Raw genomic sequence first — 55,492 nt, forward strand, 5'->3', positions numbered from 1 at the left:
AAGCCGCGCGCTCGCTCGGCGCCTCGCGGCTGCGCGTGGTGCGCGACGTCTGGCTGCCGGAACTCGCGCCGACCACGGTGGCCTGCGGCGCGATCCTGTTCGCCACCTCGATGGGCGCCTTCGGCACCGCGTTCACGCTCGCGAGCAAGTTCGAGGTGATCCCGATCACGATCTACAACGAGTTCACCAACTACGCCAACTTCGCGCTCGCGGCCTCGCTGTCGATCGCGCTGGGCCTGGTGACCTGGGCCGTTCTCTTCGTGGCCCGGCATTTCGGCGCGGACCCCACGCGCTAGGCAGGCGATGCGCACCACCACCACACCCGCTCCGTTCCTGCTGACCGTCACCGTGCTCGTGAGCCTCTTCATGATCGCGCCGATGCTGCTGTCGATCATGGCCGGCCTGGTCAACAACTACAGCGCCGGCATCAAGAGCGGGCTGACCCTGCGCTGGCTCGGCGAAGTCTGGGAGGTCTACGGCAACACCGTCGGCTGGTCGATCGCGCTCGCCCTGGGCTGCGTGATCGGCACGCTGCTGCTGGGCGTGCCCTGCGCTTACGCGCTGGCGCGCAGCCGCACGCGCGCCGCCCGCGCCTTCGAGGAACTGATCACGCTGCCGGTGGCGGTGCCCGGCCTCGCCACGGCACTGGCGCTGATCCTGGCCTACGGCCAGCTCACCGCCTTCCGCCAGAGCTTCGCCTTCATCCTCGTGGGCCACATCGTGTTCACGCTGCCCTTCATGGTGCGCACCGTGTCCTCGGCCTTCCAGCGCGACGAACTGCTTGCGCTGGAAGAAGCCGCGCGCTCGCTGGGCGCGAACTTCAGGCAGCGCTTTCTCGGCGTGCTGGTGCCCGCGGTGTTCCCGGCCATCGTGGCCGGCAGCCTGATGGTGTTCACCCTGTCGGTCGGCGAGTTCAACCTCACCTGGATGCTGCACACGCCGCTGACTCGCACCCTGCCCGTCGGCCTGGCCGACAGCTATGCATCGATGCGACTGGAAATCGGCTCGGCCTACACGCTGGTCTTCTTCATCGTCATCCTGCCGGTCCTGTGGGGCCTCCAATACTTGGCCCATCAAGTGCAAAGACGCTATGGAACTTGAGCGCATCCCCGTCGATATTTCCAACTGCGCGAAGACCTATGCCGACGGCACGCGCGGCCTGCTGCCGACCACGCTGCATGTCGAGCCCGGCGAGGTGCTGGCGCTGCTCGGCCCCTCGGGCTGCGGCAAGACCACGCTGCTGCGCCTGATCGCCGGCCTCGAGTCGCCCGACGAAGGCAGCCGCATCGTTTTCGGCGAGCAGGACGTGACCGACCGGCCGGTGGAGCAGCGCGGCGTCGGCATGGTGTTCCAGAGCTACGCGCTCTTCCCCCAGATGACGGTGGAAGCCAACATCGGCTATGGCCTGCGCATCCGCGGCGTGGCGCCGGCCGAAGAGCGGCGCCTCGTCGGCGAGCTGGTCGATCTCACGCGGCTCGGTGGCCTGGAGAAGAAGCGGCCCGCCGAGCTCTCCGGCGGCCAGCGCCAGCGCGTGGCGCTGGCCCGCGCGGTGGCTGTGCGCCCGCGCGTGCTGCTGCTCGACGAGCCGCTGGCGGCGCTCGATGCCAAGCTCAAGGAGTCGTTGCGCGACGAACTGGCCGAGCTGCTGCGCAGGCTGCACATCACCGCCATCCATGTCACGCACGACCAGCAGGAAGCCATGGCGATCGCCGACCGGCTGGCCGTGATGAGCGCCGGCCGCATCGTGCAGATCGGCCGCGGCGAGGAGCTCTACCGCGCGCCGCAGCATCCCTTCGTGGCCGAGTTCCTGGGCCGCGTGAACCGGCTGGAGCGCGCGCCCGACGCGGTCGCCGAGGGTGTGCTGCGTCTGGGCGGCGCGGCCTTTGCTTGCCCGAGCGCATGGACGACGCACACGACGCTGCTCATCCGGCCCGAAGACCTGGAGGTCGGCGTGCCCCAAAGCGGCTGGGGTGCAGCCCGGGTCGAGCAACGCACCTTTCTCGGCGACCGCGTACAACTCAAGTTGCGCGCGGAGGGACAGCCGCTGCTCGTCGCCGATGTCGGCCGCGACATCGCTTTCCGCCCGGGCGACAGCGTCGGCATCCGAATCGATCCCGCCCGCCTCATGACCTCCCAGGAGCTCGCATGACCACCTTTCTCGTTCAACTGAGCGACCTGCACATCCGCGAACCGGGCCGCCTCGCCTACGGCCGGCTCGACACTGCCCCCTATCTGCAGCGCGCGGTGCAATCCATCCTGCGCTTGAAGCAGCAGCCCGACGCGGTGGTGATCACCGGCGACCTGAGCGACTTCGGCCGCGCGGCCGAATACGCCCATCTCGAAGAATTGCTGGCGCCGCTTTCGATGCCGGTCTACCTGATGCCCGGCAACCACGACGACCGCGAACAGTTGCGCCGCATCTTTCCCGGCCACGCCTACTTGGGCACCGAGGGCTTTGTCCAGTTCGCGGTGAAGATCGGCGACCTGCGCCTGCTCGCGCTCGACACCTGCGTGCCGGGCCAGAGCCATGGCACCCTTTGCGAACAGCGGCTGGCCTGGCTCGAAACGCAGCTCGATCTCTACCGCGGCGAGCCCGTGGTGGTCGCGATGCACCATCCACCCTTCGAGACGCTGATCGGCCACATGGACGAGATCGGCCTGCTGGAGGGCGCCGAAGCGCTCGAAGCCCTGATCGCGAGGCATCCCAAGGTCGAACGCGTCATCTGCGGCCACCTGCACCGCGCCATCGACGTGCGCTTCGGCGGCAGCATCGCCTCCACGGCGCCGTCCCCGGCGCACCAGGTCGCGCTCGACCTGGCGCCGGATGCGTCTTCGGCCTGGATGCTGGAGCCGCCCGGCTTTCGAGTCCATGCCTGGGCCGGCGAGCGTCTGGTGACCCATCTCGTGCCGAGCGGCACCTTCGAAGGCCCGTATCCCTTTCACGACAACGGCGCGCTGATCGACTGAGGCGGGCCGGATGTGCGGCGTATAGTCCTCCGCTTCCATGAAGCATCTGTTGAATCTGCTGGCAGCGGTCGCGCTGCTGGTATGGGGTACCCATCTCGTTCGCACCGGCGTGCTGCGCGTCTTCGGCGCCAATCTGCGCAAGATCCTGGTGCACAGCATGCGCAACCGCTTCACGGCGGCGCTCTCGGGCATCGGCGTGACGGCGCTGGTGCAGTCGAGCACCGCCACCTCGCTGATGACTTCCTCCTTCGTCGGGCAGGGCCTGGTCACGCTGCCGGCCGCGCTCGCGGTGATGCGTGGCGCCGATGTCGGCACGGCGCTGATGTCGGTGCTGTTCTCGGCCGATCTTTCGTGGCTGTCGCCGCTTTTCATCTTCGTCGGCGTGGTGCTCTTCATCACGCGCGCATCGACCGCAGCGGGCCGCATCGGGCGGGTGCTGATCGGCCTCGGCCTCATGCTGCTGGCCCTGCAGCTGGTGGTGGAGGCCACCGGGCCGCTGTTCTCTTCGCCGCCGGTGCTGGCGCTGCTGGCCTCGCTCAGCAGCGACGTGCTGCTCGAGATCACGATCGGCGCTGCGCTCGCGATCGCCGCCTATTCCAGCCTGGCGGTGGTGCTGCTGGTCGCGGCCATGGCCAGCTCGAACGTGGTGCCGCTCGATGTCGCGCTCGGCCTGGTGCTCGGCGCCAACCTCGGCAGCGGCTTGCTCGCGGTGCTGACCACCGCGAAGTCGGCGATCCCGGTGCGGCAGGTCACGGTCGGCAACCTGGTCTTCAAGCTGCTGGGCGTGGCGATCGCGACGCCCTTCGTGGGCCTGTACCTGCGCGAGGTCAGGCCCTACATCAGCGATGCGACGCAGCTGGTGGTGCTCTTCCACCTGGCTTTCAATGTGGTCTTCAGCATCGGCTTCATCGGGCTCACGGACGGGGTCGCGAAGCTGGTGACGCGGCTGCTTCCCGCGTTGGCGGAACCCGCGGCCATGCAGCGGCCGCACCACCTCGACCCCTCGGCGCTGTCCACGCCCTCGCTCGCGATCTCCAATGCCGCACGCGAGGCGCTGCACCAGGCCGACATCGTCGAGACCATGCTGATCGGCATGCTCAAGGTGATCCGCGACAACGACCTGCGCCTGGCCGCCGAGTTGCGCAAGCTCGACGACACCGTCGACCAGCTGTACTCGGCCATCAAGTACTACATGACCAAGATCTCGCGCGAGGCGCTGGGCGAAGAGGAGAGCCGGCGCTGGACCGACATCATCAGCTTCACCATCAACATGGAGCAGATCGGCGACATCATCGAGCGCGTGATCATCGACATCGAGGACAAGAAGATCAAGAAGCAGCGCAACTTCTCGGACGCCGGCATGCGCGAGATCGTGGAACTGCACGAACGGCTGGTCGCGAACCTGCGCCTCAGCATGAGCGTGTTCCTGAACGGCAGCGTACGCGACGCCCAGAAGCTGCTCGAAGAGAAGGCGCGCTTCCGCGATCTGGAGCGCGCCTACGCCACCACGCACCTCGGCCGCCTCTCGGAGCAGACCGCGTCGAGCATCGAGACCAGCTCGCTGCACATCGACCTGATCAGCGACCTGAAGCGCATCAACTCCCACATCTGCTCGATCGCCTACCCGATCCTCGATTCGGCTGGCGCGCTGGCGCCGAGCCGGCTGCGCGAATCGCGCCTCAGCGCCTTGGAATAAGGCTCAGAGCGTCAGGATCGTGCAGCCCGTGGTCTTGCGCGCCTCGAGATCACGATGCGCCTGCTGCACGTCGGCCAACGCATAGCGCTGATCGATCGGAATCTTCACCGCACCACTGACCACCGCCGCGAACAGGTCGTCGGCCATCGCCTGCGTGCTCTCGCGCGTCGCGATGTGCGTGAACAGCGTCGGCCGCGTCAGGTAGAGCGAGCCCTTGGACGCGAGCGTGCCGATGTTGACCGGCGGCACCGGCCCCGAGCCGTTGCCGAAGATGGCGAGCAGGCCGAAGGGGCGCAGGCAGTTGAGCGAGCCCTCGAAGGTGTCCTTGCCGACCGAGTCGTAGACCACCTTCACGCCCTTGCCGCCGGTGATCTGCTTGACGCGCTCGGCGAAGTTCTCGGTGCTGTAGTTGATCGCGTGCGCGGCGCCGTTCGCCAGCGCCAGCTGGCACTTGGCATCGGTGCCGGCGGTGCCGATGAGCTGCAGGCCGAGCGCCTTGGCCCACTGGCAGGCGATCAGGCCCACGCCGCCCGCAGCCGCATGGAACACGATGAAGTCGCCCGGCTGCAACCCCTCGACCGGCAGCGTCTTCTTGAGCAGGTACTGCGCCGTCAGGCCCTTGAGCATCATCGCGGCGCCGGTCTCGAAGGAGATCGCATCTGGCAGCTTGCACACGCACTTGGCCGGCATCACGCGCAGCTCGCTGTAGGCGCCGGGCGGCTGGCTCGCGTAGGCGGCGCGGTCACCGGGCTTCAGGTGCGTGACGCCCTCGCCCGCCGCCTCGACCACGCCCGCGGCTTCCATGCCGAGCTGCAGCGGCATCGCGAAGGGGTAGAGGCCGCTGCGCTGGTAGGTGTCGATGAAGTTGAGGCCCACGGCATGGTGGCGGATACGGATCTCTCCCGGGCCGGGCTCACCGACCTCGACGTCGACGATCTTCAGTTCCTCGGGACCGCCGGGACGGTCGATGCGGACGGCTTTGCTCATATGTTTCCTGATTCGGCTGTGGCGAAAGTGACATATGTTAGACAGCTTGGGGCCGGTTCACACCGGCGTCACGCGGCCTCGTGACCATCGGCGTCGATGTCGCCTAGATTCCACCTGCTGATCGCCGCGCAAGCGGTTTCGGCGCTGGCGGACAACGCCGTACTGATCGTGACGATCGCGCTCTTGGAAGCGCGCGGCCTGCCCGGCTGGTGGTCGCCGCTGCTCAAGTTCGCCTTCACCCTGTCATATGTCTTTCTCGCGCCGCTGATCGGGCCGCTGGCCGATGCGATGCCGAAGGCCCGGCTCATGAGCCTGATGAATGCGGCCAAGATGATCGGCGTCGCGATGTTGTTCGCCGGCTTGCACCCTTTCGCGGCCTTCGCGGTGATCGGCTTCGGCGCGGCGGCGTACGCGCCGGCCAAGTACGGCCTCGTCACCGAGATCGTCGGCCCGCGCCAGCTGGTCGCGGCCAACGGATGGATCGAGGTCTCCGTCATCTGCGCGGCGCTGCTGGGAACCATGTTCGGAGGGCTGCTGGTGGCCGACCTGGTTCGTTCGTCGGCGCCAGTCTGACGCTTCAGGCCTGGCTGGCTGCCAGCGTGCCGGGGTCTTCCGCGACGACGCTGACGCTCTCGATCGTTGCGATTTTCTTCATCTACGTGCTGTCCGGACTGCTGAACCTGGGCGTGCCGGACAGCGGCGCGCGCTACCCTGCCAGCCGCATCCACGCGGTCGCACTGGTGCGCGACTTCGAGCGCGGCAACCGCACGCTGTGGCGCGACCCCGGCGCGCCGCCGTTCGATCACTTCCGCGGGTGCGCCGTCCGAGACGAAGAAGCGGTCGGCATCGTAGGCATAGCCCGGCAGCAGCCCCGCGATGCGCTTGGCCATGCGCGAGTGGCCGGTGAGCGAAGGATGCTTGGCGCGGGAGAGTTCGAGGCGGCGCAGGCCGAGCGGCAGCATGGCGGCGCCCGCAGCCAGCGCCACGGCGGACAAAAGGAATGTTTCGTTCATGGATTCGAAGTCGGACAGGACCTCCCTGTCTACAACAGCTTCTTGACGGCCCGATGAAAATCCGAAGACTCCGCGATGCCCTGCTGCAGCAGGAAGACCTGAACTTCCTGCTCACCAACCGCGTGCCACGCATCCTGTTGACGCGCTTCATGGGCTGGTTCAGCAAGCTGCGCCATCCATGGGTGCGCGACGCCTCGATCGCGGTCTGGCGCCTGTTCGCCGACCTCGACCTGAGCGACGCGAAGAAAACCCGCTTCGACAGCCTGCACGACTGCTTCATCCGCGAGCTCAAGCCGGGGTCCCGTGCCGTCGATCCCGACCCCTCGGTGCTGGCGAGCCCTTGCGACGCCATCGTCGGCGCCTGCGGTGCGGTGAACGGCATCGAGGTGTTCCAGGCCAAGGGCTTTCCGTACTCGGTCGCGGAACTGTTCGGCGATGCGCGCGCGGTCGAACCGTTTCGCGACGGCTGCTATGCGACGCTCAGGCTGACCTCGAGCATGTACCACCGCTTCCACGCGCCGCACGACAGCCGGGTCGAGCGCGTCACCTATCTGTCGGGCGACACCTGGAACGTCAACCCGATCGCGCTCAAGCGCATCGAGCGCTTGTTCTGCCGCAACGAGCGCGCACTGATCGAGGCGCGCCTGCATGCCGGCGGCCATCGCATCGCGATGGTGCCGGTGGCGGCGATCCTGGTGGCCAGCCTGCGCCTGCGCTGCCTGGACGTGCTGCTGAACGTGCGCTACCGCGGGCCGAAGCGCACCGACTGCGAGGCCGACTATCGCAAGGGCGAGGAGATGGGCTGGTTCGAGCACGGCTCGACCATCATCGTCTTCGCCCCCAAGGGCTTCACGCTGGCCAAGGGCATCGAGACCGACACACCGATCCGGATGGGGCAGGCGTTGATGAAATCAGCCTAGCGCAGCACGAGCACACGCGAGGAAGGGCTCGATCAGCGGATTGTCGAGATCGCGCCGCCAGCAAACGGCAACCTCCAGGGCGTCCCGAACGTTGCGGAAGCGCCTGAACACAACACCAGGTGGTCGGCCGATTTGCGCGCAGGCCGGGAGTATTGCGCATCCCTCACCGGCTATCACCAGCGCGAGCGCCGAGTTCACTGTCTCTACCCGATGCGCGATGTGCATCGTGACATTGTTTCTGCGCAGCATGGACGCCACCACGGATTTGTCGACACCTTCCTCCAGTGTCGGCAAGCCGATCAATGGCAGGCCTGCCAGGCGCTCGATGGGGACGGTCGACATGCGCGCCAGGGCCGACCGCGCGCTGACTGCCAGCATCAGCGGTTGTGTGCCGATCCGCTCCGAGGCAATACCTTCGCGAGCGATGGATGGCATGCACAGCGCGACCGTCGCCTCGAGGTTGGTGATGGCTGATGTGCTTGTCGTTGCGCTCAACTCCATGTAGTGGACCTCGACATCGGGGAGCCGTCGTTTGAGTTCGGGAGCGAGCCTGGGAAGCACGAGATAGGACAGGGCAAACATGGTGCCGATCGTCAGGCGCCCTCGATGGCCGGAACCGACGGCGCGTGCCGCTTCGAAACCCTCGTGCGCCAGCAGCAGGGCCTCCCGGGCCCGCGACAGAAGTGCGCTTCCGGCATCGGTGATCTCCATGCCGCGCGACGCGCGCCTGAACAACGGCGTACCCAGCGCCTGCTCCAGATTTCGAATGTGGACCGAAAGCGGAGGCTGCGCCATGTTCAGACGCCGCGCCGCCTTTCCTACGCTCTTCTCTTCTGCGACAGCAACGAAATAGCGCAAGCTTCTCAGGTCCATGACCCATACTAGATTCATATGCATTTCTTGTAAAACAGTATTGGACCCGCGGGAACTGGTCATGAAAAGATTTGCGAATGCAGTCTTCAGGCAAGCCCCCCTTTCAAGAGTTGTGCGAGATGTCGGCCACCGAGGTGCGCGCCCGGGTGGCGCGGCGCGAGCTGTCGCCGGTCGAGATCACCGAGGCCGTCCTCGCGCGAGCCGATGCGCTCCAGCCACGGCTCAACTGCTTCATCACCATCTGTCACGACGAAGCGCTGCGCGCGGCGAAGGCGGCAGAGGCGGCCGTGATGCGTGGCGAGGCGCTCGGCGCACTGCACGGCGTGCCCTTGACGGTGAAGGACCTGGTCAACACGCGAGGCGTCCGTACCACCTTCGGCTCTGTGCTGTACCAGGATCATGTGCCCGACCACGATGCGGAAGCAGTGGCACGCTTGCGCCGGCAGGGCGCGATCCTGATCGGCAAGACGACCACTTCCGAATTCGGCGCCAAGTGCCTGACAGACGCCCCGCTGTTCGGGCGAACCTGCAACGCGTGGGATGTCACGCGCACCAGCGGCGGATCGAGCGGGGGTGCGGCGGTGGCCATGGCAGCGGGTATTGCGCCGTTGGCCGTAGCCACCGACGGCGGCGGATCGACGCGCATTCCGGCCGCTTGCAACGGTGTCGTGGGTCTGAAGCAGAGCCAGGGTGTTGTTCCGCACAGCCAGGTTCAAGACGCCTTCGCCAACTACACCTATGTGACTCCAACCACCCGCAACGTGGCCGACACGGCACTCATGCTGCAGGCCATGGCCGGCGAACATGGATCCGATCCCTGGTCGATCGGGATGCCCGTCACCCCCTACCACGATGTGCTGCGCCACGATGGAGACCTGAAAGGTCTTCGCCTCCTGTTCTGTGCAGCGCCGAAGGGGCGTCCGATTGCCCGCGACGTCAGCAGCGCATTCGAACGGGCGCTGGGCAGCCTGCGTGACTTGGGCGCCGAGCTGGAGGAAATGTCCGGCCAGGGCTTCGATATCGAGCCGCTGTGGCGGGTGATCAACCACACCAGCTGGCGGGGCCGCTTTGCACCGCTGGCCGCGGCGCACGGCGACAAGCTCAGCCCTTCGCTCTTGCAGCAACTCGCCTTGGCGAAGGATGTCGATGGGGTCGAATACCAGCACGCGATGTTCGCCCGCACCGAGCTTTTTCGGCACGTGCAGGAATTGCTGGCGCGCAGCGATTTCCTGGTCACGCCCACGCTTTCCTGTACGGCACTGCCGATCGATCAGGACCTCTTCGGCTCCATGAACATCGACGGGAATGTTGTTCCGGAGGTGCGGGCGAACTGGTTTCCCTGGACCATGCCCTTCAACCTGACCGGGCATCCGGCCATCAGTCTGCCGTGCGGTGTCGATTCCGCTGGACTGCCGATCGGCTTGCAGATCGTGGGCCGCTTTCGTCAGGACGCGGCCTTGCTGCGCGTGGCGGCTCTCTTCGAAGCATCGCAGGCGCACGGGACGTTCACGCCCGAGTTGGCTTTTTGCTGATGTGCAGGTGCTTGCCTGCGCCTTGCCGGTCGTCTTTCCCTCCCTCCCGAAAGCCTCCAATGACCAAGCTTTTGAACTCTGTCCTGTTCAGCGCGACGCTCGCCCTGATTTCCACTGCGACGGCCGCCGAGACCAGCACCGCGCCCGCAGCGCCTATGCGGCTGATCGTGGGCTTCCCGCCAGGCGGCGCGCTGGACACGCTGGCGCGTGCCGTGGCTGAACAGATGAGGGTGTCCCTGCAGGAACCGGTGCTGGTGGAGAACCGCCCCGGAGCCTCCACGCGCATTTCGATCGAGGCGGTGAAGAATTCGCGGCCGGACGGCAGAACCATCCTGCTCGGATCGACGCCGCCGTTTGTCATCTTTCCAATGACGTACAGCCGCTTGAACTACAACGTGGACAAGGACTTCATTCCGGTGGCCCACCTCGCGTATGCACCGACGGTGGTGTCGGCCGGCGCGCAACAACCCTACCGCACCGTCAAGGAATATGTTGCGTGGGTCAAGCAGAACCCCACGCAGACTGGATTCGGCCTGACATCCCTCGGCGGCGCGCTGCATTTCAGCATCTTGATGCTGGCCAAGGCCGTCGATGCGCCCCTTGCTGCGGTCAGCTACAAAGGCGGGGCGCCCTTGGCCGCCGACATCGTCGGCGGACACGTCCCGATCGGCACGGACGCGCTCGCCAGCCAATTGGAGCTGCACCGCGCCGGCAAGCTGCGCATTCTTGCCGTGTCGGGCAAGACCCGCCTGAAATGGCTGCCTGACGTTCCCACGCTGAACGAATCGGGTATCACCGCATTCGATCACGCGAATGCTTCCTATGGGGCCTACGCGCCAGCCGGCACACCCAAGGAAGTCGTCGCGCGGCTTGAGCAGGCCATGATCGCCGCCATGAAGGTGCCGCAAGTGCGAGAACAGCTGGATCGCCTCGGACTGGAGGCCAGCGGATTGCCGGGCGCGGAACTGCAGAACACGATGCGCACGGAGCGGGCGTTCTGGCGGCCGGTGGTCGCAGCATCCGGCTTCAAGAGCGAGGACTGAGGTGTTGCAAGCAACGGTCCGCCCGCCCTCGCTGTCATCGCCCCGCAAGCTTGCAGGGTGGCCGGTGCTCCTGAGCGCATGCCTGGGCGCGGCGCTTTGTTTCGTCAATGCCAGTGCGTTGAGCGTGGCTCTGCCACTTGTGGCCGGGAGCCTGGAGGCCACGCCAGCGCAGGCGAGTTGGATCTTGTTGTCTTACATGCTGGTCAGCACGATCTGCATCTTGAGTTTCGGGCGCCTGGCAGACATCTGGGGGCGGCGTCGGCTCTACCTTGCAGGATTGGCGATCTTTGTGCTTGCCAGCGCAGGCTGCGCGTGGTCGGCCACGGCGCCGGTCTTGCTCATGTTCAGGGTATTGCAGGCGGTTGGCGCAGCGGCGGTGTTTGCCAACACCAGCGCCCTCGTGAGTGACGCGTTTGGCGGCGGCAGGCTGGGCTTGGCATTGGGGATCCTGGCGATGGTCGCGGCGCTCGCACAGGTTCTGGGACCCCTCATCGGAGGCGCAGTGGCAGCCGTATGGGGTTGGCGCGCAATATTCCTGCTCAATGTCCCACTGGGCGTTGGAGCGCTCGTATGGTCATGGTGCGCACTGCCATTCATGTCGGCACCCAGCGTCGAACGGTTCGATGGCATCGGCGCGCTGCTGTCCTTCGCGGGACTGGGTGGCGTGGTGTATGCGCTGTCGATGGGCGGCCCTCATGGCTGGCTGAGTCCTGGGGTATGCATTGGCGCGGTGGTGGGGGCCGTTGCACTCGCGGCCTTTGTTGTGACGCAGATGACCCGGACACAGCCCCTGGTCGATCCTGGCCTCTTTGCAGATCCTTCGCGCGCGGTGGCTTATGTTTGCGTGCTCTTGCTGTCCGTGGCCCAAGCGGCACCCGTGGTGCTCGTTGCATTGTTCATGCAGGTAGCCGGCGGTTTGGATTCGCTGGGCGCGGGAATCCGCATTGCGCCGGTCGCTTTGGGAATGTTGTTGGCCGCACCCGTTGCCGGCGCGCTCACCCGTCGCATTGCCGCCGAACATCTGTGCACGGCGGGGATGTTGCTCGCCGCTTGCGGTCTTGCCGGGCTGATTTTTTTCCTGAGCCCCGATGTCGACGGAGCGAAGCTCGGTGCGAGTCTGCTTCTGTTCGGTGTCGGCATTGGAATCTTCGTCACGCCCAACAACACTGCCATCCTGCGCAGTGTGGGCACGGAGCGCCGCGGCATCGCCAACGGCGTGCGTTCCACTCTGCAAAACGCGGGGTTTGTGATCGGCACGGCCTTGACGCTGAGCATCGCGACTGCACCGTTGCCCCCACTGGCGCAGCGCGCCGCATATGGCGGCTCCCTGGGTCATTTGAGCGACGCCGATCTTGCCAGCTTTACGCAGGGATGCCATTGGGCGCTTGGAACCCTGAGCGCGTGTTGTGCGCTTGGCGTCCTGCTTTCTCTCGCGATACAGCGTAGAAGCAGAGCTGTGCGCTGACGCCGACGACCGTGCCCGCGGCTCAGTAGGTCCCCGGATAGGCCCCGCCGTCGGCCAGCACGTTTTGCCCCGTCAGGTAGCCCGCCTGCGCGCTGCAGAGGAAGGCGCAGATGGCGCCGAACTCCTCCGGCGTACCGAAGCGCCGCGCCGGGATGTTCTTCTTGCGGCTTTCCATGACGGTGTCCAGGTCCTGGCCGGACTTCTTCGCCGCGCCGGCCATGGTTCCCTTGAGCCGGTCGGTGTCGAAGGAGCCCGGCAGCAGGTTGTTGATGGTCACGCCCTTCGCCGCTACGGCCGTGCGCGCGACGCCGGCGACGAAGCCGGTGAGGCCGCTGCGTGCGCCGTTGGAGAGGCCAAGGATGTCGATCGGCGCCTTCACCGAGCTCGAGGTGATGTTGACGATGCGCCCGAAACCGCGCGCGGCCATGCCGTCGACCGTGGCCTTGATCAGCTCGATCGGCGTCAGCATGTTGGCGTCGACCGCCTTGATCCAGGCCTCGCGGTCCCAGTCGCGGAAATCGCCGGGCGGGGGGCCGCCGGCGTTGGTGACCACGATGTCGAAATCTTTGTGTAGCGCGAACACCGCGGCGCGGCCTTCGGCGCTCGTGATGTCGGCCGCGACATGTTTGACGAAAGGCTTGGGCCCGCCCGCCAGCGCCTGCAGCTTCTTCGCCGCGACCTCCAGCGCCTCGGCGCCGCGCGCGACGATCACCACGTTCACGCCCTCGCGCACCAGCGCTTCCGCGCAGCCGTAGCCGAGACCCTTGCTCGCACCGCACACCAGCGCGGTCTTGCCTGCAATTCCAAAATCCATGGTCGTTTCCTTCGGGCCTTCAGCGCCCGGTTCGAGTGAAGACAAAAATGCCGGCGATCACCAGGACGGTCCCGGCCGCGATCCACGCGGTGAAGGGTTCGCCGAGGATCAGCACGCCCATCAGGATGGTCGACATGGGCCCGACCATACCCGTTTGCGCTGCCATCGCGGGGCCGATGCGCTCGATGGCCATCATCACCGCCAGCACCGGCAATGCGGTGCACAGCGTGGCATTGAGCACCGACAACCAGATCACCTCGGGCGCCACCTGCAGGGCCGCACTGATCGGCCGCAGCAGGACGAACTGCGCGATGCACAGCACGCAGGCCACGCTGGTCGCGAGCCCCACCAGCCGCAGCGACCCGAGGCGCTTGACGAACTCGCCGCTGGCGACGAGGTAGACCGCATAGCTCACCGCGCTCAGGAACACCAGCAGCGTGCCCCAGGCTGCGGCCGCGCTCTGGCCCAGTTGCACCTCGTGGCCGAACACCAGCAGCACGCCGGCGTAGCTGACGGCCATGCCCGCCACCTGCCAGCGCGTGATGCGCCGGCGGTAGGCGATCCAGCCGAACAGCAGCACCAGCGTGGGGTTGAGGTACAGGATCAGGCGCTCCAGGCTGGCCGTGATGTAGGCCAGGCCCGCGAAGTCCAGGAAGCTCGAGAGGTAGTAGCCCGAAAAGCCGAGACCGAACACGCCCAGCCAGTCGCGCCGCGTCAGCGCCGCCTTGCCGCGCCCGGCCCACCAGGCCATGAGCGCGAACAGCGGCAGCGCGAACAGCATGCGCAGCATGATCAGCGTGACCGCATCGACGCCGTAGCGGTACGCGAGCTTGACGATGATCGCCTTGCCGCTGAACGCGATCGCGCCAGCGGTGGCGAGGGCCAGGCCGGGTCCGATGCTCCTGTGCGCGAGCTGCCCGGGCGTGGCCTGAACCGCAGACATCGATCTCAGAACCCCGCCGCCAGGCCGTCGCGGCGCGGATCGCTCGCGGCCACGTAGCCTTCGACCGCCGGATCGCCCGCGCGGCAGATGAACTGGCCGGCGCCGAAGTCCTGGTAGGAGTCGTTGATCACGTCGACCTTGTGGCCGAGCTCCGCGAGGCCGCGCACCGTTGCCGGATTCATGGCGGCCTCGACGTTGATCTCGAGCCCGCTGTTGAAGCGCCAGCGCGGCGCATCGCAGGCGGCCTGCGGGTTCTGGCCGTAGTCCAGCATGCGCACCAGTGTCTGCATGTGGCCCTGCGGCTGCATGTTGCCGCCCATCACGCCGAAGCTCATCACGGGCTGCCCGTCCTTCGTGAGGAAGGCCGGAATGATGGTGTGGAAAGGCCGCTTGCCAGGTGCCACCACGTTGGGGCTCTTGGCATCGAGGCTGAAACCGTGGCCGCGGTTCTGCAGGCTGATGCCGAATTCGGGCTCCACGCAGCCGGAGCCGAAGCCCATGTAGTTGCTCTGGATGAAGCTCACCATCATTCCGCGCTCGTCGGCGGCGGTGAGGTAGATGGTGCCGCCCTTGACCGGGTTGCCCGCCTTGAAGTCCTGCGCCTTGTTCACGTCGATGAGTTTGGCACGCGAGGCGAGGTAGGTGCCATCGAGCATTTGCAAGGGCGTCACCTCCATCGACGATGGGTCCGAGACGTAGCGGTAGGTGTCCGCAAAGGCCAGCTTCATGGCCTCGATCTGCAGGTGCTGCGAAGCGACCGAATCGACCGGAATCGATGCCATGTCGAAGTGCTCGAGGATGCCGAGCGCAATCAGCGCCGCGATGCCTTGCCCATTGGGCGGGATCTCGTGCAGCGTGTGCTTGCGGTAGTTCTGCGAGATCGGCTCGACCCACTCGGGCTTCCAGTTGGCGAGATCGCGCACCTTGAGGCTGCCGCCGTTGGCGTTCGAGAATTTGCCCAACGCCTCGGCGATCTCGCCGCTGTAGAAGGCATCGCCCCTGGTCGCGGCGATGGCCTTCAGGGCGCGCGCCGCGGCTGGAAAGCGGAACAGCTCGCCGACCTCGGGCGCACGGCCCCATGGCAAGAAGGCCTGCGCGAAACCCGGCTGCGATTGCAGGATCGGCGTGGCCGCGGCCCACTTCTGCTGCACCACCGGCGGCATCAGGTAGCCGCGCTCGGCGATCTCGATGGCCGGCGCCATCAGGTCTTCGAAGGGCAGCTTGCCGAAGCGTTCGGACAACGCGACCCAGCCGCCGACCGCGCCCGGCACCGTCACCGAGTCGATGCCGCGCTGCGGTGGCGTCGCGGCATCGGCACCGTACTTGCGGCGGAAGTACTCGGGCGTCCAGGCCTGCGGCGCCGAGCCGGAGGCATTGAGCCCATGCAGCTTCTCGCCGTCCCACAGGATGCAGAAGGCATCGCTGCCCAGGCCGTTGCTGACCGGTTCGACCAGGGTCATCACCGCAGCCGTCGCGATGGCCGCGTCGGCTGCATTGCCGCCCTGCTGGAGGATGCGAAGGCCCGCTTGCGCGGCCAATGGATGCGAAGTCGAGACGACGTTGCGTGCGAAGACGGGGATGCGGATCGAGGGATAGGGATTGGCGTAGTCGAATTTCATTGCTCAGTCGCCTGTGATTTTTCGTTCGGTGATGATCTTTTTCCACTTGGCGGCGTCCTGCGCCGCCATGCTCGCGAATTGCGTGGGCGTGCCGATCGTCGGTGCGATGCCTAGCTTCGACAACTTGTCGCGCACCTCCGGATCGGCGAGCGTCTCGTTGGCCGCCTTGTTGATGCGCGCCGTCATGTCCGCCGGCAGGCCCTTGGGACCGTAGAGCCCGAACCAGGTGTTCGATTCGAAGCCCGGCAGCACCTCGGCGATGGCCGGCAACTCGGGCGCGAGCGGGCTGGGCTTCAGCGTCGTCACGCCCAGCGCGCGCAGCCGGCCGTCGCGCACATGCGGCATGCCGGTGGGCAGCGAATCGAAGAGCACGTCGATCTTGCCGCTGATCAGGTCGGGAATCGCGAGCGCGGTGCCCTTGTACGGGATGTGCGTGACGAACACCCCGGCCTGCGACTTGAACAACTCGGTGGTGAGCTGCACGATGGTGCCGTTGCCGCTCGATGCGTAGTTGAGCTTGCCGGGATTCTTCTGTGCGTACGCTATCCATTCGCGCACCGTCTTCGCCGGCGAGCTGTTGGGCACCAGCATGACGCTCGGCGCATCGCCCACGTGGGCAATCGGCGTGAAGTCGCGCACCGTGTCGTAGGGCAGCCTGGCGTTGATCGCGGGTCCGATGGCATGCGTGCTGGTGGTGGCCAGCAGCAGCGTGTAGCCGTCGGCCGGCGCCTTGGCCGCGAGATCGGATCCGATCGCGCCGCCGGCGCCCGGCTTGTTGTCGATGACCAGCGTGGTGCCGAGCTTCTCGCCCATCTTCTGCGACAGGGTGCGTGCAAAAAGATCGGTGGCGCCACCGGCAGGGAAGGGCACGATGAGACGTATGGGCTTGCTGGGATAGGCCTGCGCGAAGGCGGTCGGCATGGCTGCCATACACAGCACGATCGCAGCCGCGCGAAGGAAGTTGATTCTTTTCATGGGCATCGATTCTGACGAGGAGGCAAAGCCTAGTTGAAAAACAAAAAGGCCGCCCTCAGGCGGCCTTTTTGTTCGGCGAGCCCAGTCAATCAGGCTCGACGAAGGCTTCTTCGCGCTTGGACTTCACCGCGGGCAGCAAGACGATCACGACCATCAGCGCGGCCGCCACGAGCAGGCCGGCCGAGATCGGGCGCGTGACGAACACGGCCCACGATCCGCGCGAGAGCAAGAGCGCGCGCCGCAGGTTCTCTTCCATCATCGGGCCGAGGATCAGCCCCAGCAGCAGCGGCGCCGGCTCGCATCCGAGCTTGATGAAGGCGTAGCCGATGACGCCGAAGATCGCGACCATCCACACGTCGAAGGTGTTGTTGTTGGTCGAGTAGACGCCGATCGCGCAGAACAGCACGATGGCCGGGAACAGCCAGCGGTACGGGATCGACAGCAGCTTGATCCAGATGCCGATCAGCGGCAGGTTCAGGATGATCAGCATCAGGTTGCCGATCCACATGGATGCGATCAGGCCCCAGAACAGCTCGGGGTTGCTGGTCATCACCTGCGGGCCGGGCTGGATGTTGTGGATGGTCATCGCGCCGACCATCAGCGCCATCACCGGATTCGGCGGGATGCCGAGTGTGAGCAGCGGGATGAAGGAGGTCTGCGCCCCGGCGTTGTTGGCCGCTTCGGGGCCTGCGACGCCGCGGATGTTGCCCTTGCCGAAGGGAATCTCGCCCGGCTTGAGCTTCATCTTCTTCTCGAGCGTGTAGGCCGCGAAGGCCGACAGCAGCGCACCGCCGCCTGGCAGGATGCCGAGGCAGGAACCCAGCGTGGTGCCGCGCAGCACCGCCGGCGTCATGCGCTTGAAGTCTTCCTTGGTGGGCCACAGGTGGTGCACCTCGGAGGTGAAGACCTGGCGCTCTTCCTCGGGCCGCGAGAGGTTGGAGATGATTTCGCCGTAGCCGAAGACGCCCATGGCGATCACGATGAAGCCGACGCCATCGGTCAGTTCGGGGATGTCGAAGCTGTAGCGCGCCACGCCCGAATTCACGTCGGTGCCGATCAGGCCGATCAGCAGGCCCAGCACGATCATGCAGATCGCCTTGAGCAGCGAGCCCGAGGCCAGCACCACCGCGCCGATCAGGCCCAGGATCATCAGCGAGAAGTATTCGGCCGGGCCGAACTTGAAGGCCAGCTCGGTCAAGGGCGGCGCGAAGGCGGCCAGGATCAGCGTGCCCACGCAGCCGGCGAAGAAGGAGCCCAGGCCGGCGGCCGCAAGTGCCGCTCCCCCTCGGCCCTGCTTGGCCATCTGGTGCCCGTCGATCACCGTGACGACGGAGGACGATTCGCCCGGCAGGTTGACCAGGATCGCGGTGGTCGAGCCGCCGTACTGCGAGCCGTAGTAGATGCCCGCGAGCATGATCAGTGCGGCCACCGGCGGCAGCGCGTAGGTGGCCGGCAACAGCATCGCAATGGTGGCGACCGGGCCGATGCCGGGCAAGACGCCGATCAGCGTGCCCAGCAGGCAGCCGACGAAGGCGTAGATGAGGTTCTGCAGCGTGAAGGCCGCGGCGAACCCGATGGAGAGGTTGTTGATGAGTTCCATGGCGACGTTGCTCTCAGCCGGTGATGAAGGTGGGCCACACCTGGAACTGCAGCTTCAGCAGGACCACGAAGGCCAGGTAGCTGCCGACGGCCAGGATCGTGGCGAGGATCAGGCTCGACTTGAGGCTGTAGTGCTCGCCCGCGAGGCCGGCGATCAGCACCAGCGCGTAGATCGCGGCGATCAGGCCCATGGCCGGCAACCCGATGCTGGGCAGGCCGCCGAGCAGAATGCCGAACACGAGGTTGGAACCGATGATGTAGCCGAGCGGCCGCCATGCGATCTTTCCGATCGGCTCGCCGTCCACCGTCTCGATGGTGAGGGCCGTGAAGATCACGATGATCCCCAGGATGCCCAGCAGGATGCCCAGCATCAGCGGAAAGTAGCCCGGGCCCATGCGCGCGCCGCTGCCCACGCTGTAGGTCGTCGCGCCCCATGCGAAGGCGATGCCGACGATGGTGAACATCAGCCCCGCAAAGAAGTCCTTCTGACTCTTGATTTTCACGAACAGTCCCCTCGAAAAATTCGAACAGCGGATTGTGTGGTCAGGCAGTGGTCAGCTTGATGTGGATTCCACCTAGCAAGAGCCTAGGGTTATCCCGGGTCGCGGGGCCGCGCCGAAGCTACTCGAGCGGCGGGGTCGCGCTCAAGACTTCGTCGATGGTCGTCAGGCCCTCGGCCACGCGCAGCGCACCCGCCAGCCGCAGCGGCCGCATGCCGTCGACCACGGCCTGGCGGCGCAGGCCAGCGAGGTTGGGCTCCTTGTTGACCAGCGCCTTGAAGCCCTCGCCCACGGTGAGCAGTTCGTACAGACCCATGCGGCCGCGGTAGCCCGTCATGCGGCAGTCGACGCAGCCGACCGGCTTGTAGGCCCGCACCGAGCCCGTGATCTGCCAGGGCTTGACGAACTCGCCGAGCTGTTCGCGCGTGACGCTGTCGTCCGGCGCCTTGCAATGCGGGCACAGGGTGCGCACCAGGCGCTGGGCCAGCACGCCGAGCATGGTGGCGTTGACGAGGTAGTTGGGCACGCCGAGCTCCATCAGCCGCGTGATCGCGCTCGGTGCATCGTTGGTGTGCAGCGTGCTGAAGACCAGGTGGCCGGTGAGCGCGGCCTGCACCGCCATCTCGGCCGTCGCGATGTCGCGGATCTCGCCCACCATGATGATGTCCGGGTCCTGCCGCATCAGCGCGCGCAGGCCCTCGGTGAAGCCGAAGTCCAGCTGCGGCTGCACCTGCGTCTGGTTGAAGGAGGGCTCGATCATTTCGATCGGATCCTCGATCGTGCTCACGTTGACCTCCTCGGTCGCGACACGCTTGAGCGTCGAGTAGAGCGTGGTGGTCTTGCCGGAGCCGGTCGGTCCGGTCACCAGGATGATGCCGTGCGGGCGCGTCACGAGCTGCTCCCAGCGCTGCGCATCGTGCTGCGCGAAGCCGAGCGCATCGAGGTCCTTGACCGCGGTGTCGGGGTCGAAGATCCGCATCACCATCTTCTCGCCGAAGGCGGTCGGCAGCGTGGAGAGCCGCATCTCGACCTCTTCGCCGCGCATGTTGCGGGTCTTGATGCGGCCATCGAGCGGCCGCCGCTTCTCGACCACGTCCATGCGGCCGAGCAGCTTGATGCGCGACACCATCGCGTTCATCACGCCCATCGGCATCTGGTAGGCGGGGTGCAGCACGCCGTCGATGCGAAAGCGGATCACGCCCTGCTCGCGCCGCGGCTCCAGGTGGATGTCGCTGGCACGCTGGTCGAAGGCGTACTGCCAGAGCCAGTCGACCACCTGCACCACGCTCTGGTCGTTGGCATCGAGCTGCTTGTTGCTCTTGCCGAGCTCGACCAGCTGCTCGAAGCTGGCGCCGCCCGCATTGCCGCCGGCCTTCTGCGCCGCGCGCACCGACTTGGCCAGCGAGAAGAACTCCGCCGTATAGCGCTGGATGTCGACCGGGTTCGCGACCACGCGCCGCACTGCGCGGCGCGCCTGGCGCTCGACCTCGGCGATCCAGTCGGTGAGAAAAGGTTCGGCCGTCGCCACCACCACCTCGGCGGGCGTGACCTGCACCGGCAGCACCTTGTGCCGCTCCGCATAGGCCGCGCTCATGGTGTCGGCCACCTTGCCCACGTCGACCCTGAGCGGGTCGATGCGCAGATAGGCCAGGCCGGCGCGGCCGGCGAGCCACTGGCTCAGCATCTCCAGGTCGAGCGGCTTGCCGTCGCTCTCGCGCGTCATCGCGACATTCGCGAGCCGCACCAGCGGATGCTGGCGGCTCTCGGCCTGCGCGCAGCGCGCCAGCGTGCGCTTGGCCTCCACCGGCGAGATCACGCCGTCCTTGGCGAGCCATTCGATCAGATGCCGCAGATCGAGCGGCCCTTCGTGGCGGGAGGCGGCGGACTTGGGTGGAGAGACAGCGCTCATGGTCAGGTCAATGGTTTGAATACCCGCAGCCACTTCGGCGCCGGCAGGCCCCACCGAGTCTGGATGCTTTGGGCGCGATCGGCAAGCGCGGGGCGCTTCGGCTGGCTGGGCGTGCGCTGGGCCAGCACCACGGTGTTGCCTTCACGCGTGGGCTTGAAGGCCCAGAGCGCATCTTCGCCGAAGGCGGTGGCGATCTTCTCGAGGCTGCGCTCGTAGCTCGAGGAGCGGCCGAACAGGTTGACCGTCATGCAACCGTCCTCGGTCAGGAGGGCGCGGCAGTCGGCGTAGAAAGCTTCGCTGTCGAGCACCGGCGCGGCGGCCTCGTGGTCGTACAGGTCGACCTGCAACGCATCCACCGCGCCCTGCCATTGCGGCTTGCGGATCTCCGTCGCCGCGTCGGCCACCACCACCTGCAGCCTGGTGTCGTCGGCCGGCAGCTTGAACCAGCCACGGCAGGCCGCCACCACCTGCGGATTGAGCTCGACCGCCGTGGTGCGCATGCCCAGCGTCTTGCGGCAGAACTTGGTGAGGCTGGCCGCGCCCAGACCCAGCTGCATCGCATGGCGGCTGCGCACGCTCGCGGCTTCGACGAAGAGCAGCCAGGCCATCATGCGCTGCACGTACTCGAGCTCGATCTCGAAGGGCGCATCGAGCTTCATCGAGCCCTGCACCCACTCGGTGCCGAGGTGCAGGTAGCGCACATCGCCCCAGTCGGAGAAATTGACTTCCGGAAGTTCAGGCGCCGCGGCCTTCTTCGCCGCCATCAGAGCAGTCCGTGCTTCAGGAACACATCGCGCCACGCATCGTGCTTGCGCTCGAAGGTCCACGATGCGTTCGCCGCGCTCGAAGACGGCAGCCGGTAGACCGGCACGCCGAGGCCCTGGGTGTGTCGCGCATGCTTGAAGCTTTCACCGCCGTTGTGCGCGATCGCGGCAAGCCTGGGTAGCGCAAGGCCCGCGATGTCGTTCGCCTCGCCGTTGCGGATCGCCGAATCGAGGCTGCCTTCGCGTTCGCAGGCGGCGTACACGTCCCAGAGGCCGAGGCCGCGCTCGAGCAGCCAGGCGCGGCGGGCGGGATAACTGTCTGCGCCCGCCGGGAGCGGGTGGTCGGGCCAAATCGCTTGCAAGATCTTCCAGAAGTGGTTTTGCGGGTGCGCATAGTACTGCCGCTCGGCGAGCGAGCGGCCGCCCGGGAAACTGCCGAGGACCAGTACGACGGTGCGGTCCGAGACGATCGGATCGAGGCCGGTGAGCCGCAGCGGCGGCGCAGGCGATGCTTCCTTCATGCGCCGAGTAGACACAAAAAAACCCGCCGAAGCGGGTTTTTTGGCAAGAGCCCGATTCCCAGACTCAGGGCTTCTTGGCAGCGTCATGCTCTGCCGTGCCGGGCACCTTCTCGCCGACCTTCTTGCCTGCGGTGCGCATGCCGTCGGCCGTCTTGTGGCCAGCGGTCGCCACCGCATTGCCGGTCTTCTTGGCGACCTTCTTGGTGGCGGTGCCCGCCTTCTTGACCCCGCGCTCGGTGGCGCCGACCACCTTCTTCGTCGTGCGCTTGGTGGCGTCGACGGCGTCCTTGCCGGTTTCCTTGGCCTTCTCGGTCATGGTCGGCTCCTGAGCCGCCGGTGCCGCCGGTGCGGGCTGGGTTTGCGCCGCGGCCGACAGGCCGATGGATGCCAGGGCCAGGGCCAGCACGGCGGGCAAGGTGCGAATGGACGATTTGTTCATGGGAAAGCTCCTTTGATGAGTTGGAGTGACGAACTTGCCACTGGCATGCAACGAACACTCGAAGCCCAAGGATGACACCCGGACGACGTCGTGAACGCGCTTGCGCGAAAGTCGGGCAGTTGGCCTACGCGTGCTGCGGGATGCCCGCCGACGCATCGATCAGCGAGGACAGACGCGGCAGTGCCGAAACGGCATTTCGCGTGGTCGCCTGGGCCAGCGCGTCGAGCGTGATGCCGCGCAGCCCGGCCACGACTTCGGCGATGCGCGGCAGCTCGCCCGGCTCGTTGCGACCCTGCGCCTCGCCCGCCGCACGCTGCGCTTCGGTGCGGTAGAGCCAATGCGGCTGGATGTCGGGCGCGTCGGTTTCCATCACGATCGATGTGAGCGGCAGCGTCGCGGCAAGACGCCGCAGCTGCAATGCGCGCTCGAAGGTCACGGCGCCGCCGAAGCCCAGCTTGAGCCCGCAATCGATGCAGGCCTGCGCCTGCTGCGCGCTGCCGTTGAACGCATGCGCGATGCCCTGCCAGGTCTGGCCGGGCGCGACCTGCCGCAGGTGTTTCAAGACCTTGTCCACCGACCGGCGCACGTGAACGATCACCGGCAGCCCGTGCTTGCGCGCGAGTTGCAACTGAGTGTGAAAGAAGCGCTCCTGCTTGTCGGGGTCCAGGCCGGGCACGAAAAAATCGAGCCCGATCTCACCCACCGCCACCAGGCGCGGATCGTCGCGGCGCGCGGCAAGTTCCGCGTCGAGCAGCGCCAGGTGCTCGTCCTGCGCCTCGGTGGTGCACATCGGGTGGATGCCCAGCGCGTAGGCATCGTTCTGGGCATGCGCGAGTTCGCGCACTGTTGCGAAGTTGGCGGCCGCCACTGCCGGAATCACGCACAGGGCCACGTTCCGGGCTGCCGCGCGATCCCGTATCGCGGCCATTTCGGTGCCGAATTCCGGTGCATCGAGGTGACAGTGGGTATCGATGAAGACGGCCATCGGCCAATGATGCCCGAACGCATGCACAGCCGGAGAAAGCGTGCTACCGTGCCTCTCTCACGCGTCGATTTTTTTGCCGGAGGTGCCCCGATGCGCAGGCCTGCTTTCTACAGCCGCTCACCCCGCGCGCCGCAGGACGCGGCCGAGCCTGGCACGCCCCAGGCGTCCGATGACTCGGAGGTGCCCGCAGCGGCGCCAGCCGCCGCTGCGCCGCGCTGGCAGCCCGGGCGGCGCAGCTTCGCGCTGCTGCTCGCGCTCTGCGTCGGCTCATCGGCCACCGGCATCGCGCTGTGGCCACGCCAGAACATCCGCCAGTACACGCAGAAGGACATCGACGCCGCCGTGTTGCGCACGCTGCAGACCGCCACCCTGCCCTCGCCGGCCGCCAAGGCGGCCGAGATCATCCGTCCCTCGGTGGTGCGGGTGGTCGGCTACGGGCCCGAAAAGAAGACGCCGGAAGCCCAGACGCAGAAGCGCGGAAACAACGTCGCCAAGGGCAAGCCGCCCGAGGCCGACGAGCCGCCGGGCGAGGTGGAGCGCGGCGTCGGCACCGGCGTGGTGATCGTCGACAAGGGCATCATCCTCACCAACCTGCACGTGGTCGCCGGCGCCGAGAAGATCAAGGTCACTTTTGCCGACGGCCTCGAGGCGCCCGCCGTGATCACCGGCGTGCAGCCCGAGAACGACCTCGCCGTGCTGCAGGCGCAGAAGCTGCCCGACGACCTGATCCCGGCCACGATGCGCTCGACCGCCGACCTCCAGCCCGGCGACGAAGTGGTCGCGGTCGGCTTTCCCTTCGGCATCGGCCCCTCGGTCTCGGCCGGCGTGGTCTCGGGCCTCAAGCGCTCGTTCCGCTCGCCCGAGGGCAAGCAGGAGCTCGGCAACCTGATCCAGTTCGACGCCGCCGCCAACCCCGGCAATTCGGGCGGGCCGCTCATCAACATGAACGGCGAGGTGCTCGGCATCGTGACCGCGATCCTCAACCCGACCCAGCAGCGCACCTTCATTGGCATCGGTTTTGCAGTGCCGATCGAGAACGCGGCCTCGGCCGCCGGCTCTCCGCCTTTCTGATGGTCTTTCCGATTCCTCACCGAAAGCAGCAAGCATGAGCACAGAGAACGAACCGACCTCCGCCTCCGCTTCCACCGCCGAGCTGATGGAGCAGATCCTCTACCAGGTGAAGCGCGTCGTCGTCGGCCAGGACCGTTTTCTCGAGCGCGTGATGGTCGCTGTGCTGGCGGGTGGTCACCTGCTGGTCGAAGGCGTTCCCGGGCTGGCCAAGACCCTGACCGTCAAGACGCTGGCCGAAGCGGTGCGCGGCCAGTTCAAGCGCATCCAGTTCACGCCCGACCTGGTGCCGGCCGACCTGATCGGCACGCGCATCTACAACCAGAAGACCGGCGAGTTCAGCACCTCGCTGGGGCCCGTGTTCGCCAATCTGCTTCTGGCCGACGAAATCAACCGCGCCCCGGCCAAGGTGCAGAGCGCGCTGCTCGAAGTGATGCAGGAGCGCCAGGTCACCATCGCCGGCGAGTCGCACAAGGTGCCGCGCCCCTTCCTCGTGATGGCGACGCAGAACCCGATCGAGACCGAGGGCACCTACCCGCTGCCCGAGGCGCAGGTGGACCGCTTCATGATGAAGGTGCTGGTCGACTACCCGACCGACGAGGAAGAGTTCGTGATCGTCGAGCGCGTGATCGGCGCCCCGGTCGAGGCCAGCCCGGTCGCGACCACCGACCAGCTCGCGGCGCTGCAGGCCGAAGCGCGGCGCGTCTATGTCGACCCTTCGCTGATCCAGTACGCGGTCAGGCTGGTGTCGGCCACGCGCACGCCCGAGAGGCACGGCCTCAAGGACATGCGGCGCTTCATCACCTTCGGCGCCAGCCCGCGCGCCAGCATCAACCTGACCGAAGGCGCGCGCGCCCTGGCGCTGCTGCGCGGCCGTAGCTACGCGCTGCCCGAGGACATGACGGCGCTGGTGCCCGACGTGCTGCGGCACCGCGTGACGCTGTCGTATGAAGGCCTCTCCGAAGGGCTCACGCCCGACGGCCTGATCGACAAGATCATGCGGGCCGTACCCGCGCCAGCCAAGCCGCTCGAACATGAAAAGCTGGTGGCCTAGCCGGCGCGCGCGCGCCGCCAACGACGAACGACTCGCGGGCGAGGCCGCGGCGGGCTCCGCCGAACGCACGCTGCGCCGGCTCGAATGGACGGTGATCCGCCGGCTCGACGGCCTGCTGCAGGGCGACTACCGCACGCTGATGCGCGGCACCGGCCTCGACCTGGCCGACCTGCGCGAGTACCAGCACCACGACGACGTGCGCCACATCGACTGGAACGTCACCGCGCGCCTGCAGACGCCGCACGTGCGCGTGTTCACTGAAGACCGCGAGATGGCCGCCTGGTTCATCCTCGACCTGAGCCGCTCGGTTGACTTCGGCTCCGGCCGCAAGGCCAAGCGCGAGATCTCGGCCGGCTTCGTCGGCGTCATTGCACGCCTGCTCACGCGGCACGGCAACCGCGTCGGCGCGCTGGTCTACGGCAACGACGTCGAGGCGGTGATCCCGCCGCGCAGCGGCCGGCGGCACGTGCTGCATCTGCTGCATTCGATGGAACGCCGCGCGGAAAAGAAGAACGCGCCGGCCCAGAAGGGCATGACCCGGCTGGCCGATCTGCTCAAGTCGGCAGCGGTGCTGATGCCGCGCCGCTCGACCGTGTTCGTGGTGTCCGATTTCCTGAGCGAGCCCGGCTGGGAGCTCCCGCTCGCGCAGCTGGTCCGGCGTCACGAGGTGGTGGCGGTGCGCCTCTTCGACCCGCTCGAGCTCGAGCTGCCCGACCTCGGCTTGGTGCCGCTCACCGATGCCGAGACCGGCGAGCAGCTCTGGGTCGACACGCACGACGCGAGCTTCCGCAAGCGCTTCGCCCGCGTCGCCGCGGAGCGCGAAACAACCCTGCGCGAGACGCTGGCCAAGGTCGGCGTCGACGCGCTTGAACTCTCGACCAACGACGATCTGGTGGAAGCCATCGTGCGCTTTGCCGACATGCGCAAGCGCCGCGTGCGCGCCGGGTCGTCCAACCCGAAGGCGGTGGCAGCATGAACTTCCTCTGGCCTCAATTCCTCTGGCTGTTGCTGGCGGCGCCGCTCCTGGTGCTGCTGTATGCCTGGCTCATGCGGCGCAAGAAGAAGCTGGCGCTGCGCTATGCCAGCCTGTCCATCGTGCGCGAGGCGATGGGCGTGCGACAGAGCGTGCGGCGCCACATCCCGCCCTTCCTGTTCCTGCTCGCGATGGTCGCGATGCTGATCGCCGCCGCTCGGCCGATGGCGGTGGTGGTGCTGCCCTCGAACCAGCAGACCATCATCCTGGCGATGGACGTGTCCGGCAGCATGCGCGCGGCCGACGTGCTGCCCAACCGGCTGGTGGCCGCGCAGGAAGCGGCCAAGAGCTTTCTGAAGGAGCTGCCGCGGCACGTGAAGGTCGGCATCGTCGCCTTCGCGGGCAGCGCCAATGTCGCGCAGCTGCCCACCACCAACCGCGAAGACCTGGTCACGGCCATCGACTCCTTCCAGCTGCAGCGCGCGACGGCCACCGGCAATGCCATCGTCGTTTCGCTGGCCACGCTGTTCCCGGATGCGGGCATCGACGTCTCGAACTTCGGTCCCCAGAGCAGCCGCCAGCGCGGCGTGCCGCTCGAACAGGCCGGCAAGGCGCCGCAGAAGGAATTCACGCCGGTGGCGCCCGGCTCCTACACCTCGGCCGCCATCATCATGTTGACCGACGGCCAGCGCACCACCGGCGTTGACCCGCTCGACGCGGCCAAGGTCGCGGCCGAGCGCGGCGTGCGCGTCTACACGGTGGGCATCGGCACGGTCGACGGCGAGACCATCGGCTTCGAAGGCTGGTCGATGCGCGTGCGCCTCGACGAGGAAACGCTCAAGGCGATCGCCAACAAGACGCAGGCCGAGTACTACTACGCAGGCACCGCGGCAGACCTCACCAAGGTCTACAACACGCTGAGCTCCAGGCTCACGGTCGAGAAGAAGGAGACCGAAATCTCGGCGCTGTTCGCGCTCGGCGCGGCCGTGCTGGCCTTGCTGTCAGCCGGACTCTCTTTGCTGTGGTTCAACAGAATCCTGTAGCCGCCTTCACTGATGTTTGATTTGACAGGAAAGACCGCGCTCGTCACCGGCGGCAACGGCGGCATCGGACTCGGCATGGCCGAGGGATTGGCGAAGGCCGGGGCGCGCGTGATCGTTGCAGCGCGCAATCCGCAGAAATCGGCCGCCGCGGTCGAGACCCTGAAGGCCCTCGGCAGCGACAGCTTCGCGCTGTCGGCCGACGTGACCGACGAGGCCTCGGTGCAGCGGCTCTTCGACCAGGTGGCCGAGCGCTGCGGCCGGCTCGACATCCTGGTCAACAACGCCGGTACCACGGTGCGCAAGCCGGCCGACCAGCTCGCGCTGGCCGAATGGCACATGGTGATGGACACCAACCTCACCAGCGCCTTCCTGTGCTGCCGCGCGGCCCACGCCCACCTCAAGGCGGCCGGCGGCGGCAAGATCATCAACATCGGTTCGATGCTGTCGATCTTCGGCGCGCCCTATGCGCCGGTCTACGGCGCGAGCAAGGGCGGCATCGTGCAGCTGAGCCGCGCGCTGGCCGCGTCATGGGCACCGGACAAGATCCAGGTCAATGCCGTGCTGCCGGGCTGGATCCGCACCGAGCTGACCGACGCCGCGCGTGCGCAGGTGCAGGGCCTCGAAGAGCGCGTCAACGCGCGCACGCCCGCCGGGCGCTGGGGCCGGCCGGAGGACCTGGCCGGCATCGCGGTCTTTCTCGCGAGCAAGGCCTCCGACTTCGTGACGGGCACGGCAATCCCCGTCGACGGCGGCTACTCGATCGCAGCCTGAGGCGGCGCGAGGCGCCCGCGCCCGCAGTCATTCCATGCGAACCGTTTCGGCCACACCGTCCGCGTAGGCAGGTTCCAGTTCCGCATCCATCCTCGCCACGGCCTGGTGCAACAGGCCGCGCAACCAGACCAGGCCCGGGTCCTGCGTGCGGTACGTGTGCCACTGCATCGTCTGCTTCATCGCCGGCATCGGCACCGGCGCCGGCAGCAGCCGCAGCGGCAGGGACTTCTGGGCCAGTCGGGCGAGCCGTGCGTGCAGCATGGCAATGCGATCGGTGCCCACGATCAGATAGGGAACCGCGGCGAAGCTGTAGCTGGTGACTTCGATGCGCCGCACCCCCGGGTAGCGTCGCTTCAGCCATCTCGCGAGTGTGGGCTCGTCCATGCCGGAGGGCTGCATCACGACGTGGCCGGCCGTCGCGTACTGATCGGCCGTCAATTTGTCGGCGTGCCCGAAGCGGCCGCCGCTCCAGACCGCGCAGACGAACTGCTCCTCGAACAGGATGTCGAAGGGATGAGGCTCGGGCGTGCGATATTCCAGCGGCAGGATGAGCAGGTCGGCCTCGCCGCTCTCCAGCTCACGATGGGGCGGCTGCAGCAGCGGCAGCAGATCGAAGCGCACGGTGCGCGACTGCTGGCTCACCAGCGTGAGCAGATGCGGCATCAGGACTATCGAGCTGTAATCGGAGACGATCAGGCGAAAGCGGCGCTCCGCCTGGGCGGGATCGAAGCGCGGCTGGGCAAGGATCGCGGAATCCACCCGCACGAGCACGTCGCGCACGGCATCCTTCAGCGTCTCGGCCCGCGGCGTGAGCTCCATCTTGCGGCCGACCTGCACCAGCAGGTCGTCGTTGAAATAGGCCCGCAGCCGCGCCAGCGCATTGCTCGTGGCGGACTGGCTCAGGTGCAGGCGCTCCCCGGCCCGGCTGATGCTGCGCTCGGTGAGGAGCGCATCCAGGGCCACCAGCAGGTTCAAGTCGAGCTTGTTGAACCGCATGAGCTGACCTCGTCCCTTTGAAAACCCCGGTCCGCCTTGCAAGGTATCCACGCGATCGATCCACGGCATGGATGCAAACCATTTTACTGACGGCTCCTGCGTCCCTAACCTCTGTCAAACCCTCGAATGGGGGCCCCACATAAATGGAGACGGAACCCGTGAACACGCGCCCCGCCAACGCTCTGCCTGCGCCGGAATCCCGTGGCTATTGAGCTCGCATTCGAGGCCGTGGGCGACGGCCCTCCCCTGGTGATCCTGCACGGGCTGTTCGGTGCCGGACGCAACTGGGCGCGGATCGCCCGAGCGCTCGGCGACAGGCATCGGGTCTACCTGCCGGATGCGCGCAACCACGGCGCGTCGCCCCGGGGCCAGACCATGTCATACACCGAGATGGCGCAGGACGTGCTGGCGCTCATCGAGCGCGAGCAGTTGCAGCGGCCGCTGCTGATCGGCCACAGTATGGGCGGCAAGACCGCCATGACCCTGGCCCTCGAGCATCCGCAGGCGATCTCCGGCGTGGCGGTGATCGACATCGCACCCGAGCGCTACAGCGACCAGTTCTCGCCCTACATGATGGCCATGCGCGGCTTCGACGCGGCCGCCGCGACCGGCCGCAACGAGGCCCGGCAGGCGCTGGCGCAGGGCCAGGAAGGCGACACGCCGGTCCTCGACTTCCTGATGCAGAACCTGCGGCGCCACGACGAGCGCTTCGACTGGCGGCTCAACCTGCTGGCGGTGGCCATGTGCATGCAGGAGCTGTGCGGATTTCCGCAGAGGCTCCAGCACCGGCACTACGAAGGGCCGGCGCTGTTCCTCGCCGGCACCGATTCGGCCTATGTGCAAGCCGAGTCGCATGCCGGCATCGCGCGCCTGTTTCCGCGCGCGCACCTGGAACACATCGACGACGCCGGCCATTGGGTGCATGCCGACCAGCCGGGGGCGCTGCTGCGGATCTTGCGCTGCTGGCTGCATGGGCATGAAGCTGGCACGCCGCGCGCAGCAGTTCCGCAGGCAGCGCTGGCGGCGCTGGCGGCGCGCTGATTCGACTCCAAAGAAAGCAACCCGGTCTTCTCACCATGTTCGACACTCCGCGCGATGCCGCGCTCGATGGCCCCAGCCCGCCCCTGACGATTCAAGCAGGAGCGACACAGCGCGACCTCGCGCAGGCCTGCCTCGACAATGCGCTCGCCTTGATCGAGTCCGTTCTCAATGACCGCGAAGGCGAGAACACCCCGGCCGGCGAGCGTGCGGCCGTCCGCGTCTGCGTCACTTCGGCGCACGTCCTGCTCGGCGCGGCCCGGCAATTGATGGCCGAACCGCTCTATCTCCTGGCGCCGAAGGAGCGCGGGCAGCGGCTGAAGGCGCTGGTCGAAGAAGCCAAGACGGCCGGCCGTGCGGCCTACAGAGCAGCGCTGATGCTGACGGGACACGAGTGATTGCAGAAGCGTGACGAATGCCGCGACCGCGTGGGTAAACCCTGACTCGGCGGCACCGACGGCTCATTTCCAATAGTTATTCAACTTAACTAAATTCATTGGAAAAGGGCCTTGCTCATGCAGCGCAGAAGTTTTGTCGCCTCCACTGCCGTATTTGCCACTGGCTTGGCACACTTGTCGTCCGCGCAGGCAGAAACAGGGGTGAGCGACAGCGAGATCCTGCTCGGCAGCAGCGCCGTGCTGAGCGGCCCGCTCGGCTCGCAGATCAAGGTCGTGCACAACGGCGCCGGGCTGGCCTTCGATGCGGTCAACGAACAAGGCGGCGTGGGCGGACGCAAGATCAAGCTGGTGTCGCTGGACGACGAGCTGAAGCCCGAGAAGGCGGTGGAGAACTACGGCAAGCTGCTGAACGACCATCGCGTGTTCGCGTTCTTCGGCTGCGTCGGCTCGGGCACCACGGCCGCCGCCGCCAAGCTGCTGCAGCAAAGCGGCGCACCCAGCGTGGGCGGCTACGGCGTGGGCGACACGGCGCGCGAACGCGTTGCCGGCTCCGCCTACTTCGTGCGCGCCAGCAATGCGCGCGAAGCACAGGCCCTGGTCGAGCACCTCACGACCGTCGGCGTGAACAAGATGGCGATCGCCCATCTCGACAACCCGGGCGGCGCCGAAGCGGTCAAGCTGATCGAGGCCGCCATGGCCACCCACAAGCTCACGCCGACGGCGGTGGTCTCGGTGAAGGGAGACGGCTCGACCTCCGCCGCCGCCGGCAAGACATTGGCCGACAGCCAGCCGCAGGCCGTCCTGATGTATCTGGCCGGCACGGTGGCCGGCGAGGTCATCAAGGCGACTTACGGCGCCGGCAGCAAGCCGATGTTCTATGGCATGTCGGTCGTCCCGGGCGAGGTCACGGCCAAGGTGGTGAACCTGCAGGCGGGCGGACTGGCCATCTCGCAGGTCATGCCTTATCCCTGGGGCGAGGTGGAGACCGTCACGCGCGACTACCGACGCCTGGCGGAACGCGCGCAGGTGCCGGTGGGCTACGGCAGCTTCGAGGGCTACCTGAACGGGCTGGTGATGATCGAGGGGCTCAAGCGTGCCGGCCGCGACCTGACACGTGCGCGCCTGCATGCGGCGCTGCGCGCATTCAAGATGCGGCTGGCCGGCATGGACATCGATTTCACGTCAGGCAGCAGCACCGGGTCGAAGTTCATCGAAATGGTTCGCGTCACGCCCGAGGGCCGCTTCGTGCGTTGACCCGGGCGCTCTTCTCAACCGGTTCTCAGACCGCCCGCGTCAGCATCCGCCCCGCCCGCGCCCGCACCTCGGGCTCTTCTTCGCCGCCTCGGAAGGCGCAGGCGCCGTTGACGAACACGCGATCGATCCCCACGCTGGCGCTCTGCGGCCGGTCGTAGGTGGCGGTGTCGGCGATGGTGCGCGGATCGAACACCACCACGTCGGCCATCGCGCCCACGCGCAGCAGGCCGCGGTCGGCGATGCGCAGGTTGCGCGCGGTCATGCCGGTCATCTTGTGGACTGCCTGTTCGAGCGTGAACAGCTGGCGCTCGCGCCAGTAGCGCGCGAACACGCGCGGGAAGGCGCCCCACAGGCGCGGATGCGGATGGCGGTCGTGCGGCAGGCCGTCGCTGCCGATCATGGTGCGCGGATGGGCGATCACGCGCTCCACGTCCTCTTCCTTCATCTGGAAGTAGCAGGCGCCGCCGGGCTGCAGGCGGCGGCAGGCTTCCTTCTGGTCCACGCCCCATTCGCGCGCGACGTCGGCGAGCATGCGGCCCGTCACCTCGGGATGCGGATCGGACCAGGTCAGCAGGATGTCGATCACGCCGTCCACCAGGTCCTCGCGCAACACGGTGGAGCCGGCGACGTAGGGGTAGACGTCGAGCGCGATGTCCTGCCGCTTCGCGAGCGCGTCGACCAGCGGCAGGGTTTCGAGCGTGCGGCCCCAATTGGCGGGGCCGGCGCATTTGTGGTGCGAGATCACGAGCGGCGCGCCGGCGCTGAAGGCGGTGTCGCCGGCCTCGTGCATTGCCTCGATGATGGTTTCCATCTCGCTGCGCAGGTGCGTGGCATAGACGCCGCCGTGGCGCGCGACGATGCGCGCGAGCGCCGTCACCTCTTCGGCCGGCGCGGCGAAGGCTTGCTCGTAGAACAGGCCCGAGGAGAGGCCGTGGGCGCCGTCCAGCATGCAGGCTTCGAGCAGCTGGCCCATGCGCGCGCGCTCGTCCTCGGTGGCCGCGCGGTCGAGCGCGTCCATGGTCGCGAAGCGCAAGGTGGTGTGGCCGATCAGCGCCGCGACATTGAGCGCCGGCTGCGCCGCCTCGACCGCGGCGCGGTACTCGGCCATCGTGGCGTGGCGGAAGGAATCGATGCCCAGCAACGTGAGCGGCGGCTGGGCTTGCGGCGTGCGGTAGGGCGCGAGCGAGATGCCGCAGTTGCCGGTGACCACCGTCGTGATGCCTTGCGAGATCTTCGGCAGGCACAGCGGATCGCGCAGCACGATCGCGTCGTCGTGCGTGTGGACATCGATGAAGCCGGGGGCGATCACCCTGCCGCGGCAGTCGACGGTTTCGAGATCGGCCGCTGCGATGCCTTCGGGCAGGCGCTCGCGCAGGCCTTCGCCCAGCGCTGCGATACGGTCGCCGGCCAGCAGCACGTCGCCGGGCCAGCTCGGGCCGCCGGAGCCGTCGACCACGAGGCCGCCTTCGAGCAAGAAGATCGCTTGCTCAGCCATGCTTCACTCCTCCGCCATCCCAGCTCTGCAGCGGATGCGTGCTCGCATCGATGCCGTGGCGCTGGAAGGCTTCGCGCGCGCGCTGCAGGCGCTGCACCGCGGGTTCGCCGCGGCGCTGCGCGACCAGCACGGTCAGGATCTCGATCACCGTCAGGTGCGTGAGGTAGGCGTCGATGCCCACGTGCATCACCGCGTCGTCGGGCACCGAGAGGCCCAGCAGGAAATCGGCCTTCGCCGCGAGCGCCGTGCCGGGTCGCGTGAGTGCGACCACCTTGGCGCCCTGCCCGCGCGCGATGTCGACAGCATCGAGCAGCGAGGGCATGCCGCCCACGTGCGAGATCGCGATCACCACGCCACCCGGGCGCTGGGCCGCGCCGGCCACCTGCTGCAGGTGGTAGTCGGCCCAGGCGTTGGCCGAGAGGCCGAGGCGGAACAGCCGCGCCTGCAGGTCGTTGGCCATGAACCACGAGGTGGCGCCGGCACCATAGAGATCGACGTGCGGCGCCGCCGCGATGGCGGCCACGGCGCCGTCGAGCACTTCCATGTCGAGCTGGTTGCGCACGCCCGAGACCGAGGCGGCGGCGCTGCGCGCGATCTTGCCGACCACCTCGTCGGCCGCGTCCTCGATGTTCACACGCCGGTGCAGCGGCGAGCCGCCGAGCGCCAGTTCCTGCGCCAGCGCAAGCTTGAATTCGCGCAGGCCGGCGAAGCCGAGATCGCGGCAGGTGCGCATGATGGTGGGCACCGAGCTGCGCGAGCGCTCGGCCAGCGTCTCGAAGCTTTCCTCGAGCGCGCGGTCGGGGTCTTCGAGGATCAGGTCGAGGATGGCGCGCCGCGTGGCCGAGGCGCCGTCGCGGATCTCGGCCATCTTCTGAAGCAGGGAGGATGTCATCACGGGCGCCATCAGAAGTGCATGGCCACCGCATCGCTGATGCGGTAGTCCTCTTCGACCACCGGCATCCAGTGCCACTTGTCGAAGGTGGTGCAGGGGTGCGAGATGCCGAGGCCGACGCGCTCGCCGACCGCGGGCGCCTGCGGCTCCTCGGCATCGTCCCAGCGCAGGTAGGCATGCTGGTCGTTCAGCGCCGTGATCTGCCAGCCCGGCGGCACCGCGGCGGGCACCAGGCTGCCGCGCGCGGCGCGCGCGATCGGCACCGGCAGCGAAAGGTCGAAGGAGATGTCGCGCTTGCCGACCGCGAGGATCGCGAGCTTCGGTTCGGGGCGCGACTGCACCGTGGCCCACACCTCCATCGCAGGGCGCAGGCTCTCGCCGCAGCCGCAGCCCAACCGTTCGTCCACGGCACTCAGCATGCGCTGGTAGAAGCCGTGGTCGTGCGTCACGTAGCAGCCCGAGCGCAGCAGGCCGCGCACGCGGGCCTGGAGCGCCGGCTTCAGGCGGCCGGCCACCAGGTCGAAGATCGCGGAGCCGCCGGCCGAGACCAGCACCTCGTCGGTGTCGAACAGACTGTGGAGGTCGCAATGGCGGGCCACGGCCTCGACGCGGTCCATGAGCGTGTTCGCATAGGTCGTGTCGGGCCCGCTCTCGCCGGTGGCGCCCTGCCCTTCGTAGCATTCGATGCCGGCGAGCTTGACGGCGTCGCTCTCGTGCAGGCGGGTGGCGAGCGTGACCGCTTCCTCGTGCGTGCGGCAGCCGGTGCGCGCACCCTCGACGCCGATTTCGAGCATCACCTCAAAAGGCAGGTGCTCGGGGTGGCGCTCTGTCCAGTCCTCGATCAGCGCAAGCTGCGCCAGCGAATCGACCAGAAACACGACGCGCAGGTCGATGTGCGCGTGCAGCAGCAGCTGGATGCCGGCCAGGTCTTCGTCGTTCACCACCTGGTTGGCGATCAGCGTGCGCCGCGCGCCGGCGGCCACGCCGACGGCGAGCTGCGTCACGGTCGCGAAAGTGAGGCCCCAGGCGCCGGCGTCGAGCTGGCGCTTGAAGAGCTGCGGCGACATGGTGGTCTTGCCGTGCGGCGCGAGGTCGATGCCCCACTGGCGCACGCGCGCCTGCATCCACTGGAGGTTGTGTTCCAGCGCCTCGCGCTTAAGCACGGCCAGCGGCAGCGGCAGGTCGCCGGCCAGCACATGCCAGCCGGCCTTGCCGATCTCGCTGCGGCGCTTCGGCGGCTGGGTGCGCGGGTAGCCCTTGAAGCCGGTGTTGAGCAGCGGATCGATGAAGTCGTCGTATTCGGTGATCATAGGGAAATCAGCTCTTTGCGGATGCAGGCGGAAAAATGGCCCGGTGCGAGTTCGTCCAGCGGCGGCACGGTCTGGGCGCAGGCCTCGATGGCATGCGGACAGCGCGTGCGGAACACGCAGCCGGACGGCGGCGCGACCGGGCTCGGGATGTCGCCCTTCAGCGCGACGTGTTCGTTGGGCAGCAGCGGATCGGGCTTCGGGCTCGCGGCCAACAGGGCTCGCGTGTAGGGATGCTGCGGGCGCTCGAAGAGTTCGCTGGTGGTCGCCACTTCCATCACCTTGCCGAGGTAAAGCACGACCACGCGGTCGCACAGGTATTCCACCACGTCCAGGTCGTGCGAGATGAATAGCATCGTCAGCGACAGGCGTTCGCGCAGATCGGCCAGCAGGTTGATCACCTGCGACTGGATCGACACGTCCAGCGCCGACAGCGGCTCGTCGGCGACGATGAACTCGGGCTCGACGGCGAGCGCGCGCGCCACGCCGATGCGCTGCCGCTGGCCGCCCGAGAACTCGTGCGGAAAGCGGCTTGCATGCTCGGGGCGCAGGCCCACGGTTTCGAGCAGTTCGGCGATGCGCTTGTCGCGTGCAGCGGCGCCCTTGTGCAGCCCGTGCGTGGCCAGCGCCTCGCCGAGGATGGCGCTGATGCGCATCTTCGGGTTGAGGCTCGCGTACGGGTCCTGGAAGATGATCTGCAGCTTGCTGCGCAGCTTTCGCAGCGGCCCGGAAGAGAGCTTGCCGATGTCGTCGCCGCGGTAGAGCACCTCGCCCTCCGTGCGCTCGACCAGGCGCAGCAGCGTGCGGCCGATGGTGCTCTTGCCGGAGCCCGATTCGCCGACCAGGCCCAGCGTTTCGCCGGCGCGGATCGCGAAGGAAACGTCGTCGACCGCGCGCACCGGGCGCTCGCCGCTGCCGAAGTATTTCTTGAGGCCTCGGACCTCGATCAGGGGGACTGCGGCAGTGGTCATGGGCACGTGGTATTGGCTCCTTCTCCCGCAGGCGGGAGAGGGCGGGGGATGAGGGCGGGGGCCTCGGGATGCACCCTCACCCCGGCCCTCTCCCGCGAACGGGAGAGGGAGCAAGGCGGCGGCGTACTCATGCGGCCCTCGCGAGTGGTTGGATCGCCGGCACGCGGATGCAGCGCGCCTGCCGATCGGGGTGGGTTTCGACGAGCGGCGGGATGGCCTGCAGGCAGGCTTCCGCCGCATGGTCGCAGCGCGGCCCGAAGGCGCAGCCCGGCGGCGGCGCCAGCGGGCTCGACACCTGGCCGCGAATCGCGAACAGCCGCTTGGGCTTGGCCCCTCCGCGCAGGTGCGCCTTGCCGGGCAGACAGGCCAGCAGGCCCTGCGTGTAGGGATGCTCGGGCGTGGCGAACAGCGGCCGCACCGGTGCGCTCTCGACCACGCGACCCGCATACATCACGACCACGTCGTCGGCATGGTGCGCCACCACGCCGAGGTTGTGGGTGATGAACAGGATGCTCATGCCGGTCTCGGCCTGCAGCCGGCGCATCAGCTCGAGGATCTGCGCCTGGATCGTGACGTCGAGCGCGGTGGTGGGCTCGTCGGCGATCAAGAGCGTCGGGTCGCAAGCCATGGCCAGCGCGATCATCACGCGCTGGCGCATGCCGCCCGAGAGCTGGTGCGGGTATTCATGCAGGCGCCGCGCCGCGGCCGGGATCTCGACCAGCTCCAGCATGCGCAGCGCGTGCGCGAGCGCGGCCTTGCGGTCCAGCCCCTTGTGCAGGCGCACGCTCTCGGCGATCTGCTCGCCGATGGTGAAGACCGGGTTCAGGCTGGTCATCGGCTCCTGGAAGATCATCGCGAGCTCGTTGCCGCGCAGGCGCCGCATGTCGCGGTCCCCGAGCGTGAGCAGGTCGACCTTGCGGCCGTCGCGCGTGGCGAAGGCGGTCTCGCCGCTCACCTGTGCGTTGGCGGTCTTGGGCAAGAGACGCATCAGCGTCAAGCTGGTGACCGACTTGCCCGAGCCCGACTCGCCGACCAGCGCGGTGGTCTTGCCGGGCTGGATTGAGAAGCTCACCTCGGCCACCGAACGCACGAGACCGTCTTCGGTGGGGAAGGAGGTGCCGAGATTGCGTACCGCGAGACGTGGAGTTGCGTGCATCGTCATCACGTTGCCTTCTTGAGCTTGGGGTCCAGCAGGTCGCGCACGCCGTCGCCCAGCAACTGCAGCGAGAGCGCGGTGAAGATGATCGCCAACCCCGGAAACAGCACGACCCAGAAGGCCCGGTCCGCATACTGCTGGCTGCCCGCGACCATGGTGCCCCAGGTCGGGATCTCGGGCGGCACGCCGACGCCGAGGAAGGACAGGCCCGCCTCCGCCAGGATGGCGTAGGCGAAGATGAAGGACACCTGCACCAGGATCGGCGACATCAGGTTGGGCAGGATGTGGCGCCACAGGATGCGCGAGGTGCGCACGCCCAAGGCGCGCACGGCTTCGACGAAGAGCAGCTCGCGCACCACCAGCGTGGAGGCGCGCACCACGCGCGCGACGCGCGGCGTGTAGACCAGCACCAGCGCCAGTACCACGTTGCCCAGCGAAGCGCCGAGGATGGCGACCAGCGCGATCGCAAGCAGGATGTCGGGGAAGGACATCATCGCGTCGACCACGCGCATCAGCGGCGCATCGAGCCGGCGGAAGAAGCCGGCCACCAGGCCCAGGAGGGTGCCCGCGATCACCGAGCCCAGCGCGGTGAGCGCCGCGATCGCGAGCGAATAGCGCGCGCCGTGGACGATGCGCGAGTACATGTCGCGCCCCAGCTCGTCGGTACCCATCAGGTGCGCGGCGCTCGGCGGCTTGAGGCGGTCGAGCACGGCCGTGTCGTTGGGGTCGGCCGAGGCGAACCATGGCGCGCCGAGCGCGAGCACCGCGATCACCAGCAGCACCAGGGCCGAGACCATCACGATGCGGCGGTGCATCAGCTGGCGGAGCATTCGAGGCATTTGCATGATTCAGATCTTCACGCGCGGGTCGACCACGGCGTACAACAAGTCGATCGAGAAGTTGATGAGCACGTAGATCGCAGCGATCACGAGCAAGGCTCCCTGGATCACCGGATAGTCGCGCCGCAGCACCGCGTTCACCACCAGGTTGCCGACGCCGGGCAGGCCGAACACCGTCTCGGTGACGACGGCGCCGCCGATCATCAGCGCGATGGTGAGCCCCAGCACGGTGACGATCGGCACCAGCGCGTTGCGCAGCGCATGCTTGAGCACCACCGTGCTTTCCGCCAGGCCCTTGGAACGCGCGGTGCGCACATAGTCCTCGCCCAGCACGTCGAGCATCGAGGCGCGCGTGAAGCGGATGATCAACGCCGAGTTCAAGAGCCCCAGCACCGCGGCCGGCAGGATCAGCGCATGCAGGCGCTCGGCCAGCGGCGCGTCGGGCGCGCCGTAGCCCGAAACCGGGAACCAGCCGAGCGAGACCGCGAAGAGCTGGATCAGCACGATGCCGAGCCAGAAACTCGGGATGCTGGCGCCGAGCATCGCGATGCCGGTGAACACCTGGTCGACCACGCGCCCACGGAATACCGCCGAGACGATGCCGCAGGGCAGCCCGATCAGCGCCGCGATCGCCACCGCCATCAGCGCCAGCAGCGTGGTCGGCTCCGCGCGCTCCATGAGCGCCTGCGTGACCGGCCGCTGCAGAAAGATCGACTGGCCCAGGTTGCCCTGCAGCACTTCGCGCAGCCAGTAGCCGAACTGCACCGGCAGCGGCTTGTCGAGGCCGTATTCCTTCTGCACGCGCGCGATGTCGGCGGCGGTGGCCTGGTCACCGAGCAGCACCGAGACCGGATCGCCCGAGGCGGCGCGCGTGAGGATGAAGACCAGCACCGCCACGATGGCGAGCACGACCAGCATGCCCGCGAGGCGGGACGAGAGATAGCGGACCATTCAGTTCTCCGACCGTTCGCCCTGAGCTTGTCGAAGGGCTTGCACGTGCGACGACGGCTTCGACAAGCTCAGCCCGAACGGGGTGGGGTTACTTGATGCGCGTATTCCAGAAATACGGCCAGGTGGCCGGCTGGTAGTTGTCCAGCGCCGGGCTCTTGGCCGACAGCCCGTTGAACTTGCCGACGTTCACGTAAGGCACCTCGTCGTAGACCACCTGCTGCACCTTGCCCCACAGCGCGCCGCGCTTGGCGGGATCGCTCTCGACATTGAAGGCGGACAGCGCGGCCTTCTTGGCTGGCGAATCCCACCAGCCCGGCGCGCCGTCGCCGAGCTGCGGCGGCGAGAGCATCGGCTCGGGGAACTGGCCCGAATGCGTGACGTAGACGTCCCACAGCTTCGGGTCGTTGCGGCGCTGCACCAGAGTGGCCCAGTCGACCACGTTGAGATCGACCTTGAAGCCGGCGCGCTTGAGCTGCTCGGCCATCAAGAGCGCCATGTTGTAGTGGAAGTCGTACTGGCGGCTGGTCAGCACGCGGATCGGCTCGCCCTTGTAGCCGGCCTTGGCGGCGGCCTCCTTCGCCTTGGGCGCATTGCGCTGGTTGTAGAGATCGGTGCCGCCCGTGGCATAGAAGGGCGAGCCCTTGGGGAAGTGATTGCCTTCGGCGACGAAGAAGCGCGTGTCGCCGAAGCCGGCCGCGAGCATCTCGCCCTCGCCGAGCGCGACCTGGATCGCCTGGCGCAGCGGCTGGCTGGCGGCCACGCCTTCCTTGGTGTTGAAGACGAGGTAGGGAAAGCCGAAGGACGGCGTCATGATCGGCAGCGTCTTGCCGCTGGCCTTCTCGAGGCGCGCCAGGGCTTCCACCGGCAGCAGGTCGGCAAAGTCGTACTGGCCGGCCAGCGCGCCTTCGACGCGCGTGTTGGCATTGGGCACCGGCACGAAGCGAAGTTCCTCGATCGCCGCCTCGCGCTTGCCGCCGTAGCCACTCGCGGGCTCCTTGCGAGTGCTGTACTTGTCGAAGCGCGTGAGCAGCACGTACTGGTCGGGCCGGCGCTCCTTGAACTTGTAGGGACCGGTGCCGACAAAATCCTTCAGCGGCTGCGCGATCGAGTCCTTGGCCATGATCGCGGCCATGCCGCTGGGCAGCGCCAGCTGGGCGAGCAGCGGCGCGTAGGGCGCCTTGAGCACCAGCTCGACGCCCAGCGGGCCCTTGGCCTTGAGGCTCTCGAGCTCCTTGCCCACCGCCTTGCCGCGCGGTGACTGCTCGATCCAGCGCTGCAGGCTCGCGACCACATCGTCGGCGTTCAGTTCGCGGCCGTTGTGCAGCATTACGCCCTTGCGCAGGGTGATGGCGTAGGCCTTGCCGTCGGCCGAGATCTTCGGCATCGATTCGGCCAGCATCGGCACCACGTTCCACTTCGCATCGAAGGTGTAGAGCGGCTCGTAGACGTGCTGCATGATCGTGCCGACCAGGTCGGCGGTGGAGGCCATCGGGTCCAGCGTCTGCGGCTCGGCCACCATGGCAAGGGTCGCGAAATTGCGCGGTCCCTGGGCCTGGGCCGGCGCCACGGCGAACAGCAAACTGACGAGGAACGCGCCGAGCAGGCTGCGCTTCGAGAGGCCGGGGGTCTGCATGTGAAACTCCTTCGTGGGTCGGATGATTTGAAAAATATTTTCTCTTCGGCCAGACTTTGAAGCATCAAACATGCCAAATCACGGGTGTAAACCCTATGTTTCAGGATTTTTACTGAAATAGAATTTCAATTCACACTCAACCCAGGAGCTTTTCATGCCGCTCGAATACCTCGGTGCATCCCCCAAGGCCTCGGACAACCAGGTCCGCCCCTTCTCCCCGGCCGTGCGCGCGGGCGACTTCATCTATGTGTCGGGACAGGTGCCCGCCGATGCGAACGGCGAGATCGTGGTCGGCGGCATCGAGGCTCAGACCCGGCAGGTCATGGAGAACATCAAGTCGGTGCTTGCGCTGGCCGGCGCGACGCTCGACGACGTCTGCAAGACCACCGTGTGGCTGCAGGACGCGCGCGATTTCGGTGCCTTCAATCGCGTCTACATGGGCTATTTCGGTGCCGGCCGGCCCGCGCGCTCGACCACCGAGGCGCGCCTGATGGTCGACGCCAAGGTCGAGATCGACGTGGTGGCCTACAAGCCGAAGTAAGCCGGCAGCTGCGCGCCTAGGGGCGCAGCTCGCTCTTGCGCTGGATGATGCGCGACACCAGCCCGTAGTCGATCGCCTCCTCCGCCGACAGCCATCGGTCGCGCTCGATGTCGGCGAGCACGGCGTCCAGCGGCTTGCCGGTCTCGCGCGCGATCGCCTGGGCGACGCGCGTGCGAGCTCGCAGGATCTCGCGTGCGTGGATGGCAATGTCGCTGGCCGGCCCGCCCGCGCCGCCGCTCGGCTGGTGAATGAGGAAGCGCGTATTGGGCAGGCAGAAACGCCGCTCGCGCGGCACCGCCAGGTAGAGGTGCGTGGCGGCGCTGCCGACCCAGCCGGTGCCGATCATGTTCACCGGCGCGCTGATGAAGCGCACGAGGTCGTGGATGGCATCGCCCGACTCCAGGTGCCCACCCGGCGAGCTGACCAGGATGTCGATGGGTTCCTGGCTGTCGGCGTCGAGGGCGATGAGCCGGCGCGCCACGTCGGCGGCCGACTGGTCCGTGATGGCGCCGAAGATCAGTAGCGTGCGCGATTTGAAGGCCTTCTCTTCCAGGTACGAGCTGCGCTGCTCGAGCGTGGTGGAAGGCGGGAGGTCCGGGGTTTCCATGGGGCTCCTTGCGCTGTCGAACGAAGCCCCAGTGTGGTGACCGCGCCCGGCTTTGGCAAGCGGCCGCAGCTCAGCCTGCGAGACGGCCCGCGTTGAGTCGCAGCACCCGGTCGCAGCGCTTGGCCAGACTCTCGTCGTGCGTGACCACGACGAAGGCCGTGCGGCGCTCGTGCGCGAGCTGCAGCATCAGCGCGAACACGCTGTCGGCCGTGTTGCGGTCGAGGTTGCCGGTGGGCTCGTCGGCCAGCACGCAGTCGGGCTGGGTCACGAGCGCGCGCGCAATGGCAACACGCTGTCGCTCGCCGCCCGAAAGCTCGGCCGGCCGGTGGTGGGTGCGTTCGGCCAGTCCCACGGCGGCCAGCATCAGGTTCGCGGCCCGTGCCGCGGCCTGCGGCTCGGTACGGCGGATCTTCAGCGGCATCGCGACGTTGTCGAGCGCGCTGAACTCCGGCAGCAGGTGGTGGAACTGGTAGACGAAACCCAGGTGCGCATTGCGCAGCCGGCCCTGCTCGGCCGCATCGACATGCGCGATGTTCTTGCCGTGCAATTCCACGCTGCCGGCCGTGGGCGCATCGAGCCCGCCCATCAGGTGCAGCAGCGTGCTCTTGCCCGAACCCGAGGCGCCGACGATGGCGAGCGTCTCGCCCGCGCGCACGTCGAGGTCGACGCCGTGCAGCACGGTGAGATCGATGCGGCCTTCGTGGAAGCGCTTGGTGAGGCCTCTGACTTGCAGGACGACCCCATCGGCGCCGGGCCGCCCCAAGCCGATGGCAGCCCCCTCGGGGGGCAGCGAGGACACGTCAGTGCCGAGCGTGGGGGCCCGCTTATTCATAGCGCAAGGCCTCCGCAGGGTTGACGCGGCTGGCGCGCCAGCTCGGGTAGAGCGTGGCCACGAAGGACAGCGCAAGCGAGATCAGCGCGATCGGCATGATGTCGCCGCGCTGCGGATCGCTCGGCATCTTGCTGATGAGGTAAATGTCCTGCGGCAGGAAGCGCGCGTTGAAGAGCCGCTCCAGCGCCGGCACGATGACGTCGATGTTGTAGGCGATGCCCAGGCCCAGCAGCAGCCCGCCGAGCGTGCCGATCACGCCCACCATCGCGCCCTGCACGACGAAGATGCCCATGATGCTGCGCGGGCTCGAGCCCAGCGTGCGCAGGATCGCGATGTCGGCACGCTTGTCGGTCACCGTCATCACCAAGGTCGAGACCAGGTTGAAGGCCGCGACCGCGACGATCAGCGTGAGGATGATGAACATCATGCGTTTCTCGACCTGCACGGCCGCGAACCAGGTCTTGTTCTGGCGCGTCCAGTCGCGGATCAGGAATTCGCCGGGCAGCGTGACGGCCAGCTGATCGGCCACCTCGCGCGCCTGGTGCAGGTCCTTGAGCTTGAGGCGCAGGCCGCTCGGCCCTTCGAGCCGGAACACGCGGGCCGCGTCCTGCTCGTGGATCATCGCGAGCGCCGAGTCGTATTCGTAGTGGCCCGAATCGAAGGTGCCGACCACGGTGAACTGCTTCAGGCGCGGCACCACGCCGGCCGGCGTGACCTGGCCGCCGGGCGCGATCAGCGTGACCTGGTCGCCCACGCGCACGAAGAGCGAGCGCGCCAGCTCGACGCCGAGCACGATGCCGAATTCGCCCGGCACCAGCTTCGCCAGTGCACCATGTTGCGCGGTGGTGGAGATGTCGGTCACCTGCGGCTCCAGCGAAGGCTCGATGCCGCGCACCAGCGTGCCTTTCATGTCCTCGCCGCGCGCGATCAGCGCCTGCGCGGCGATGAAGGGCGCGACGCCGACGACGTTGGGGTTCTTGCGTGCCGCCGCGGCGATCGCATCGATGTCGGCCAGTGCCTGGCCGTCGCGCGAAAAGATCTCGATGTGCGAGATCACGCCGAGCATGCGGTCGGTCACTTCCTTCTGGAAGCCGTTCATCACGGAGAGCACGATGATCAACGCCGCCACGCCCAGCGCGATGCCGAACATCGAGACGCCAGAGATGAAGGAGATGAAGCCGTTGCGCCGCGTCGCCCGGCCCGCGCGCGTGTAGCGCCAGCCGAGCTGCAGTTCGTAGGGGAGTCGCATCAGGTATCTCGCCGGGCCGCCCCAAGAGAGACCTGCGCCCCCTCGGGGGGCAGCGATGACACGGCGTGCAGAGCGTGGGGGTCGTTCATCGCTCGGATTGTGGCATCCCGGACAATAGGCCCATGCCCGCCTTGTCTACTTCGCACCATTTGCTGATCCCCTTCGCCGGCCGCAGCTCGCCGGCCTGCCGCGAAGCACTGACGGGCCTGCGTCTGCCGAAGCTGGAATCGCTGCTCTCGCGCTTGGCGCTGGTGCACGAAGACACGCAGGACGAAAGCACGCTCTCGCCACCCCACGAACGTGCGCTGGCCGCGGCGCTCGGCATCGAAGCCGCCGATGGACAGATCCCGTGGGCGGCGCTGGAAGCGAAACAGGCCGGGCTCTCGCCTACCAGTGACGGCGACAGCTGGGGCATCGCAACCCTGTGTCACTGGCAGGTGGGCATCGACGACGTGGTGCTGGGTGATCCAGCCGCGATCCGGATCGACGCGGCCGAATCCGACGCCCTGCTCGCGGTCGCGCGCCCCTTCTTCGAGGAAGACGGCATCGCGCTGCACGCCACGCCCACGCCGGGCCGCTGGCTCGCGCAAGGCCAGGTGTTCGACGGCCTGGCCACCGCCTCGATCGACCGCGCGATCGGCTACCCCATTTCGCAGTGGTCACCGCTCGCCGACGGTGCCCGGTCGCTGCGCCGGCTGCAGAACGAGATGCAGATGCTGCTCTACACCGAGCGCGTGAACGACGAGCGCACTGCGCGCGGCGTGCCGCCGATCAATTCCTTCTGGCTCAGCGGCACCGGCCGCCTCCCCCCTTCCTTCGGCGACGCGCGGCCCACTGTCGCCGACGCGCTGCGTGCTCCCGCGTTGCGCGACGATGCCGCCGCCTGGACCGCGGCCTGGGGCGAGGTGGACGCCGGCCCGGTGGCCGAGCTGCTGGCCGTGTACACCGAAGGCGCCGACGTGGCGATCACGCTGTGCGGCGACCGCGGCGCGCGGCGCTTCGGCGTGCAGCAGCGCGGCCTGGCGCGCTGGGCCAAGTCCTTGTTCCAGCGAGAGAGCGCACCGGCCGTGCTGGAAGCGCTGTGATGAAGATCGTCGCCCGAGACATCCCCCCGCGCAGCGCCTGGGCGCTCGAACAGGCCGGCGTGCATCCCTTGCTGGCACGGCTCTATGCCGCGCGCGGCGTGCAGGGCAAGGACGAGCTCGACGACGGCCTCGTGCGCCTGCTCGCACCCGCCACCCTGCGCGGCGCGCGCGAGGCCGCGGTGCTCCTGGCCGATGCGATCCGCGACGACAAGCGCCTGTGCATCGTGGCCGACTACGACTGCGACGGCGCCACGGCCTGCGCGGTGGCCGTGCGTGGCCTGCGCCTGCTCGGCGCGAAGCAGGTGAGCTACCTGGTGCCCGACCGCGTGATCGACGGCTACGGCCTCACGCCGCCGATCGCCGAGCGCGTGGCCGCGAGCGGCGCCGACGTGCTGATCACAGTCGACAACGGCATCGCGAGCGTCGAGGGCGTGGCCGCCGCCAAGGCGCGCGGGCTCGCGGTGCTGGTGACCGACCACCACCTGCCCGGCCCGGCGCTGCCCGCGGCCGACGTGCTGGTGAATCCCAACCAGCCCGGCTGCGAGTTCGAAAGCAAGAGCATCGCGGGCGTCGGCGTGATGTTCTATGTGCTGCTGGCCTTGCGCTCCGAGCTGCGTGCGCGCGGCGTGTTCGATGTCGCGACGCAACCCAAGCTCGATGCGCTTTTGCCGCTGGTTGCGCTCGGCACCGTGGCCGACGTGGTCAGGCTCGACGCCAACAACCGCCGCCTGGTCGCGCAAGGCCTGCGCCGCATCCGCGCTGGCTCCATGCCGGCAGGAATTGCCGCGCTCTTCAAGGCCGCCGGCCGCAATGCGCAGGCAGCCACCACCTTCGACTTCGGCTTCGCACTCGGGCCGCGCATCAACGCGGCCGGACGCCTGGCCGACATGACGCTGGGCATCGAGTGCCTGCTGACCGAGGACGCGGCGCGCGCCGACGAACTGGCGCGCATGCTCGACGGCATCAACCGCGAGCGGCGCGACATCGAGGGCGGCATGCGCGAGCAGGCGCTGATGCTGGCCGAGACGCTGTTCGACGACAGCCAGGCCCCGCCCGCCGCCATCAGCGTGTTCGGCGCGGACTTTCATGAAGGCGTGGTCGGCATCGTCGCCTCGCGGCTCAAGGACCGCTTCCACCGGCCCGCCTTCGTCTTCGCGGCCAGCGCCGCCGACGGCAAGTCGCACGAGCTCAAGGGTTCGGGTCGTTCGATCCCGGGCTTCCATCTGCGCGATGCGCTGGACCTGGTGGCCAAGCGCCATCCGGGCGTGCTGCTACGCTTCGGCGGCCATGCGATGGCGGCGGGCTGCACCGTGGCCGAGGAACATTTCGAGACCTTCGAGCGCGCGCTGGCGCAGGTGGCGATGGAATGGCTCGATGCCGCAGCGCTGACGCGGCGGCTCGACACCGACGGGCCGCTGGCGCCCGAATACCTGCGCGTCGATCTGGTCGACACCTTGCACCGCGAAGTGTGGGGGCAAGGCTTTGCGCCGCCGACCTTCAGCGAAGAGGTCGAGGTCATCTCGCAGCGGCTGGTGGGCGAGAAGCATCTGGCGCTGAAACTCAAGCACCAGGGCAAGCCGGTGGACGGCATCTGGTTCGGCCACACCGAACCGCTGCCGCCGCGCGTGGTGATTGCGTTCCGGCTCGATGCCGACGAGTGGCAGGGCGTGCGGCGGGTGCGCTTCCTGGTGGAAGGCGCCGAGGGCTGAAGATGCAAGCCGCGCGACCCGATGCGCCGCCGGCGCCCATCCGGCCCGCCGCCACCGTGCTCATCTGCCGCGACAGCGCGGCCGGGCCCGAAGTCCTCATGATCCAGCGCCATGCGCTGTCGGACGTGCATGGCGGTTCCTACGTCTTTCCCGGCGGCAAGGTGGATCCGGCGGATGCCGGGCTCGACGCGCAGGCGCGCCTGGACCAGGAACCCGATCGCCTGCACGCGCTGCTGAACGACGAGGACATCGATGCCGCGACCGCCGCGGCGATCCATGTGGCGGCGGTGCGCGAAGTCTTCGAGGAATGCGGCCTGCTGTTCGCGCAGGGACTCGACGCCGAAGCCCTGCGGCAGGCGGCCGCGCTGGCCGCGGCCGGCGTCGCCTTCAACGACATGCTGGGCCGGCTCGGCCTGCGCCTGGACACGCGTGCCCTGCGGCCGTGGTCGCGCTGGATCACGCCGCTGCAGGCCTTGTCATCGCCGGGCAAGCGCTTCGACACGCGCTTCTTCATCGCCGCCGCGCCCGCCGCGCAGCATGCGCGGCACGATGCGCACGAGGCCGTGCACAGCGACTGGCTGCAGCCACGCACCGCGCTCGAAAGCTACTGGCGCGGCGACATCGTTCTGGCCGCGCCGCAGATCATGAGCCTCGCGCACCTGGGCCGCTTCAACAGCGTCGATGCGATGCTGGCCGAGGCCGACAGCCGCCCGCCCTGCCTCGTGCGGCCGCACACCTTCGAGATCGAGGGCATGCGCGCCACCGCCTACCCCGGCGACGACCGCCATCCGGAGCGCATTCGCGTCATGCCCGGGCCGCTGCGTCTGGTGCTGCGCGGCCGGCGGCTGGAGCCACCGGACGGCTTCGACGGGTTCTGGCGCTGACAATCAGCGTCATGGAAGTTCTCACCCTGACGGCCCTGATCTTCTTCGGTGCCTACCTGATCAAGTCCCGCGAGCAGAAGCGGCGCGTCGCGCTCCTTGCCAGCCATCTCGGCAACTACCAGATCGAACACCTGATGGAGAACCTGACCGAGGGCTACCTGCGCTGCCTCGGCGAAAACGACCCCGAGCGCCGCGATCAGATCTGGAGCCTGCTGGCCACCAGCGAGCAGACGCTTGCCGGCCAGTTCACGCGCTTCGCCGCAGAGTTCTCGAAGGTCGGCGCGGCCGACGCGCGCGTGAGCAAGTTCCCGATCGCCCTGCCCTTCGCGCAGGCGCTGTTTCCCGGCAGCAGCTTCGACATGCGCGAGGCGCTGGCGATCCACGCGCGGGGCATCGCCGATGCGGTAGCGAACAGCGCTCAGCGCACGCCCAAGAGCAAGGCCTTCACCCTGTCGGCCGAGCTCTTCCTCATGCAGCACACCTGCCACTGGTTCTGCAGGTCGAAGGCGGTCGCCTCGGCACGGCTGCTGGCGCGCCACAAGACCTCCTACGCGCAGGTGCTCGATGCGGTGGCGCCGGCGACGCGGCGCGCCTACGGTGCATTGGTAGGCGGTTGACGCCGCGGCGCTCGCGGCCGACTGGCGCCGGCAAGCTCTAGCACCATGGTCAGCTGCCCCGCGATCGACGGGTGGTGCTGCGCCAGCAGACGCGTGCCTTCGGCAATGCGGCTGCGCCATCCTTTGCCGCGGCCCATGATGTCCTCGGCTGCCTCGTGGAGCGCATACGGGGAGCGCTCGAGTGCATGCGAAACAATGGCGGCGACCTGCCCCGCATCCTTCTGGATCTTGGTGCGGAACGCCTCTTCGCGCTCGGCCATGACGACCAGCTTGTGCAGCGCGTAGCGCACCGGCGACGGTATGTTCACCATCAGCGCGTGTTCCCCCGAGATCACGGCTGTCTGGGCGATCTTCTCCCGGGAGAATTCCATGAACTTCAGAGGCTGGAGATTCACCTTGAGCGGCTCGTGCCGGTAAACCGCATCGCTCCTACCGGCGGTCGTCAGCAGATCGATCCGCATTTCGCCACCCTTGGAATTCAGGTAGGTGGCGCCAGCCCCGCTCGCGATCGACTTCACCGGAAGCAAGCCCATCTGAAGCGAAGTGATCGCGTCGTGCACGTCGGACTCGGTGTTCGTCGGCAAGGCAAGCGACACATTCTTGCCCGCGTGCGCGAAGTCGATGTCGTTCGTCTTCCAGCCCCCCGTCCACCGCACGCCGAGCATGTTCCCCATCGCGATGAACGCATGTGTGCCGATCAGCACGCCGCCGGCGTTGAAAAAGCCATGCTCCGAGAGCCTGTTGATCACCTTGAAGTGCTGGGGCGTCACGTTCAGGCAGCCAAGCGAAGTGCATGCGCTGGCGAGCCTGGCCAGGCCATCGTGGCCATGCGACTTGCCTTCGGAGCGCAGCCCGATGAGCTCACGCAGGCGCTCATCGTCGGGCCCGAGATAGACCTGGTGGTTCCTGCCGGCCAGATCGCGGAACTGCCAATACCAATAGATGACGCCCTTGACCTCCTTCCTGTTGAAGGAACCGCTCAGATCTGCGATCGAGCGATCGAGCATGCGCGCCTGCGCCTGCTCGACCAGTTCGGCGAAGTTGGTCTGCGCCGAGAGCGACAGGTCCTCGAAGAGCGAGGGTTCGGAGACAGTGGCCACGGTTATACTGCGGAGTCCTTCCTGCGCAGTATAGCCACGCTTCAGCGCCCGAACTCGTGATTCAGGCCGATCGCCACGCTGCGCACGCCCCCGGGCCCGGTGCGCGCCGCGCTCACGTCGATGCTGATCAGGGGCGTCAGGCTGAAGCGCGCGCCGACGCGCGAAGTCCAGAGCCCGAAGGCACGGTTGCGCTCGGCGATCAGGGACACGGTGTCGTTCAGCGCCCATTCGCCGGCCAGTCCGCCGCGGCCGCTGCGCGCGCCGGTGCCGGGGGCCCAGTCGGCACCCAGGTTGGCGTGGACCTGCAGGCTGTCGGTCGCGCGCCAGGTCACGGGAACGACGAACTGGCCGCCGGTGCGGCCGCCGTGGCGCGGCAGCTCGAAGGTTGCGCCCATCGAGACGGCCGCGCTCCACTGCGCATCGGGCGCCTGCCCGAGAAAGGTCCACTTGAGCTGCGGGCCCACCGTGTGCAGGCGATCCCCAGCCACCGCGATGCGATCGATGTTGAGACCCAGCTCGACCGGGCCGACGCGGCAGGCCGGCCCGAGGTGCCAGAGCGTGGTCTGCTGGCTGCGGGTGCGCGTACCCCACAACTCGTACTGGCACTGGCCCCGATCGAGCGTGCCCGCGTCGTCGACGTCGAAATGGCCGCCGGCCTGCGCGGAGGCTGCAGCGAACCACAGCGGGGCCATCAGATAGCGTCGAATCATGGCCGCGCATTCTAGGAGCGGCCGGCGTCAATTCATCGGCTCATATTTCGAACTGCGGCTGCAGCTCGCGAATGCGTTTCATTGCCACGCCGGCGGCCGCGGTACGGGTCTCGACGCCAAGCTTCACGTACACGCGCTCCAGATGCTTCTTGGCGGTGGCCGGGCTGCTGCCCAGGATCTCGCCGATGTCCTTGTTGGTCTTGCCCTTGACCACCCAGTACAGAACCTCGGCCTCGCGTGCGGTGAGCTTCAGGCTCAGGCTCATGGCCTCGATCACCGCGGTGCCGGAGACCTCGCGCATGATGATCAGCCAGTCGTCGCCCTCCTCGTCGTGCCCGGTCTGCTGATGCAGCCGCAGGCTGAGGCTGGCGGCGCCCTGCGCGATCGAGAGCACGGGCGGCTCGACCTGGCGCTGCTGCGCGTCGGGCAGGTGCTGGCGCAGCCATTCGAGCACCACCGGCGGCGTGGCCGGCGCGGCCGTGGCGCAATAGCGCTGCAGCAGGTCGCGCGCCAGCGCGGTCTGCCAGATCAGCCTGCCCTCGGGCATGCGCACGGTGAAGCTCGCGTAGCCGAAGGCATCGAGCGCATTGCGTGCCTGCCCGGCCTGCTGCACCGCCTGCCGCGCGGCGCGCGCGCCCTGCAGGTGCACATTCATGCGCGCCAGCACTTCCTTGGGCTTGATCGGCTTGGTGACGTAGTCGACGCCGCCGGCCTCCAGCGCCGCGACCAGGTGCTCGGTCTCGGTGAGACCGGTCATGAAGACGATCGGGATGTGGGCCGTCGCGGCATCGGCCTTGAGGCGGCGCGCGACTTCGAAGCCGTCGATGCCCGGCATCATCGCGTCGAGCAGCACGATGTCGGGGCGCGCCTGGGCCGCGCGCTGCAGGGCCTGCTCGCCGCTGGTCGCGACCAGCACCGCATAGCCCGATTCGTCGAGTGCATCGTGCAGGACCGCGAGGTTGTCGGGCACGTCGTCGACGATCAGCACCAGGTCGCCGGTGCCGGCGTGCTCGCGCAGGCTGTGCACCAGGGGTGGTGGGGGCTCGCTGCTCATGAGGTGCCCGCCGCCGAATTCAAGGCACGGCTCATGGCCTCGAACTGGAACTGCCGCGCCAGGGTGCGCTGCGCCGCCGTCCAGCCCGCGCATTCGGGCTGGGCCGCATCGATGGCGTCGAGCTGGTTCATGATGCCGCGGAAGTAGCCGAGGCCGACGGCCTCTTCGAGCGCTCGCAGGCTGGCCGCATCGGGCAGCACGGCCGCCGGCAGCGAGGGCGCCGGCGGCGGTGCCACGGCGCTGTCGGTCCAGCGCAGCGCGAGCCGGCGCTCGAGCCAGTCGAGCAGCTCGCTGTGGCGCACCGGCTTGACGAAGAAATCCTCGGGCGCGATGCCGACGTCGTTGTCCAGCCGCTTGTCGAAGGCATTGGCCGAGACGATTGCGACGGACGCCTGAGCGAGCCCGAGCGCGCGCGAGCGGCGGATGGTTTCCCAGCCGTCGATGCCGGGCATCGCGAGATCGACGAACATCGCGTCGGGATGCCAGCCGGCGGCGATCAGGTCCAGCGCATCATGGCCGCTGGCCGCCGTGCGCAGCTCGAAGCCCAGCGGCGCGAGCAGGTGCACGAGCAGTTCGCGGTCGGCCTCTTCGTTGTCGACCACCAGCAGGCGACGGCGCGGGCCTTCGTAGCCGCGCCGCAGCCGTGGCGCGGCCGCGATCTTGCGCCGCCCGCCGGCGACGGGCGCCTCGTGCACGCGCGGCAGGAACAGCCGCACCCGAAACACCGAGCCGGCGCCGGGCGCGCTCTGCACGCTCATCTCGCCGCCCATCAGGTCGATCAGCATCTTCGCGATCGTGAGGCCCAGGCCCGCGCCGGGCGCGGACGGGCCGGCGCTCGTGCCGCGCGCGAAGGGCTCGAAGATGCGGCTCAGTTCCTCGGCCGACATGCCGGGCCCGGTGTCCTCGACCTCGATGGCCGCGAACTCTCGCGCATAACGCAGGCGCAGCGTGACCTGCCCGCTGGCGGTGAACTTGATCGCATTGCCCAGCAGGTTGATGAGGATCTGCCGCACGCGCCGCTCGTCAGCGCGCACCAGCTCGGGCAGTTCGCCGGCGGGTTCGAAGCGGAAGGCCAGGCCCTTCTCGGCCGCCTGCAGCTCGAACATGTCGGCCAGCTCGCTCATGAGCTCGGCGAACTCCATCGGCCTGGCATGCAGCGTGAGCTTGCCGGCCTCGATGTGCGCGATGTCGAGCGTGCCTTCGATCAGCGACAGCAGGTGCTCGCCGCCGCGCTTGATGACCGCCACCGCCTGCTGCCGGTGCGGCGGCACGGCCGCGTCTTCCCCCATCAGCTGCGCATAGCCCAGAATGCTGTTGAGCGGCGTGCGCAGCTCGTGGCTGATGGCGCTGATGTAGCGGCTCTTGGCCTGGTTCGCCTGGTCCGCCTGCTCGCGCGCCTGCTCGGCCGTCTGCTTGGCGGCCTGCAAGGCGCGGTCGGTCTCGCGGTGAAGCTCGATCTCGCGCACCAGCAGGTGGGTCTGGCGGTTCGATTCTTCCTGCGCCACCTTGCGGCTCTGGTGCGCGAGCACCAGCCACCAGGCGACGATGCCGGCGATCAGCAGCAGCGCCATGTAGGCCTTGAGAAAGCCCGAGCGCAGGTGCGCGGGGTTCGCCGCTTCGGCCAGCACCCCTTCGCCCAGGCCGCGCAGTTCCTGCTGGTAGAGCACGCCGAAGACCGCGGCGAGGAGCGGCACCACGATCAGCATCAGCAGCAGGAAGTGGCCGAGCCCGGTATCGAGGTAGGGCCAGACGCGACGCGGCAGCAGCCAGCGCAGCGCGCCCGACCATTGCGCCGAGAGGCTCGCCTGCGGCTTGCAGAGATCACCGCAGCGCGCGTCGAGCGTGCAGCACAGCGAGCAGATCGCGCCCTGGTAGGCGGGGCAGTGCGCCATGTCGGGGCCTTCGTACTCGCGCTCGCAGATCACGCAGCGCTGCGTGCTGAGGCGCCGGTAGCTGCCGGCCTCCGATTCGACGCGCGCCCAGCGCACCGCCGCGCGGCCGGTGGCCGGTGCGAAAGGCGCCGAGCCGCAGTCGTCGGACACCCGCGCGATGTAGTACTTGCCGCGCGTGGCCCAGGCGATCAGCGGCGCCGCGACGAAGGCGGTGCCCAGCGCGATCAGCGCCGAGAAGGCCTGCGCCATCGGCCCGAACACACCAAGGTGCGCCGTGATCGACAGGGCCGAGGCCAGCGCCATCGCGCCGACGCCGACCGGGTTGATGTCCCACAGGTGCGCGCGCTTGAACTCGATGCCCGGCGGCGAGAGGCCCAGCGGCTTGTTGACGACGAGATCCGCCACCACCGCCATCATCCAGGCGATCGCGATGTTGGCGTAGAGGCCGAGCACGTCGCCCAGCGCCTCGAACACGTTCATCTCCATCAGCATGAAGGCGATCAGCGCATTGAACACCACCCACACCACGCGGCCCGGATGACTGTGCGTGACGCGCGAGAAGAAATTGCTCCAGGCGAGCGAGCCCGCATAGGCGTTGGTGACGTTGATCTTGAGCTGCGAGATCACGACGAACAGCGCCGTCGCGGCCACCGCCCAGCCGTATTGGGGGAACACGTACTCGTAGGCGGCCAGGTACATCTGATTGGGGTCGACCGCACGCTCGGGCGGCACCATGTGGCCGATGGCGAGGTAGGCGAGCAGCGCGCCGCCCAGCATCTTGAGCACGCCCAGCACCACCCAGCCCGGCCCGCCGACGAGCACGCCGGCCCACCAGCGCCCGCGGTTGGCGGCGGTGCGGACCGGCATGAAACGCAGGTAGTCGGCCTGCTCGCCCATCTGCGTGATCAGCGCGATGCCGACGGTGAGGGCGGCACCGAACAGGTGCAGATCGAATCCGATGGCGCCGGGCTTGACGCCGTTGTAGTGCACGATGCCGTCGAACGCACCAGGATCGCGCACAAGCACATAGCCGAAGGGCACCACCAGCATCACGAGCCAGATCGGCTGGGTCCACACCTGCAGCCGGCTGATGGCCGAGATGCCGTGCGTGACCAGCGGAATCACCACCAGCGCGCAGACCAGGTAGCCCCACACCACGGGGATGCCCAGCGCCAGCTCGAGCGCATAGGCCATCACCGCCGCCTCGAGCGCGAAGAAGATGAAGGTGAAGGAGGCGTAGATCAGCGAGGTCAGCGTGGAGCCGATGTAGCCGAAGCCGGCGCCGCGCGTGAGCAGGTCCATGTCGACGCCGTAGCGTGCCGCATAGACGCTGATCGGCAGGCCGGCCAGGAAGATGATGAGCCCGGTGACCAGGATCGCCCAGGCCGCATTGATGAAGCCGTACTGCACCAGCAGCGTGGCGCCGACCGCTTCGAGGATCAGGAAGGAGGCCGCGCCGCCGAAGGCCGTGCTCGCCACGCGCCATTCCGACATGCGCCGAAAGCGCTGGGGGGTGTAGCGCAGGGCATAGTCCTCGAGCGTTTCGCGCGCCACCCAGCTGTTGTAGTCGCGCCGAACCTTGACGATGCGCTGCGGCGCTTCGTCGCTCGGGAGCGGGGGAACGGCGGTAGAGTCCACGGGTTCAAAGTGCAGCTTTCATGCCACGGCACGAGTGTTGCAACATCGCCGCTCATGGAACTGACACCGCGAGAAAAAGACAAATTGTTGATCTTCACGGCCGCCCTGCTGGCCGAACGGCGCCGCGCACGCGGGCTGAAGCTCAACTACCCCGAAGCCGTGGCGCTGATC

At 68.0% G+C, this 55,492-nt stretch carries 54 protein-coding genes (2 of these 54 running past the window's edge); 25 read left to right on the plus strand and 29 right to left on the minus strand.

Going from position 1 to position 55,492, the window contains the following annotated elements:
- The 5 genes in view from BLS74_RS20280 to BLS74_RS20300 are tightly spaced (at most 37 nt apart) and all read left to right on the plus strand, a layout consistent with a single transcriptional unit that may run on beyond the window.
- Positions 1-296: the final stretch of an ABC transporter permease gene (locus BLS74_RS20280; RefSeq protein WP_093109081.1), read on the plus strand. The gene continues 511 nt to the left of window position 1, outside the view; only the last 296 of its 807 coding nucleotides appear in the window; the start codon falls outside the window, past its left edge; the stop codon is at positions 294-296.
- Positions 297-303: 7 nt separating this feature from the next.
- Positions 304-1,101: an ABC transporter permease gene (locus BLS74_RS20285; protein WP_093108947.1), complete on the plus strand. Its 798-nt coding sequence runs from the start codon at positions 304-306 to the stop codon at positions 1,099-1,101.
- Positions 1,091-2,149 (plus strand): ABC transporter ATP-binding protein, encoded by a 1,059-nt coding sequence (locus tag BLS74_RS20290; protein WP_093108948.1) that lies wholly within the window; start codon positions 1,091-1,093, stop codon positions 2,147-2,149. Before BLS74_RS20285 ends, BLS74_RS20290 begins: the two co-directional genes overlap by 11 nt.
- Entirely contained in the window at positions 2,146-2,967 is an 822-nt protein-coding gene (locus BLS74_RS20295) for a phosphodiesterase (RefSeq protein WP_093108949.1), read from the plus strand. The genes BLS74_RS20290 and BLS74_RS20295 overlap by 4 nt, the downstream gene beginning before the upstream one ends.
- Before the next feature lie 37 nt (positions 2,968-3,004).
- Entirely contained in the window at positions 3,005-4,663 is a 1,659-nt protein-coding gene (locus BLS74_RS20300; RefSeq protein WP_093108950.1) for a Na/Pi cotransporter family protein, read from the plus strand.
- A gap of 3 nt (positions 4,664-4,666) precedes the next feature.
- On the opposite strand, the gene BLS74_RS20305 is transcribed toward BLS74_RS20300, so the two are convergent.
- Positions 4,667-5,650 carry a quinone oxidoreductase family protein gene (locus tag BLS74_RS20305; protein ID WP_093108951.1) on the minus strand — a complete coding sequence of 328 codons (984 nt, stop codon included), beginning with the start codon at positions 5,648-5,650 and terminating at the stop codon, positions 4,667-4,669.
- A gap of 96 nt (positions 5,651-5,746) precedes the next feature.
- On the opposite strand from BLS74_RS20305, the gene BLS74_RS34485 reads away from it, so the two are divergent.
- The 3 genes from BLS74_RS34485 to asd are packed head-to-tail and all read left to right on the plus strand — an operon-like array spanning position 5,747 to position 7,583.
- Positions 5,747-6,223, plus strand: a complete 477-nt coding sequence (locus BLS74_RS34485) for an MFS transporter (RefSeq protein ID WP_170855668.1) — start codon at positions 5,747-5,749, stop codon at positions 6,221-6,223.
- A gap of 26 nt (positions 6,224-6,249) precedes the next feature.
- Positions 6,250-6,720, plus strand: a complete 471-nt coding sequence (locus BLS74_RS34490; protein WP_170855669.1) for a hypothetical protein — start codon at positions 6,250-6,252, stop codon at positions 6,718-6,720.
- Entirely contained in the window at positions 6,717-7,583 is an 867-nt protein-coding gene (gene asd / locus BLS74_RS20315; protein WP_093108952.1) for an archaetidylserine decarboxylase, read from the plus strand. Before BLS74_RS34490 ends, asd begins: the two co-directional genes overlap by 4 nt.
- On the opposite strand, the gene BLS74_RS20320 is transcribed toward asd, so the two are convergent.
- Positions 7,575-8,519, minus strand: coding sequence for a LysR family transcriptional regulator (locus BLS74_RS20320; RefSeq protein WP_244503938.1), 945 nt, complete (start codon positions 8,517-8,519; stop codon positions 7,575-7,577). The two genes, asd and BLS74_RS20320, sit on opposite strands and share 9 nt — an antisense overlap.
- A 56-nt stretch (positions 8,520-8,575) precedes the next feature.
- Between BLS74_RS20320 and BLS74_RS20325 the strand changes: the two genes are divergently transcribed.
- From BLS74_RS20325 to BLS74_RS20335, 3 genes are read left to right on the plus strand one after another with little or no spacing between them, the layout of a single operon-like run.
- Entirely contained in the window at positions 8,576-9,988 is a 1,413-nt protein-coding gene (locus BLS74_RS20325; protein ID WP_093108954.1) for an amidase, read from the plus strand.
- Positions 9,989-10,047: 59 nt separating this feature from the next.
- On the plus strand, positions 10,048-11,031 hold the full coding sequence (locus BLS74_RS20330) for a tripartite tricarboxylate transporter substrate-binding protein (RefSeq protein ID WP_093108955.1): 984 nt from the start codon (positions 10,048-10,050) through the stop codon (positions 11,029-11,031).
- Position 11,032: 1 nt separating this feature from the next.
- Positions 11,033-12,496, plus strand: coding sequence for a DHA2 family efflux MFS transporter permease subunit (locus tag BLS74_RS20335; RefSeq protein ID WP_244503939.1), 1,464 nt, complete (start codon positions 11,033-11,035; stop codon positions 12,494-12,496).
- A gap of 22 nt (positions 12,497-12,518) precedes the next feature.
- Here BLS74_RS20335 and BLS74_RS20340 read toward each other — a convergent pair whose 3' ends face one another.
- The 11 genes from BLS74_RS20340 to BLS74_RS20390 form a co-directional block, all read right to left on the minus strand.
- Positions 12,519-13,310: an SDR family oxidoreductase gene (locus tag BLS74_RS20340; RefSeq protein ID WP_093108957.1), complete on the minus strand. Its 792-nt coding sequence runs from the start codon at positions 13,308-13,310 to the stop codon at positions 12,519-12,521.
- Positions 13,311-13,329: 19 nt separating this feature from the next.
- Positions 13,330-14,253 carry a DMT family transporter gene (locus tag BLS74_RS20345; RefSeq protein ID WP_093108958.1) on the minus strand — a complete coding sequence of 308 codons (924 nt, stop codon included), beginning with the start codon at positions 14,251-14,253 and terminating at the stop codon, positions 13,330-13,332.
- A 5-nt stretch (positions 14,254-14,258) separates the two neighbouring features.
- Entirely contained in the window at positions 14,259-15,872 is a 1,614-nt protein-coding gene (locus BLS74_RS20350) for a gamma-glutamyltransferase family protein (protein ID WP_093108959.1), read from the minus strand.
- Between the two features lie 3 nt (positions 15,873-15,875).
- Entirely contained in the window at positions 15,876-16,847 is a 972-nt protein-coding gene (locus tag BLS74_RS20355) for a Bug family tripartite tricarboxylate transporter substrate binding protein (RefSeq protein WP_093108960.1), read from the minus strand.
- 85 nt (positions 16,848-16,932) lie between these two features.
- Positions 16,933-18,447: a tripartite tricarboxylate transporter permease gene (locus tag BLS74_RS20360; RefSeq protein WP_093108961.1), complete on the minus strand. Its 1,515-nt coding sequence runs from the start codon at positions 18,445-18,447 to the stop codon at positions 16,933-16,935.
- 13 nt (positions 18,448-18,460) lie between these two features.
- Positions 18,461-18,949 (minus strand): tripartite tricarboxylate transporter TctB family protein, encoded by a 489-nt coding sequence (locus tag BLS74_RS20365; RefSeq protein WP_093108962.1) that lies wholly within the window; start codon positions 18,947-18,949, stop codon positions 18,461-18,463.
- Between the two features lie 118 nt (positions 18,950-19,067).
- Positions 19,068-20,855: a type IV pilus assembly ATPase TfpB gene (locus BLS74_RS20370; protein WP_093108963.1), complete on the minus strand. Its 1,788-nt coding sequence runs from the start codon at positions 20,853-20,855 to the stop codon at positions 19,068-19,070.
- 2 nt (positions 20,856-20,857) lie between these two features.
- Positions 20,858-21,619: a class I SAM-dependent methyltransferase gene (locus BLS74_RS20375; protein WP_093108964.1), complete on the minus strand. Its 762-nt coding sequence runs from the start codon at positions 21,617-21,619 to the stop codon at positions 20,858-20,860.
- The gene (locus BLS74_RS20380; RefSeq protein WP_093108965.1) at positions 21,619-22,140 is read right to left on the minus strand and encodes a DNA-deoxyinosine glycosylase; all 522 of its coding nucleotides are present in this window, start codon (positions 22,138-22,140) and stop codon (positions 21,619-21,621) included. Before BLS74_RS20380 ends, BLS74_RS20375 begins: the two co-directional genes overlap by 1 nt.
- Positions 22,141-22,204: 64 nt before the next feature.
- On the minus strand, positions 22,205-22,579 hold the full coding sequence (locus tag BLS74_RS20385; RefSeq protein ID WP_093108966.1) for a hypothetical protein: 375 nt from the start codon (positions 22,577-22,579) through the stop codon (positions 22,205-22,207).
- Positions 22,580-22,703: 124 nt separating this feature from the next.
- On the minus strand, positions 22,704-23,564 hold the full coding sequence (locus tag BLS74_RS20390; RefSeq protein WP_093108967.1) for a TatD family hydrolase: 861 nt from the start codon (positions 23,562-23,564) through the stop codon (positions 22,704-22,706).
- Between the two features lie 90 nt (positions 23,565-23,654).
- Between BLS74_RS20390 and BLS74_RS20395 the strand changes: the two genes are divergently transcribed.
- The 5 genes from BLS74_RS20395 to BLS74_RS20415 are packed head-to-tail and all read left to right on the plus strand — an operon-like array spanning position 23,655 to position 28,473.
- A complete protein-coding gene (locus BLS74_RS20395; RefSeq protein WP_093108968.1) occupies positions 23,655-24,635 on the plus strand; it encodes a S1C family serine protease in 981 nt (326 codons plus the stop codon).
- A gap of 34 nt (positions 24,636-24,669) precedes the next feature.
- Entirely contained in the window at positions 24,670-25,686 is a 1,017-nt protein-coding gene (locus BLS74_RS20400) for an AAA family ATPase (RefSeq protein ID WP_093108969.1), read from the plus strand.
- Complete coding sequence (locus tag BLS74_RS20405; RefSeq protein ID WP_093108970.1) at positions 25,667-26,662, plus strand: DUF58 domain-containing protein; 996 nt, start codon at positions 25,667-25,669, stop codon at positions 26,660-26,662. Before BLS74_RS20400 ends, BLS74_RS20405 begins: the two co-directional genes overlap by 20 nt.
- Entirely contained in the window at positions 26,659-27,702 is a 1,044-nt protein-coding gene (locus BLS74_RS20410) for a VWA domain-containing protein (RefSeq protein ID WP_093108971.1), read from the plus strand. Before BLS74_RS20405 ends, BLS74_RS20410 begins: the two co-directional genes overlap by 4 nt.
- A 12-nt stretch (positions 27,703-27,714) precedes the next feature.
- The gene (locus BLS74_RS20415; RefSeq protein ID WP_093108972.1) at positions 27,715-28,473 is read left to right on the plus strand and encodes an SDR family NAD(P)-dependent oxidoreductase; all 759 of its coding nucleotides are present in this window, start codon (positions 27,715-27,717) and stop codon (positions 28,471-28,473) included.
- Between the two features lie 27 nt (positions 28,474-28,500).
- Here the strand turns inward: BLS74_RS20415 and BLS74_RS20420 are convergent, their stop codons facing one another.
- On the minus strand, positions 28,501-29,469 hold the full coding sequence (locus tag BLS74_RS20420; protein ID WP_093108973.1) for a LysR family transcriptional regulator: 969 nt from the start codon (positions 29,467-29,469) through the stop codon (positions 28,501-28,503).
- 201 nt (positions 29,470-29,670) lie between these two features.
- Between BLS74_RS20420 and BLS74_RS20425 the strand changes: the two genes are divergently transcribed.
- The 3 genes from BLS74_RS20425 (at position 29,671) to BLS74_RS20435 (ending at position 32,159) form a co-directional block, all read left to right on the plus strand.
- The gene (locus BLS74_RS20425; protein WP_093108974.1) at positions 29,671-30,510 is read left to right on the plus strand and encodes an alpha/beta fold hydrolase; all 840 of its coding nucleotides are present in this window, start codon (positions 29,671-29,673) and stop codon (positions 30,508-30,510) included.
- 35 nt (positions 30,511-30,545) lie between these two features.
- Positions 30,546-30,905 carry a hypothetical protein gene (locus BLS74_RS20430; RefSeq protein WP_093108975.1) on the plus strand — a complete coding sequence of 120 codons (360 nt, stop codon included), beginning with the start codon at positions 30,546-30,548 and terminating at the stop codon, positions 30,903-30,905.
- Positions 30,906-31,106: 201 nt separating this feature from the next.
- Positions 31,107-32,159, plus strand: coding sequence for an ABC transporter substrate-binding protein (locus BLS74_RS20435; protein WP_244503940.1), 1,053 nt, complete (start codon positions 31,107-31,109; stop codon positions 32,157-32,159).
- Positions 32,160-32,184: 25 nt separating this feature from the next.
- Here BLS74_RS20435 and BLS74_RS20440 read toward each other — a convergent pair whose 3' ends face one another.
- From BLS74_RS20440 to BLS74_RS20475, 8 genes are all read right to left on the minus strand, one after another.
- Positions 32,185-33,654 carry an N-acyl-D-amino-acid deacylase family protein gene (locus BLS74_RS20440; protein ID WP_093108976.1) on the minus strand — a complete coding sequence of 490 codons (1,470 nt, stop codon included), beginning with the start codon at positions 33,652-33,654 and terminating at the stop codon, positions 32,185-32,187.
- Positions 33,647-34,546, minus strand: coding sequence for a MurR/RpiR family transcriptional regulator (locus tag BLS74_RS20445; protein WP_093109083.1), 900 nt, complete (start codon positions 34,544-34,546; stop codon positions 33,647-33,649). The genes BLS74_RS20440 and BLS74_RS20445 overlap by 8 nt, the downstream gene beginning before the upstream one ends.
- Before the next feature lie 11 nt (positions 34,547-34,557).
- Positions 34,558-35,856 (minus strand): amino acid deaminase, encoded by a 1,299-nt coding sequence (locus BLS74_RS20450; RefSeq protein WP_093108977.1) that lies wholly within the window; start codon positions 35,854-35,856, stop codon positions 34,558-34,560.
- Positions 35,853-36,824, minus strand: a complete 972-nt coding sequence (locus BLS74_RS20455) for an ABC transporter ATP-binding protein (protein WP_093108978.1) — start codon at positions 36,822-36,824, stop codon at positions 35,853-35,855. The genes BLS74_RS20450 and BLS74_RS20455 overlap by 4 nt, the downstream gene beginning before the upstream one ends.
- Positions 36,825-36,951: 127 nt before the next feature.
- Positions 36,952-37,986: an ABC transporter ATP-binding protein gene (locus tag BLS74_RS20460; RefSeq protein WP_093108979.1), complete on the minus strand. Its 1,035-nt coding sequence runs from the start codon at positions 37,984-37,986 to the stop codon at positions 36,952-36,954.
- Positions 37,986-38,825 (minus strand): ABC transporter permease, encoded by an 840-nt coding sequence (locus BLS74_RS20465; protein WP_093108980.1) that lies wholly within the window; start codon positions 38,823-38,825, stop codon positions 37,986-37,988. The genes BLS74_RS20460 and BLS74_RS20465 overlap by 1 nt, the downstream gene beginning before the upstream one ends.
- A gap of 3 nt (positions 38,826-38,828) precedes the next feature.
- The gene (locus BLS74_RS20470; protein ID WP_093108981.1) at positions 38,829-39,770 is read right to left on the minus strand and encodes an ABC transporter permease; all 942 of its coding nucleotides are present in this window, start codon (positions 39,768-39,770) and stop codon (positions 38,829-38,831) included.
- A gap of 88 nt (positions 39,771-39,858) precedes the next feature.
- A complete protein-coding gene (locus BLS74_RS20475; protein WP_093108982.1) occupies positions 39,859-41,403 on the minus strand; it encodes an ABC transporter substrate-binding protein in 1,545 nt (514 codons plus the stop codon).
- Between the two features lie 154 nt (positions 41,404-41,557).
- Between BLS74_RS20475 and BLS74_RS20480 the strand changes: the two genes are divergently transcribed.
- The gene (locus BLS74_RS20480) at positions 41,558-41,944 is read left to right on the plus strand and encodes a RidA family protein (RefSeq protein WP_093108983.1); all 387 of its coding nucleotides are present in this window, start codon (positions 41,558-41,560) and stop codon (positions 41,942-41,944) included.
- 16 nt (positions 41,945-41,960) lie between these two features.
- On the opposite strand, the gene BLS74_RS20485 is transcribed toward BLS74_RS20480, so the two are convergent.
- From BLS74_RS20485 to BLS74_RS20495, 3 genes are all read right to left on the minus strand, one after another.
- Positions 41,961-42,551 (minus strand): ATP-dependent Clp protease proteolytic subunit, encoded by a 591-nt coding sequence (locus BLS74_RS20485; protein ID WP_093108984.1) that lies wholly within the window; start codon positions 42,549-42,551, stop codon positions 41,961-41,963.
- A 70-nt stretch (positions 42,552-42,621) separates the two neighbouring features.
- Positions 42,622-43,383 carry a lipoprotein-releasing ABC transporter ATP-binding protein LolD gene (gene lolD / locus BLS74_RS20490; RefSeq protein WP_093108985.1) on the minus strand — a complete coding sequence of 254 codons (762 nt, stop codon included), beginning with the start codon at positions 43,381-43,383 and terminating at the stop codon, positions 42,622-42,624.
- On the minus strand, positions 43,376-44,632 hold the full coding sequence (locus BLS74_RS20495; RefSeq protein WP_093108986.1) for a lipoprotein-releasing ABC transporter permease subunit: 1,257 nt from the start codon (positions 44,630-44,632) through the stop codon (positions 43,376-43,378). Before BLS74_RS20495 ends, lolD begins: the two co-directional genes overlap by 8 nt.
- Before the next feature lie 122 nt (positions 44,633-44,754).
- Between BLS74_RS20495 and BLS74_RS20500 the strand changes: the two genes are divergently transcribed.
- Genes BLS74_RS20500 through BLS74_RS20515 form a run of 4 tightly spaced genes read left to right on the plus strand, consistent with a single transcriptional unit; the run spans position 44,755 to position 48,927 of the window.
- A complete protein-coding gene (locus BLS74_RS20500) occupies positions 44,755-45,717 on the plus strand; it encodes a hypothetical protein (protein ID WP_093108987.1) in 963 nt (320 codons plus the stop codon).
- Positions 45,717-47,426: a single-stranded-DNA-specific exonuclease RecJ gene (gene recJ, locus BLS74_RS20505; protein WP_093108988.1), complete on the plus strand. Its 1,710-nt coding sequence runs from the start codon at positions 45,717-45,719 to the stop codon at positions 47,424-47,426. The genes BLS74_RS20500 and recJ overlap by 1 nt, the downstream gene beginning before the upstream one ends.
- 2 nt (positions 47,427-47,428) lie before the next feature.
- Positions 47,429-48,310, plus strand: a complete 882-nt coding sequence (locus tag BLS74_RS20510; protein ID WP_093108989.1) for an NUDIX hydrolase — start codon at positions 47,429-47,431, stop codon at positions 48,308-48,310.
- A gap of 11 nt (positions 48,311-48,321) precedes the next feature.
- A complete protein-coding gene (locus tag BLS74_RS20515) occupies positions 48,322-48,927 on the plus strand; it encodes a hypothetical protein (RefSeq protein ID WP_093108990.1) in 606 nt (201 codons plus the stop codon).
- On the opposite strand, the gene BLS74_RS20520 is transcribed toward BLS74_RS20515, so the two are convergent.
- The 4 genes from BLS74_RS20520 to BLS74_RS20535 form a co-directional block, all read right to left on the minus strand.
- Positions 48,903-49,934 (minus strand): GSU2403 family nucleotidyltransferase fold protein, encoded by a 1,032-nt coding sequence (locus BLS74_RS20520; protein ID WP_139191720.1) that lies wholly within the window; start codon positions 49,932-49,934, stop codon positions 48,903-48,905. The genes BLS74_RS20515 and BLS74_RS20520 overlap by 25 nt on opposite strands.
- Before the next feature lie 134 nt (positions 49,935-50,068).
- Entirely contained in the window at positions 50,069-50,737 is a 669-nt protein-coding gene (locus BLS74_RS20525; RefSeq protein ID WP_244503941.1) for a hypothetical protein, read from the minus strand.
- Between the two features lie 40 nt (positions 50,738-50,777).
- Positions 50,778-51,791 (minus strand): response regulator transcription factor, encoded by a 1,014-nt coding sequence (locus BLS74_RS20530; protein WP_093108992.1) that lies wholly within the window; start codon positions 51,789-51,791, stop codon positions 50,778-50,780.
- A complete protein-coding gene (locus tag BLS74_RS20535; protein WP_244503942.1) occupies positions 51,788-55,321 on the minus strand; it encodes a hybrid sensor histidine kinase/response regulator in 3,534 nt (1,177 codons plus the stop codon). Before BLS74_RS20535 ends, BLS74_RS20530 begins: the two co-directional genes overlap by 4 nt.
- A 54-nt stretch (positions 55,322-55,375) precedes the next feature.
- Between BLS74_RS20535 and BLS74_RS20540 the strand changes: the two genes are divergently transcribed.
- Positions 55,376-55,492 carry the 5' end (the start) of an urease subunit gamma gene (locus tag BLS74_RS20540; RefSeq protein WP_093108993.1) on the plus strand. The gene runs 186 nt beyond the window's last position, so the window shows 117 of its 303 coding nt (coding positions 1-117); its start codon is at positions 55,376-55,378; the stop codon falls past the right edge of the window.

The sequence above is a fragment of the Variovorax sp. CF079 genome (assembly GCF_900101545.1).
Classification (GTDB): domain Bacteria; phylum Pseudomonadota; class Gammaproteobacteria; order Burkholderiales; family Burkholderiaceae_C; genus Variovorax.

Excerpts from the sequence above, each read along its gene's own strand:
- BLS74_RS20285 (WP_093108947.1), top strand. The coding sequence starts at position 304 with ATGCGCACCACCACCACACCCGCTCCGTTCCTGCTGACCGTCACCGTG.
- BLS74_RS20290 (WP_093108948.1), top strand. The coding sequence starts at position 1,091 with ATGGAACTTGAGCGCATCCCCGTCGATATTTCCAACTGCGCGAAGACC.
- BLS74_RS20295 (WP_093108949.1), top strand. The coding sequence starts at position 2,146 with ATGACCACCTTTCTCGTTCAACTGAGCGACCTGCACATCCGCGAACCG.
- BLS74_RS20300 (WP_093108950.1), top strand. The coding sequence starts at position 3,005 with ATGAAGCATCTGTTGAATCTGCTGGCAGCGGTCGCGCTGCTGGTATGG.
- BLS74_RS20305 (WP_093108951.1), bottom strand. The coding sequence starts at position 5,650 with ATGAGCAAAGCCGTCCGCATCGACCGTCCCGGCGGTCCCGAGGAACTG.
- BLS74_RS34485 (WP_170855668.1), top strand. The coding sequence starts at position 5,747 with ATGTCGCCTAGATTCCACCTGCTGATCGCCGCGCAAGCGGTTTCGGCG.
- asd (WP_093108952.1), top strand. The coding sequence starts at position 6,717 with ATGAAAATCCGAAGACTCCGCGATGCCCTGCTGCAGCAGGAAGACCTG.
- BLS74_RS20320 (WP_244503938.1), bottom strand. The coding sequence starts at position 8,519 with ATGACCAGTTCCCGCGGGTCCAATACTGTTTTACAAGAAATGCATATG.
- BLS74_RS20325 (WP_093108954.1), top strand. The coding sequence starts at position 8,576 with ATGTCGGCCACCGAGGTGCGCGCCCGGGTGGCGCGGCGCGAGCTGTCG.
- BLS74_RS20330 (WP_093108955.1), top strand. The coding sequence starts at position 10,048 with ATGACCAAGCTTTTGAACTCTGTCCTGTTCAGCGCGACGCTCGCCCTG.
- BLS74_RS20340 (WP_093108957.1), bottom strand. The coding sequence starts at position 13,310 with ATGGATTTTGGAATTGCAGGCAAGACCGCGCTGGTGTGCGGTGCGAGC.
- BLS74_RS20345 (WP_093108958.1), bottom strand. The coding sequence starts at position 14,253 with ATGTCTGCGGTTCAGGCCACGCCCGGGCAGCTCGCGCACAGGAGCATC.
- BLS74_RS20350 (WP_093108959.1), bottom strand. The coding sequence starts at position 15,872 with ATGAAATTCGACTACGCCAATCCCTATCCCTCGATCCGCATCCCCGTC.
- BLS74_RS20355 (WP_093108960.1), bottom strand. The coding sequence starts at position 16,847 with ATGAAAAGAATCAACTTCCTTCGCGCGGCTGCGATCGTGCTGTGTATG.
- BLS74_RS20360 (WP_093108961.1), bottom strand. The coding sequence starts at position 18,447 with ATGGAACTCATCAACAACCTCTCCATCGGGTTCGCCGCGGCCTTCACG.
- BLS74_RS20370 (WP_093108963.1), bottom strand. The coding sequence starts at position 20,855 with ATGAGCGCTGTCTCTCCACCCAAGTCCGCCGCCTCCCGCCACGAAGGG.
- BLS74_RS20375 (WP_093108964.1), bottom strand. The coding sequence starts at position 21,619 with ATGGCGGCGAAGAAGGCCGCGGCGCCTGAACTTCCGGAAGTCAATTTC.
- BLS74_RS20380 (WP_093108965.1), bottom strand. The coding sequence starts at position 22,140 with ATGAAGGAAGCATCGCCTGCGCCGCCGCTGCGGCTCACCGGCCTCGAT.
- BLS74_RS20385 (WP_093108966.1), bottom strand. The coding sequence starts at position 22,579 with ATGAACAAATCGTCCATTCGCACCTTGCCCGCCGTGCTGGCCCTGGCC.
- BLS74_RS20390 (WP_093108967.1), bottom strand. The coding sequence starts at position 23,564 with ATGGCCGTCTTCATCGATACCCACTGTCACCTCGATGCACCGGAATTC.
- BLS74_RS20395 (WP_093108968.1), top strand. The coding sequence starts at position 23,655 with ATGCGCAGGCCTGCTTTCTACAGCCGCTCACCCCGCGCGCCGCAGGAC.
- BLS74_RS20400 (WP_093108969.1), top strand. The coding sequence starts at position 24,670 with ATGAGCACAGAGAACGAACCGACCTCCGCCTCCGCTTCCACCGCCGAG.
- BLS74_RS20405 (WP_093108970.1), top strand. The coding sequence starts at position 25,667 with ATGAAAAGCTGGTGGCCTAGCCGGCGCGCGCGCGCCGCCAACGACGAA.
- BLS74_RS20410 (WP_093108971.1), top strand. The coding sequence starts at position 26,659 with ATGAACTTCCTCTGGCCTCAATTCCTCTGGCTGTTGCTGGCGGCGCCG.
- BLS74_RS20415 (WP_093108972.1), top strand. The coding sequence starts at position 27,715 with ATGTTTGATTTGACAGGAAAGACCGCGCTCGTCACCGGCGGCAACGGC.
- BLS74_RS20420 (WP_093108973.1), bottom strand. The coding sequence starts at position 29,469 with ATGCGGTTCAACAAGCTCGACTTGAACCTGCTGGTGGCCCTGGATGCG.
- BLS74_RS20430 (WP_093108975.1), top strand. The coding sequence starts at position 30,546 with ATGTTCGACACTCCGCGCGATGCCGCGCTCGATGGCCCCAGCCCGCCC.
- BLS74_RS20440 (WP_093108976.1), bottom strand. The coding sequence starts at position 33,654 with ATGGCTGAGCAAGCGATCTTCTTGCTCGAAGGCGGCCTCGTGGTCGAC.
- BLS74_RS20445 (WP_093109083.1), bottom strand. The coding sequence starts at position 34,546 with ATGACATCCTCCCTGCTTCAGAAGATGGCCGAGATCCGCGACGGCGCC.
- BLS74_RS20450 (WP_093108977.1), bottom strand. The coding sequence starts at position 35,856 with ATGATCACCGAATACGACGACTTCATCGATCCGCTGCTCAACACCGGC.
- BLS74_RS20455 (WP_093108978.1), bottom strand. The coding sequence starts at position 36,824 with ATGACCACTGCCGCAGTCCCCCTGATCGAGGTCCGAGGCCTCAAGAAA.
- BLS74_RS20460 (WP_093108979.1), bottom strand. The coding sequence starts at position 37,986 with ATGACGATGCACGCAACTCCACGTCTCGCGGTACGCAATCTCGGCACC.
- BLS74_RS20465 (WP_093108980.1), bottom strand. The coding sequence starts at position 38,825 with ATGCAAATGCCTCGAATGCTCCGCCAGCTGATGCACCGCCGCATCGTG.
- BLS74_RS20470 (WP_093108981.1), bottom strand. The coding sequence starts at position 39,770 with ATGGTCCGCTATCTCTCGTCCCGCCTCGCGGGCATGCTGGTCGTGCTC.
- BLS74_RS20475 (WP_093108982.1), bottom strand. The coding sequence starts at position 41,403 with ATGCAGACCCCCGGCCTCTCGAAGCGCAGCCTGCTCGGCGCGTTCCTC.
- BLS74_RS20480 (WP_093108983.1), top strand. The coding sequence starts at position 41,558 with ATGCCGCTCGAATACCTCGGTGCATCCCCCAAGGCCTCGGACAACCAG.
- BLS74_RS20485 (WP_093108984.1), bottom strand. The coding sequence starts at position 42,551 with ATGGAAACCCCGGACCTCCCGCCTTCCACCACGCTCGAGCAGCGCAGC.
- lolD (WP_093108985.1), bottom strand. The coding sequence starts at position 43,383 with ATGAATAAGCGGGCCCCCACGCTCGGCACTGACGTGTCCTCGCTGCCC.
- BLS74_RS20495 (WP_093108986.1), bottom strand. The coding sequence starts at position 44,632 with ATGCGACTCCCCTACGAACTGCAGCTCGGCTGGCGCTACACGCGCGCG.
- BLS74_RS20500 (WP_093108987.1), top strand. The coding sequence starts at position 44,755 with ATGCCCGCCTTGTCTACTTCGCACCATTTGCTGATCCCCTTCGCCGGC.
- recJ (WP_093108988.1), top strand. The coding sequence starts at position 45,717 with ATGAAGATCGTCGCCCGAGACATCCCCCCGCGCAGCGCCTGGGCGCTC.
- BLS74_RS20510 (WP_093108989.1), top strand. The coding sequence starts at position 47,429 with ATGCAAGCCGCGCGACCCGATGCGCCGCCGGCGCCCATCCGGCCCGCC.
- BLS74_RS20515 (WP_093108990.1), top strand. The coding sequence starts at position 48,322 with ATGGAAGTTCTCACCCTGACGGCCCTGATCTTCTTCGGTGCCTACCTG.
- BLS74_RS20520 (WP_139191720.1), bottom strand. The coding sequence starts at position 49,934 with ATGCTCGATCGCTCGATCGCAGATCTGAGCGGTTCCTTCAACAGGAAG.
- BLS74_RS20525 (WP_244503941.1), bottom strand. The coding sequence starts at position 50,737 with ATGATTCGACGCTATCTGATGGCCCCGCTGTGGTTCGCTGCAGCCTCC.
- BLS74_RS20530 (WP_093108992.1), bottom strand. The coding sequence starts at position 51,791 with ATGAGCAGCGAGCCCCCACCACCCCTGGTGCACAGCCTGCGCGAGCAC.